This is a genomic window from Alcaligenes faecalis (assembly GCF_009497775.1).
Classification (GTDB): Bacteria; Pseudomonadota; Gammaproteobacteria; order Burkholderiales; family Burkholderiaceae_B; genus Alcaligenes; species Alcaligenes faecalis_D.
The window spans coordinates 2,403,757-2,461,427 of sequence record NZ_CP031012.1; the positions used below are offsets into that span (position 1 = coordinate 2,403,757).

A 57,671-nucleotide genomic window follows, 5' to 3' on the forward strand; every position below is an offset into this window, starting at 1 on the left:
TCCGGGATGCCAATGGCGACCCGCTGGCGGGCAACGCGAATTTGCCGGTTCCCGACAGCTGGAGTTATGACACCGACTTGCTGCGCTACCGGGACGTCATTCTGGATGATCAAAGCCTGCGGCTGGCCTATGTCTGGGGCGGCAGGGACAAAAACAACACGCCCTTTCTGGCCGTTGCCGCCGAAACCAATGAACATAGAGCGGTTCTACACAGAGAAATTCTGATCGGGATGCTGACACCGCAATTCATTCTGGTACCGCTGGCGGCCATGCTGGCGGGCTTGGGGCTGACACATGGCCTGGAGCCGCTGAACCTGCTGCAAGCGCGCCTGCGCGCTCGTGCGCCCGGTGATTTGTCGCCGGTGGATCAGGAGCAGGCACCTGCCGAAATCGTCCCGCTGATTGATGCCATGAATGGACTACTGGCCCAGCAGGCGCAGTTTTCAGCTACTCAAAGGCAGTTTGTGGCCAATGCGGCCCACCAGTTGAAAACCCCGCTGGCGGGGATACGCACCCAGGCCGAACTGGCCCTGCGCGAACGCGACCCCAAACAGACCGAAGCCAGCTTGCAGCAACTGGTACGCGGCACCGACCGAGCTACGCGCTTGGTCACCCAAATGCTGGCCCTGGCCCGCGCCGAAAGCAGCGATGCACTCTACGCCCCCACCAAGCAAACCCTGGACCTGAACACGCTGACTGAATTGCATGTCGGCCAGCGCGTACCCGATGCCTTGAAGCTTGGCCTGGACCTGGGGCTGGAGAACAATGCCAAGGCCATCCTCTTGCAAGCCGACCCTGTCCTGCTGGATGAGCTGATCAACAATCTGCTGGATAACGCCCTGATCTACACCCCGGCTGGCGGCTGGATCACCATGCGTACCGGTCAGACACAAGGCAAGGGCTGGCTGGAAATCGAGGACAACGGCCCCGGCATTCCCGCTGAACATCAGGCACGGATTTTTGATCGTTTTTATCGCATCATGGGCAACCAGGCCGACGGTAGCGGTCTGGGGCTGGCCATTGTGCGGGAGATTGCCGAGATTCACGGCGCCTCCATCGACTTTATGCCGCTGACGGGAGGCCAGGAAAGCGGCCTGCGCTTGCGCGTCAGTTTCCCACTGTCTTTGCCTTGGAGAGCCTGAGCACATGCCCCAGACAATCACCAGTGCTGTCCTCCCCAAAGCCAAGAACAAGCTGGACTCCCAAGGCCGCAAAGTTATTTTTGCCTCCGCACTGGGCACCATGTTCGAGTGGTACGACTTCTATCTGTACGGCTCCATGGCCGCCATTCTGGCGCAACACTTCTTTTCCGCTGTTAACCCAACAGCTGGCTTCATCTTTGCCCTGCTGGCCTTTGCTGCCGGCTTTGCCGTGCGCCCTTTTGGTGCGCTGCTCTTTGGTCGTATTGGCGACCGCGTAGGCCGCAAGTACACCTTTCTGATCACCATCCTGCTGATGGGGCTGTCCACCTTCTTGGTGGGCGTGCTGCCCAGCTATGAAGCCATCGGGATTGCCGCCCCCATCATGCTGATCGTCCTGCGGCTACTGCAAGGGCTGGCCATGGGTGGCGAGTATGGTGGTGCCGCTACCTATGTGGCTGAGTACGCGCCCCAGCACCGTCGCGGTTTTTACACCAGCTGGATTCAGACCACGGCGTCCGTGGGCTTGCTGCTGTCCCTGCTGGTCATCATGGGCATACGCAGTCTGGTCGGTGAAGAGGCTTTTGTCGTCTGGGGCTGGCGCATTCCCTTTCTGATTTCCGTGCTGCTGCTGGCAATTTCCGTCTGGATACGGATGAACCTGAAAGAGTCTCCGGCCTTCCAGCACATCAAGGAAGAAGGCACGCTCTCGACCTCGCCCATTACCGAATCCTTTGGGCGCTGGGCAAATCTGCGCATCGCCTTGCTGGCGCTGTTCGGCCTGACTGCAGGCCAAGGTGTGGTCTGGTACACAGGGCAGTTTTACGCCTTGTTCTTCATCACCCAAATGCTGGGCTTGCATGCCACTTTGGCGCAAACCTTGATGGTGATCTCACTGCTACTGGCCACTCCGCTGTTTATCTTTTTTGGCTGGCTGTCGGATCAGATCGGACGCAAACCCATCATTCTGACGGGCTGTTTGCTAGCCGCCCTGACCTACTATCCCGCCTTCCAGGGTCTGGCCTATTTTGCCAATCCTGCTTTGGTCCAGGCACAGCGCAACGCACCCGTCACTGTCATTACCGACCCAGCCAGTTGCTCCTTCCAGTTCAATCCGGTGGGCAGCCATACCTTCACCAGCTCTTGCGACATCGTGAAGTCCTATATGGCCAGTCACGCAGTCAGCTACAACAACGTCAAGGGCTCGCCAGGCCAAGTGGCCCAGGTCCGCATTGGCGATCATGTGATTGATGGTTTTGAAGGCGGGCATCTGAGCCGTGCCGATTTTACCCGGCACTCGCAAGAGCTGCGCAATGAGCTGACCCAGACCATGCGCCAGTACGGCTACCCGGACGGCGCGGACCCGGAGCAGATCAATAAAGTCATGCTGGTGGTCCTGCTGACCTATCTGGTGGGGCTGGTAACGGCGGTCTATGGCCCCATTGCGGCCATGCTGGTGGAGATGTTCCCGATCCGCATCCGCTACACCTCCATGAGTCTGCCCTATCACATTGGCAATGGCTGGTTCGGGGGCTTTTTGCCCACCCTGTCCTTTGCCATGATTGCCGTCACTGGCAATATTTATGATGGTTTGTGGTACCCGATTCTGATCTGTCTGGTGACTGTGGCGATTGGTGCGCCCTTTGTGCGGGAAACCCGCCACAACGACATCAATCGTTAGCAAGTCCAGGTATCAGAACGCATTGCGCCTGTCATTTCCCGCCCCCTGTCAAGCAAATGCAAGGGTCCGTAAATGGCGGGGCGACACAGGAAGATCTGCGCGTACAATCGAACATTGCCTCGGGCTTTAAGCCCGCTCCCTTTTCTTCTGTTTATTTATCTTCGTATCCATGTGGTTTAAGAATCTACGCATCTATCGCCTCTCCCCCGACTGGGTATGTTCCGCCGAAGAGCTGGAAGAAGCTCTTTCCAAACACAGCTTTACCCCTGGCTCCAGCCAGGAGCCGCTAAGCCTGGGCTGGGTCAGCCCACGCGAGAACAATGCCCTGGTGCATGAAGTCAACGGTCAGTACCTGATCGCCCTGCGCGCCGAAAAGAAGCTGCTGCCCACCACCGTGATCAATCAGGTCGCTCGTGAAAAGGCTCGTGATATCGAAGAGCAGCAAGGCTACAAACCCGGCCGCAAGCAAATGAAGGAAATCAAGGAACAAGTCATTGTGGACTTGATGCCGCGTGCCTTCGCTGTCTCGCGTGACACCCGTGTGTGGCTGGATACCCGCAACCACTGGCTGGCCATCGACGCCGCGGCCACCGCCAAGAGCGACGAAGTTCTGGGCCTGCTGGCCAAGAGCGTGGAGCCCTTCCCCGTTCAGCCTCTGTACACCGAGCAATCGCCCGGTGCCGCCATGACCTCCTGGCTGGTGGATGAAGAGCAACTGGCCAACTTCACCGTGGACCAGGACACCGAGCTGCGCTCCACCGGCGACAGCGGTGCGGCCGTTCGCTACGTGAAGCAAAGCGCCGACATTGACGAAGTGCGCAAGCACGTTGAAGCCGGCAAGCAATGCACCCGTTTGGCCATGACCTGGGCGGATCGCATCAGCTTTGTGCTGACCGACGCGCTGGACGTCAAACGCGTGGCCCCGCTGGACATCCTGACGGAAAAACAGGACGTGACCGCCGTCAACGATGACGAAATCTTTGATGCCGACATGACCTTGATGACCTCCGAGCTGGCCAAGATGATCAGCGATCTGGTCGAAGTGCTGGGCGGCGAACGCAAGTAAAGCCTGGACCAGACCGGGCTCAAACCCGGTCCAAACCGCCCTTCAGGCCAGCTCCTGCTGGGCGGCGCGATACACACCGGGCGTCATGCCCGTCCAATGACGGAAAGCCCGGTGAAATGTCGCTGGCGAACTGAACTTCAATGCGTAAGCAATTTCAGCCAGCGACATATCTTTGCGCAGCAGTTTGAAAATCGCCAAATCTCGGCGTAACTCATCCTTGATTCCCTGAAACGACAGGCCTTCTTCTTGCAGCCTGCGTATCAGCGTGCGCGCCGACATATGCAATTTGCCGGATACGTCCTGCAAGGTATAGCCCAGATCGGTATGCAGAATCTCCCGCACTTTCAAGCGCAAGGCGTGCTCGTGATAGGAGGTAAAAATCCAGTCGCGCGGCGCCCGTTCCAGAAAAGCTCTGGCCTCTACCTGAGTACGTTGCGGCCGTACCTGCCCCAGCTCCACCTCGAACAAGATATGCGAGCACGGCGCATCAAAGCTGACTGAAGCGGGAAACAGCACCGAGTAGTCCGCCGCAAAAGCCGGTCTTGGAAAGGCAAAGGCCACTTGCTGCACCGGCACCTCACGCCCCATCAGCCAGGACACAATTCCGTGTGTCAGCTTCAACATCAGCGCATGGCCAAAACGATGTACATAGGCCGTGGGATAGCGTGGCACCAGCTCAATACCCAGCTCTTTATCCGTGCGTATAAAGTTCAGGCTGAAGTCATCCAGCAGCAGATTCCAGAACTGGGTGAAACGGTACAAGGCCACATTGATGGACGGCGCATCCCGCACAGTACGCACAATGTATTTCAAGGCCCCGGCGCGTATGGGCCGAGTCCAGAAGCCCATCATCTCATCACCCGTTTTTCTAGCGCTTTCCTGATACAGGCGCACCAATTGATCGCGCGTCAAACGAGCGCCGGGCCGATCAATAAAGTCTTTCACGATGCCCGACTGCTTCAGGCAATGATCCAGCACCTCTTCGGAATAGCTGGTGCGCAGGCTGTGAAACCAGTCCTGCACCAGATCCAGCGCCACAGTGGCGGTATGGGCTGCATCAACGGGCACCGGGAGCGTGCCGGGCAAAGCATTCATTTCCTATGACCTCTCAAAGATTGTCACTTTTTGCATATTCGACGTCAGTATTCGCTATTGGGTAAGGTGCTAAACCATCCTATGCTGACACACATAATACAAGGAGACATCACCATGTTAGGCACTGGAAATATGATGCATATGCCCTTGCTCATCAGTTCAATTCTCACCCACGCCGTAGAGAATAACCCTGAGCAGGAGATTGTTACCGCTTTGGATAATGGCGATCTTCATCGCTACAGCTATCTTGAATTTGCCCACCGGGTTCAGGATCTGGCTCTGGGACTGCGCCGTGAAGGTCTGCAGCCCGGCGAGCGCGTGGCGACTTTGGCATGGAACACCTACCGCCACCTGGAAATTTACTACGCCACCTCGGGCATTGGTCTGATCTGTCACACCGTGAACCCACGTCTGACGCGCGAGCAAATTGCCTTCATCATCAATGATGCCCAAGACACGGTGATGTTCTACGCCGAACATTTCGAAGAAATGGTCAGCTATCTGCGCGACCACTGCCCCACCGTCAAGCAATGGGTACGCATGGGCAGTCAGGCTCAAGGCCCCTTGGCCGACGAATACGAAAGCTGGCTGGGCAATGACACGACGGGTTTTGAATGGCCGGTGTTTGACGAGAATACTGCCAGCGGCCTGTGCTACACCTCTGGCACCACGGGCGATCCCAAAGGTGCGCTGTATACACACCGCTCCACCCTCTTGCATGCCTACGCCTCGTCCCACCCCAATGCTTTGAGCATTGCCAGCGCCGATGCCGTCATGCCGTTGGTGCCCATGTTTCACGTCAATGCCTGGGGCCTGCCCTATTCCGGTCTGATGTCCGGCGCCAAGCTGGTGCTGCCCGGTGCCAACCTGCAAGGCGAACGCATTTACTCCCTGTGCGAACGCGCTGGCGTCACCCTGTCTGCCGGTGTGCCCACCATCTGGAAAACCGTGCTGGACTACGCCAAAGCCAATGGTAAACAGTTCCGCAGCCTGGAGCGCATTCTGATTGGTGGCTCGGCTTGCCCGCCCAATATGATCAGCGCCTGGGCAGGCTACGGCATTACCGTGCGCCACGCCTGGGGCATGACAGAAACCTCGCCGCTGGGCACGGTGTGCCAATTGCTGCCCAAACACAGCGACTTGCCCGAAGCCCAGAAGCAGCACGTGCTGGCCTCGCAAGGCCGTGCCCTGTTCGGCGCACGCCTGAAAACCGTTGACGACGACGGCAATACCTTGCCACGCGACGGCAAGAGCAGCGGCCACCTGCTGATCCAGGGCAACTGGATCATGGACCGCTATTACGGGAAGTCCGAGCTGGCCAGCGAAAACGGCTGGTTCCGCACGGGTGACGTAGGCTCCATCGACGCCGACGGCTACGTTTACATTACCGACCGCAGCAAGGATGTGATCAAGTCCGGTGGCGAATGGATCTCCTCGATCGAGATCGAAAACATCGCCATGGAAGAGCCTTTAGTCGAACTGGCTGCCTGCATCGCCCAGGCCGACGACAAATGGGGCGAGCGCCCTGTGCTGTTCGTGGTGCCGCGCGAAGGGGCAGATCTGGACGAGGCCCACATGCTGGAGCGCTATCAGGACCGCGTCACCCGCTGGTCGGTACCCGACAAAGTAATTTTCATCGACCAGATGCCCATGACGGCAACTGGAAAGATTCAAAAAATGGCGCTGCGCAAAATGCTGGCAGATCAAACCGATCCCAGCTGATTTGCACCACTGCCCTCGCATTTACGTAACACAAGGAGTTTTTTATGGCCGCCCCTTTCCTGCTCACCACCGAGTTGGACAACATCGGAATTGTCACGCTGAACAAGGCGCACAAGCGCAACGCCCTGGATGAAGATGCCATTGCTGAAATTGATGCGTACTTCTCCAATATTCCCGAGCACATCCGGGTCATTCTGATGAAGGCAGAAGGCGACCATTTCTGCGCGGGCCTGGACCTGAAAGAACACCATGACAAGGAACGCGGCGCGGTGGATTTTCTGCGCGTCTGCCAAAGCTGGCACCGTGCTTTTGACAAGATCGAACACGGCGGCATCCCGGTGATTGCCTGCCTGCAAGGCGCAGTCGTGGGCGGCGGTCTGGAACTGGCCAGTGCCGCACACATTCGCGTGGCCGACAGCAGCACCTTCTTTGCCCTGCCTGAAGGCACACGCGGCATCTTTACCGGCGGCGGCGCTACCGTTCGCACCGCCAAAATCATCTCTCCGAACCGCATGATCGAACTGATGCTGACGGGCCGCGTGCTCGATGCCGTGGAAGGAGAGCGTCTGGGGCTGGCGCACTATGTGTGCAACAACGAAGCCAACCCCAAAACAGCCTATGAGCTGAGCCTGGAACTGGCCCAGCGCATTGCAGGCAATGCCATCTTGTCGAACTACGCCATTGTCAGCTCGATCAGCCGCATTGCCGATATGTCTGCCACCGACGGCCTCTTTGCCGAGGGCTTGATGGCAGCAGTAGTACAGACCGGGCGGGATGTTCAAGAACGCTTGGGCGAGTTTGTTAATAAGAAAGCTCATAAAGTGAAGCCGACCAAATAATATCGGCCAGGCGGACATGGGCAGTAATCACAACAATACGGAGACAAAACCATGCTGTCGCATCAAGAGTTAAGCCGGAAACTAGCCGGACTACAGGAATATGAGCAACTCAAGTCGCAGCGTCGGCGTCTGGCATTTGCCTGCGCCGGCATCTGCCTGGGGCTGACGGGCCTGTTCATCGTGACGGCCATTTTCTGGCCTGGCGTTCTAACCCATGACCTGGGCAGTGGAGGAGCTGTCAACAGTGGCATGGTGTACGGGGTGGGACTGATTTTTGTGTCCTGGTTATTAACTGGCGTGTACATCCACGTCGCCAATACCCGCTTTGACCCGCTGTGCGAGCGAGTACTGGCAAAGGTGCGCCCATGAATACACAAGCCATTCTGATCTTTGCGGCTTTTGTCCTGGTTACCCTGGGCATCACCTACTGGGCCTCGTCACGCACCCGTTCCAGCTCGGACTTTTACACCGCCGGGGGCGGCATTACCGGCACGCAAAATGGCCTGGCCATTGTGGGTGACTACATGTCCGCCGCCACCTTGCTGGGCATTTCGTCCCTGGCCTTTACCAACGGCTTTGACTCGCTGCTGTACGCGGTCTGCGCCTTCATGGGCTGGCCGATCATCATGTTTCTGATTGCCGAGCGCTTGCGCAATCTGGGCCGCTACACCTTGAGCGACATCGTCTCGTACCGCCTGGATGAACGCAGCACCCGTATCTTTACCGCGATCAGCTCGCTGACGGTAGTGCTGTTCTACCTGATCGTGCAAATGGTCGGCGCAGGACAACTGGTGCAACTGCTGTTTGGCATCGACTACACCTATGCCGTGGTGGCCGTGGGCTTGCTCATGATGGTCTACGTGGTGGTGGGCGGCATGGTGGCAACGACCTGGGTACAAATCATCAAGGCCATCCTGATGATGGGTAATGGCTTCCTGATGGCTGGTCTGGCCCTGTACTACTTCAACTTCGACTTTTCTGCCCTGGTCAGTGCGGCGGCCGAACATCACCAGGCTGGCGCAGCCATGAAAGGTCCCTGGAAGCTGATGGCTGATCCGTTCTCGGGTCTATCCCTGGCGGTGTCCCTGGTGTTTGGTATTGCCGGTCTGCCCCACATCATGATGCGTTTCTTCACCGTGCCCGATGCACGCGCTGCCCGTAAATCGGTCTTCGTGGCCACGGGTTTGATGGGCGTCTTCTTTGTGGTGATCTGCTTCCTGGGTCTGGCGGCCATGGCCATCCTGCCCAACTACCCCCAGTTCTATGTGGACGGCAAGGTAGGCGGCATGGTGCTGGGTGGCTCGAACATGCCCATCATGCATCTGGCAACCGCTTTGGGTGGCAACCTGCTGTTTGGTTTGCTGGCGGCCGTGTCCTTTGCCACGATTCTGGCCGTGGTCAGCGGTTTGACCCTGGCCGGTGCCTCGGCTGTAGCACATGACCTGTACGCCAAAGTCATCCGCCGCGACGACGTCACACCCTCGCAAGCCATGCACGTCAACCGTCTGGCCTCGATCGGTATTGGTTTTGTCGCCATCTTCCTGGGCCTGCTGTTCCGTGACCAGAACGTGGCCTTCCTGGTGGCCCTGGCCTTCAGTATTGCCGCCTCGGCCAACTTCCCGGTCTTGCTGATGTCCATGTACTGGCGCGGCATGACCACTCGTGGTGCCATTTATGGCGGTATGAGCGGCCTGCTTGTGGCCCTGGGTCTGGTGATTCTGTCGCCAGCCGTCTGGGTACGCATTCTGGGCTTTTCCGAAGCCGTATTCCCCTACGACTTCCCCACCCTGATTTCCATGCCTCTGGCATTTTTCATGATCTACTTTGTATCGAAACTGGACAGCAGCCGCCGCGCCAGCGAAGACCGTGACGGGTTTGACGCCCAGCAGGTTCGCGCTGAAACTGCAGTCGGTATTGCCGCTGTGTCTCACTAGGTACTTGGTACTCTGGCGGTAGCCCAGCCCGATCGGGTTACCGCCCCTTGTTTTAATTCATCCCAGCAGGAGCATCACCATGACAGAGTTAAACACCCCCGAAATTGCTCACTACATCGGAGGTGGCCAGCAGGCTGGCGCCGGTACACGTACTCAACCGGTGTACAACCCGGCCACCGGCCAGGTCAGCGCCAAGGTCAAACTGGGTAGCCAGCAAGATATTGACGCCGCTGTGGCCAGCGCGCAGGCTGCTTTCCCCGCCTGGGCCGACACCCCACCGCTACGCCGCGCCCGCGTGCTGTTCAACTTTCTGGCCTTGCTCAACGAGAACAAGGAAAAACTGGCAGCCATGATCACCGCCGAGCATGGCAAGGTTCTGTCCGATGCAATGGGCGAAGTCACCCGCGGTATTGAAATTGTGGAGTTTGCCTGCGGCATTCCCCAGCTGCTCAAAGGCGATTTCACCGAGCAGGTCAGCACCAATATCGACAACTGGACCATGCGCCAGCCCCTGGGCGTTGTCGCGGGCATCACCCCGTTCAACTTCCCGGTCATGGTGCCCATGTGGATGTTCCCCGTTGCCATCGCCGCCGGGAACACCTTTGTGCTGAAACCCAGCCCCATCGACCCCAGCCCCAGCCTGTTCATTGCCGAACTGCTGAAAAAAGCCGGCCTGCCCGATGGCGTGTTCAACGTGGTGCAAGGCGATAAAGACGCGGTCGAAGCCCTGGTCAATCACGAGGACGTGCAAGCCGTATCCTTTGTGGGCTCCACCCCGATTGCCAACCGCATTTATGAAATGGGTGCTATCGGTGGCAAGCGCGTCCAGGCTCTGGGCGGTGCCAAGAACCATCTGGTCGTCATGCCTGACGCCGACATCGACCTGACCGTGGACGCCCTGATCGGCGCCGCTTACGGCTCGGCTGGCGAGCGTTGCATGGCCATCTCGGTGGCCGTACTGGTGGGTGACTCTGCCGAACGCATCCTGCCCAAGCTGGAAGAACGCACTCGCAGTCTGAAGATTCTGAACGGTACCAATGCTGCCGCCGAAATGGGCCCCATCGTGACCCCTCAAGCACGCGAACGCATCAGCGGCTGCATCGACAAGGGTGTACAAGAAGGCGCCAAACTGCTGGTGGACGGCCGTAACTTTGACGGCGCCAAAGCCGGTGAAGGTTGCGAGGACGGTTTCTGGATGGGCGGCACCCTGTTCGATCACGTCACCCCCGATATGAGCGTGTATCAGGACGAGATTTTTGGCCCTGTTCTGTGCTGCGTACGCGTACCGGATCTGGCCAGCGCCATTGAACTGATCAACAAGCACCAGTTCGGCAACGGTGTGGCTTGCTTTACCAGCGATGGTAACGTGGCCCGTGAATTTGGCCGCCGCATCCATGTGGGCATGGTTGGTATCAACGTACCTATTCCTGTCCCTATGGCCTGGCACGGCTTTGGTGGCTGGAAGAAGAGCCTGTTTGGCGATATGCACGCCTACGGTGAAGAAGGCGTACGCTTTTACACACGCCAGAAATCCATCATGCAGCGCTGGCCTGAAAGCATCTCCAAGGGTGCGGAATTTGCCATGCCTACGTCCAAGTAAAAGTGGATTTGCCGGGTTGACTCTTCGCCTCCAAACGACGATTCAGCCTGGCATATCGCTATAAGTTTGCTCACCCAGCAGACTTAAAAAGCACTTTTATCAAAGACAAAAAAACCGGGGCTCTGAATCAGAGCCCCGGTTTTTTTAATGCTGACACGTCATTAGCGCTGGCACCTGTCCGACTTAGTACATGCCATGGAAAACGGCATCATCGGGACCGATATGTGATGGAGGATCCCAAGTCACGTCACGCATGGAATGCTGCACCAAGGTTTCCACACCCAGCAGCACGGCAAAGATCGCCATACGCACGGGAATACCGTTGTCAGCCTGACGGAAGATGGCCAGACGCGGGTCGTGGTTCAGATCCACGCTCAGATCATGGGCACCTTCGCGGCTATCACGTGGCAGTGGGTGCATCACGATGACATCGGGGCCGCAGCAGCGGTCGATAATGGCTTTGTTCACCTGGAAGTCAGCGGTAAAGCTGCCGTCCTGCCCTTCTTCAAATCGCTCTTTTTGCACACGCGTGGCGTAAATCACGTCCACACCGGGCAAGCCTTTTTCCAGGGAAGTGGTCTGCTCGATTACATGCTTACCTTGCTTGGCGACCTGCTCCACAATGTGCTCTGGCATTTCCAGGCCGGGAGGCGAAATCAGGGTGAATTTCAGGCCACGGTACATGCCCAGCAACTTGATCAGGGAGTGCACGGTGCGGCCATATTTCAGGTCACCCACCAGGGCGATATGTGCGCCATCCAACAACTTGCCCAGACGGGAGAACTCCGTGCTGATGGTGTACAAATCCAGCAGCGCCTGGCTGGGGTGTTCGCCCGCACCATCCCCACCGTTCACCACAGGAATATTGGTAGCACGCGCAAACTCAGCCACCGAACCTTGCTCGGGGTGACGAATCACCATGGCATCCACATAGCCGCTCATGACGCGGCTGGTGTCGTAAATGGACTCGCCTTTGGCCATGGAGGAAAAGGTAAAGCCGGTGGTGTCACACACCGAACCACCCAGACGGCAGAAGGCCGAGCCGAAGCTGACGCGAGTACGGGTCGAGGCTTCAAAAAACAGGTTGCCCAGCACTGCACCTTCCAGCACGCGCGACACTTTTTGACGGCGAGCGATGGGCTGCATGATGTCGGCCAAGCTGCACAGTTCTTCCACGGTTTCACGGGTGAACTGGTCTACGGACAAGAGCTGATGCTTGCCGCCGGTGGCAATGCGATCACGCAAAGGACCGGACTGTGCGCTTTGCGCATACTTGTTCAGCAACGCTTCGTTTTCCACGATTTCCGTGACAAAACGCTGCACCACTTCAGGCATGGCCCGCGACTCCAAGGAGCCCTCAGGCAGCAGCCACGTATCCAGTGCACGACGCTTCACCCCAATACGTGCCGCAAAAACGTCACGAGTCAGGTTCAGGCGACGCATTGCATCACGCAAAAAAACTTGTTGGGAGACGGCCATATCAGCTCTCGCTTATGAAATATACGCAATGCGCACATTTTAAGACTGCGGCTGACAAAAAAGCGAGCAGGAATTGAGGCTATTGCAGAAAATACAACGACAATCTACGCAGCAAACAAAGTCGCTGCTAACTGAGCGCAATGCCGGAACCAAACGCAGGCTAAGGATGTTGCCGGTACGGCATGGTGTAAGGCGCGGCCTGATCATTATTGGGAATGCCCAGACCTTCATAATCTTGCTGGCCGGAGGTGAGCCATTCATTATGCTGATAGGCAAAATCGGCCAAACCTAAGGTGCCCCATACACCGATGACAAAAAGAGCCAGACTCAAGGCCAGAAAGAAGGCCGAACAGAAACCGGGTATCCAGGCCCAGCGACGCCCTACTTTGGAGCTATGCCACGCCAGGGTCCAATGGCTCCAGCACAAGGCCAGAAACGCCGAGACCAGCCCCATCAGAAAGACGAACAAGGGCAAGCGTAAAAAAGCAGGGACGAAAACGGATCCGATGGCTCCGGTGCCCATCAACATGATGAACAGCAGCGCGGCCCCATGCAGGCCGATCAGAACCCGAAAAGAAAGGATATAAAAAGCGAGACTGCCTGGCGGGGTCACCATACCGACTTTCCTGTTCTTAACAAGAGCGGCGGGTTTGCACCCACCGCATTTTTCAACAAGCCGGACATGGGTGAACCCAGGACCAGGGCAGCGTTAAAGCAGTAAGCAGGGCTTATTTCTTGCCGTTGGTTTGTGTTGCTTCCGGACCGGCAATGGCACGAGCAGCAGCCAAGGCATTGGCTTCAGTGCCAACCATGAAAATCAGGCGGCCATCTTTAACGGGCGAACCGTAAGCGGGGGCAGCCAGCATGGTGTCACCCACGACCAAAGCCAGGCGCTTTTTGGGGAACTGAGTGGTAACTTGCAGCAGACGCTGAGCGGCTTCTGGAGTCAGATCCAAAGCCAGCAAACCTTCTTTGCTGTCGTTGGTACCGGCTTGCACGCCGACCAGATCCTGACGCACCACCACAGCACGCGGATTCACAAACAAGACACCATTGGGTTGCACGTCGACACGTGCCCAACCGGCTTGTTCCTGAGTATCAGCCAGGAAGATTTGCACGGGTGCAGCTTGCTGCTCGGCGCCAGGCTGAACCTGAGCTTGCTGAGCGCCTGTTGCAGGCGTGGAGGGAGTTTGCGTTGCGGCGCTGGAGGTACCAGTTTTATCGCTCGGCTTTTCTTGAACGGTTTGACAAGCGGCCAATGCGACCAGACCAACAGGAGCCAAAATTCGAGCCAGTGTGCGTAAAGTCATCATAGTGAAGTTCCCCCCTCTCTTTACGAAGAATCAATAAGGATAGCAGTGTATCAGTCATGTAAAAGTGCAAGCGGTTAATCTTTGTTAAAGCTTGTCATTTGCGCACCCCTAATTTGTACGCTGACTTGATCCATTAAGCGACCTTGTTCGGTTTTCAATTCAATGCGCAGCGTGCCCGGTACTAATGGAATTCGCAGCTGCGCCCCCTTTCCTGCTTCTACTCCCTGCACCCACCACACCAAGGGCTCGGTAATCTGTCCTTGGGCCAGCAATCGCAGTTGCTGGTTTTGCGGTGGAATATCCGGGTCCAGCGCGAAAATGGTGCCATTCACTGGCTCGCGGATACGGGCCGGGCCGGCATAGGCCAGATTTCCATCACTTAATTCCACACGATCAGTCTGCGTGCCCTCGACAAAAAACTCTTCACGGCTGGGTTCCATGGCAGGCACAAACTCAATCTGGCGTACCTGCACCTGTGCGGGTCTGACCGTTTGACGACCCGGACGACGCTGGTTCAAGAGCGAAATCACTTCATGCCAGATCGGTGCCGCACCACTGACGCCTGATACATCTTGCATACTTTGACCGGCACTATTGCCTACCCAAACGCCAACGGTATAGTGCTCCGTCCAACCCAGGGCCCAGTTGTCACGCATGTCCTTACTGGTCCCGGTTTTAACGGCACTCCAGAATGGCGTGCTCAAGGCACTATCCAGACCAAAGGTCAGCACCCGAGCCTGACGGTCCGACAACATATCGCCCACGATCCAGCTGGCACCCTCATCCATCACAGAATGAAAGGAAGCGGCTTGCTGATCCATACGTGTTTGCACGGCTTGCGTCTGACCCAGATTGGCCAGCGCACGGTAAGCATTGGTCAGTTCCAGCAAGGTGACATCCGCGCTACCCAGGGCCAGGCTATAGCCATAGAAATCACCATCCTGACGCAGATTCAGGCCCAGCGCACGCAGGCGATCCACCAGATTGGCAGGCCCCAGCATGGTCAGCACACGCACAGCCGGAATGTTCAGGGAAGAAGCCAGGGCATTGCGCGCACTGACCCAGCCTATAAACTGCTTGTCGTAGTTTTGCGGGATATACAGACCATTGCCGGTGGACAGATTCAGCGGGGAATCTTCCAGCAAGGACGCAGCGGTCAACAGGCGCTTTTCAATCGCCATTTCATAAAGGAAAGGCTTGAGCGTGGAACCGGCTTGCCGCAAGGAGCGGGCATGGTCCACCTCGGCCGCCTCGGACAGATCGCCACTGGAGCCCACATAGGCCAGGACCTGTCCGCTGTGATTATCCAGCACCACCACCGCGGAATCCTGCACGCGCGCGGTGCGCAGGTCCAGCAAGTGTCGCCGCATACTGGCTTGCACTTGTGTTTGCAGGCGTGTGTCCAGAGTCGTACGGACACTGTCACCGGCTTTGATTTCGGGATTCTGATCCAGAACCCAACGGGCAAAATGCGGTGCCAGTTGAGTCTGCCCCAAGGGGGCTTGTCCGGCCCGGCGCAAGGCCACCGGCACCAGAGTACTTAATTCTCGACATTGTTGGGCGCGTCCCATTTCCTGCAGGGTCGTACACGCCCGGCGCTCAACCATCAGGGCCGAGGCATTGGGGCCGCGCAAGAGAACCGCGGCAATGGCAGACTCGCGCGCATCCAGCGCGGCGGCCTGCTTTTGAAACAAGGTGCGTGCCATCGCGTCCACCCCGACCAGCTCACCCCGGAAAGCCACCTGATTCAGATAGGCTTCCAGAATTTCCGGCTTGGTCCAGGTATCTTCCAGCGATTGGGCAGCCACCACCTGGTCCAGCTTTTGCCAGACCGAGCGCCCACCACGACCACCAACCAGATCCTGATCCATCAGACCGGCCAACTGCATGGTAATGGTGGAAGCACCGCGACTACGTCCGGCAAACAAACCATCCCAGGCGGCGGAGCCGACTGACAACCAGTCCACCCCACCGTGGGATTCAAAACGGCGGTCTTCAGACATCAAGACCGCCATTTGCAAAGCCGGAGAAATTTGCTCCAGCGCGACCCAATCGCCGCGCCGTTGACGAAAGTCCAGACGGACCCGCTGGACAAGCTGGCCCTGGCGATCCAGGACCTGTACATCGGAAGATCGGTATGCTTGCCGAACTTCCTTGTAGCTGGGCATGGCCTGCCCGGGACTGGCCCACAGGGCCAGTCCCAACACCAGCAATCCCGCTTTAATTGGCTGGTGCATCCACAACTTCCAGAACTTGCTCGTTAGGCCAGACGGCAAACACATCGGGCTCGTACAGGGCTTCAGCGCGGCTGGCTGGCAGCACGAACTGACCCACTGTATTCAGACGCACCGTGTAGCTGACTTCGGTGGTGCCTTCTTCAAAGCGCTCGTAGTAAGCACGGTAGCCATCAAAGCGGCGTTCAACAAAGCTGGGCCAGTGACCGGATTGCTCTTCACCGGCAGTTGCCATGGCGGAGTCACGACCCAGGCCGCTGCCCAGAATCGTGGCACCGGCAGGAATCGGATCCGACACAACTACCCAGCTTGCCTGACCTTGAGCCTTGACCTTGATCTTCACGCGCATGATGTCACCACGACTCCATACGCCTGGTTTGGCCTGCTCCACAGCTTCGATATGACGCTCCATGCTCAAGCCAGCAGCAATAGGCTTGGTCACGGGCACGGCTGCCAGGGAACGAACTTCAATCCAGGCCTTGCCGTCGCCCATTTGCTCAACGCTCAGGTTATCGGCCTGATCGCTGCGCCAAGGCACGTCAATCTTGGAAGAACGCACACCCTGACCGTCAGGCTTGAGCATGTCCCAATCCACCACCTGGGCACTTTCCGAACCCAGAATCACCATGGACTGGCCGCTAGGGCTCTGTTCGTGATGACGGCTGAACTGTTCAATGGCCAGGCTACCCAAAAGGTTTTCCGTGGTCATGCGCCATGCGCCACGTTGCTGCTCGGCCAACAGACCTTGGGCCAGACGAGGCATATCCTCGGCCCAGTCCGACATCTCATTGGCCAGGAACATCAGGCGAGCCTGATTGGTCACGCGGCTGGTCATGGCCCATGGGCTGCCGTTAAGCGTGTCCTCGCCAAAGACCAGACGGGTGCCACGGCTGACCAGACGAGCCTGGATCAGATTCATGGCTTCTTTACGTGTCTGCTCGGCTTTCTTGATGCCTGGCAAGCGCTGAGTCAGATCCACCCAGGCCAGCAGGATTTCAGTAGGCCAGCTTTGCAGGTTCAGTTCCACCGAATCCAGCATGTTGACGCGTGCACGGTCGTACTTGGCCAGCACGGCCGTCGCACGAATCACCTCGATATCCCGATCCTGACGAGAAACCGTGTGCAGATTCGTCATGCGACCATTCACCACGTTTTCCAGGGCCTGCAGCATCTCGTTGCGGAAGCCATCCGGGATGGGGAAGTTCAGACCAATGGATTCAGCCATATAGCTGATGTCCAGGATGTAGCTGGTCAGCACGCGGCTACCCCAGCCGTAGCTGCTTGGGAAGTAACGCAGCAAACCATTCTGGTCTATATAAGAAGGAATGCGCTGCATCAGGCCAGCCCAAGCCTCTTCGGAACGCAGGCCCATGTAACGCGAGGCTTGCTGTTCAAAGCAGCTGTAAGGATAGCGTTCAAACCAGGCTCGCACCCCTTCCATACCGCCACCCAGGGAGGAACGGAACAGCATTTGCAGACCGCCTTGAACCACGCCTTGTTCATTCTTCAAGGCACCGGCCGGTACTTGCACCGACATGTTCAGTGGCTCATCAATGCCTACAGCAACCAGGGTTCCCTGCTGAACGCTAACGGGAGTTGCGGTAAAGACTTCCTGCTTGATCGCCAGGCTGTCTTTGGCAGCTTTGCCCGTCGCACCGGACTGCTGAACTTCTTGTGCATCAACCGTCCACTCCATCTGGTGCGAATCGGCCGAACCGCTGGAGCGTGGAACCGACATGGGCCACGAAACAACTTTGGCCGAGCCGGAGGCCAGCTCAACGGTTTGCTCTGGCAAGTCTGCCGAAGGCAAGCCTTTACCACGGTACTGCGCGTGCACCTTCACGGTCATGGCACGTGGGCTGCTGTTACGCAGCGTCACCTGGGCCTGATAGTCATCACCCTCACGAGCAATGGCTGGCAAACCGGAAATAATTTGCAGGTCTTGCGTCGTGACGATCTGGGCCGAACCACTACCAAAGCGGTCGCCCGCCAGATCAGCCACGGCCACGATGCGGTATTGGGTCAGGGAGTCTTTCAGCGGCACGGTCACGGTTGCGCGACCTTGTGCATCCAGCTCCACATTACCCTTCCACAGCAGCAAGGTATCCAGCAGTTCACGAGTGGGGCTCTTGCCACCGCCACCACCGGCCGCTACGGCCTTGCGACCATAGTGACGACGACCCACGATTTCAGACTGCGCCGTTGCGGTCTGCACGTTGTAGCCGCGCAAGGCACGCATGGCGTTGAGCAGGTTCCAGCTATTGTTCGGGCTCAGTTCCAGCAAGGCCTGATCCACAGCGGCCAAGGCCACGGACGCACCAGCGGCTGGTGTGCCATCGGACTTGAGAACCTGAATATCAACTTTGGCCTGTTCGCGAATCGCGTACTGGCTGCGGTCTGTCGTCACCTTCACATCCAGCGCATCTTGCTGGCTGCTGACTTCAATGCTGGCCAGACCAAAACGGTAGCTGGGCTTGGACAAGTCCACGGTGGTGGTCGGGGCTACAAATTCGCCACCGCCTTCCGAGTAGGCCTTGTACCAGTTCAGAGGCTGACTCCAGCCCCAGCTAAAGAAGGAGTACCAAGGCACTTCACGCAGACGGCCACGCAGAACCAGCACGGACACGTAAACGTTCGGACCCCATTCAGGCTTGATCTCCACGCTGACGTTAGGGCTGTCGCCTTCCAGTTGAACGACTTGAGCCTGCAAGACACCTTCACGTTCCACCGACACCAGGGCCGTGGCTTCGCGGAAAGGCATGCGCACCTGAAACTCGGCTTTCTCGCCAGGAGCCCAGGTCTTTTTCGCAGGAATCACGTCGATACGGTCATCGTTCTGGCCACCGAACCACAGGTAACCGGAACCACTGACCCAGACGGTGCTGGCAGCAACGGACTCACGGCCTTCGCCATCACGTGCAATGGCACGCAGCTCGACCTGACCGCCCTTCTCCAGTTTCACATCACACTGCACCAGACCTTGATCATCACTGCGACCCTCGCAGATCGTGCCCAGGTCTTCGCGCTGCTCCTGATTGTCGTAGCTGTAGAAGCCACCCACCATACGCTTGCGGATGGAGAAGCGTTGCACATTGGCCGCCTCAATACGCACAGGCACGTTTTTCAGTGGCTTGCCGTCCGGGCTCACCGCAATAGCGGAGAGCTTGGTGGACGAACCGGCTGCCAACCAGCTACCCGCACGCAGACCAGCCACGACATCGGCAGGCCATACAGACACGGTTTGGGTCAGGGTTTGAATTTCACCATTCGGATCGGCAAAAGTAGCTTCCACCAGGAATTCGGAAGGACGGTCCACCGCAGGCAGATCATCCAGCTTGGCACGCAAACCACCTTGTGCATCCAGCTGGAAGCGCTTCTTGTTCAGGAAAACACGGGAGTCCGAAGCATCAGACTGCTCGGTTTTCTCGGGAGGTGCAAAAGTGTAGTCGTCATAAGCACTGAAGGAAGGCCACTGGCTGCGCACCACAGCCGACAACTGCACTGGCAGGAAGTCAGCAGGACCACCGGACAGGTATTGCAACTGCAAATCAGCCTGCAGCTCTTTAGGCTTGACCAGGTAAGGACGATCCTCACCATCACCCAGCTTGATGCTGCCGCCCAGAACAGGCAACTTGAACTGTTCAACGCGGAATTCGCCAAAGCTGAAGTACTGGTTTTCACCTTCTGTACGCAAGCGGTACACGCCCAGCTCGGCATCCTTGGGGATCTTCCAGTCGGTCAGCGCAAACACGCTGCCAGCGGCTGTCTTCTGCCACTTCAAGGGCAGTTCAATGCGCTTGCCGCTGCCATCATGCTCGACAATCATGGCATCGGGATAACGATCGGGAGCCTTGAAGCCATCGCGCACACGTTCACGCACGTAGTGCTTCATGTGCACCACTTCACCAGCACGGAACAGACTACGATCCATGACTGTGTGGGCCACTGGGTCATCACGACCGCCCCAGTTGTAAGGAACGTTAAAGCGCCAAGGCTCGATACCCGAATTCCACTCGCTCAAGGCGAAGCTGAAATCATCTTTACCGCGAGCCATGGCGTTGTTCTTGTCGATACGCGCTGTCACGAACAAACCAGACAAGCCGGTGTCCTGGCAGTAATCGGGGCCATCTACGGCTTGCGGATGGTGGAACATCCCGTCCTTATCCGTTTCACCCTGCACCAGCTCTTCGCCACGGCAGTTCATGACACGGATCTTGGCACCGGGCACCACTTTGGCATCATCCAGGGTGGTGACCCAAACCAGCAAGTCATCGCCCCCTTTCTTGATGTGCACGCCCAGGTTAGTCACCAGCACGGAGCTACGCACATACATGGTGCCTGCCGATTCCAGCAAGGAAGCACCCAGACGTGGGGACGCCACTTCCAGCACATGGAAACCGGGCTCTTTCAGCGGCACGCCAATCAGCTCAAAAGGACGCTCGTCTTTTTGATTCATGCCGGGCAGTTCCAGCTTCTTGACCTCTTTGCCGATCAGCAAAGGCTGACCACGCAAGTCCAGTTGACCGTATTCATCAACAGGAGCGGTGATGCGGAAGCCAGGGTCCATCATGTCGCGCAACTGCTCGGCACTCACTCTCCAGGAGTAATTCAGCTGACGCAGACGGGAGTACCAGGCCAGGACTTCTTTATCGTCCTTGACGGCAAAAGCCCCCACCTCACCTGCCGACACCAGCATTTGCTCGGTCGTCAGATTAGGCTCGACATTACGCAGGTTCAAACCAATGGCTGGCGGATCGGAATCGTCCGAACCGTCGCGGTCGGCATGGCCGAAACGCTCCACAATCCCGAAAGGCTCAACCGCAAACTTCACCAGCGGTGGGTAGTTCGTGGTGCTCATGCCGTTGCTCAGAACTTGCGGGTTCTTCAAGCGGCGGCCCGCGTCGTCAGTCAGATTGTCCGGAATCTTGACCGTCAGCTTCGCGTTTTCAGGGAACGGGCCCTCGAAACGTACGTACTGACTGGGGCCACGATCTTGCCAGGCCTCATCGCTATCAGACTTGGGTTCCCAGACTTGCTTGCCGGCTTCCAAACGGATCTGACGGATGTACTCGTAAGCGACGGGAGCGGAGAACTGAACACCGAAGCTGCCAACTGGCGTGCAAGGCGCTTCTGCGCGCTCGCGCATGCAAGAGAGCGAGGCCGTAAATTCGGGGCGCACGTTGTAATCGTAGGTATAGCGGTCCGTATTAGGAACACCCTTACGATTTTCGATCTGGGTCATGATGCCCGGTTCCAGCACCACCGACACGGTGGCATCTGCTGGCAAGGGACGCGCGCACTGTACAGCCTGGTAACGCTCGTCTACCTCGTCCACATAGAACTCGGCGCGCACCATGGCATCGCGTTCGGCACCCTCAATGGCTTTCAGGCCAATACGCTCGCCAATACCCTCTACCCGGCAATAGCCGTTCTTGACCAAAGAGGCGGTATTAACAGGCGCATTGAAGTTGAATAGAAATACCTGGTCTTCATCAATAATGTTGTAATACGGACGGTTGCTTTCCAGAATGGCGCCGCCGGAATTAAAACGATATTGAGCTGGTCCGCTAATCGCTTCATTATTTATGCTGCGAAAACTTTTGGACACCAGAGCGGTACAACTCAAACCTGGCCCTGGACGCTCGTCGAATTCATAAATCCAGCGACGCGAATCGAGCCAACGGCCCTGACCAACGACCGCGGGATCATCACACTGCACCTGAACGGGCGCAGGCAGTTGCGAATCCCCAAAATGAACCGCAGGCGTGGCAAAGGTGACTTTGACATCCCGCAAATCAGATGTCGCCCCTTGAGGCGAGAAACTGCTTATCGTAATGGCTTGGGCGCTACTGACGCCCAGCAAGAACATCAAACCCAGCAAAGACTGGCGATGCATCGTTCTTCCCCTATGGAATGTGCTATTTTCGGCGCCAGTTTAATGGAAATCAGCCCCTCTGAGCGTGTCTGAAGCGCTCCGAAAGTGCATAAAGAATGCCACCAAGTGCAACAGAAAAAGACACCGGGGTTTAAATGTCCGCCGCACTGGTTTGTAGAAGCTTTCATGGCATTTGAAAGCAAAAATTTCAAATGCGACCAATACCCTGCTTTTTTCCCCAAACTGGCGGCATCAACTACGATAAGAAACATAATTGCCCAGGCAGTCACTGGAAAAGTACGGTAGTTGCCCCATATGTGTTAAGGCTTGCACGATCAATCCGCCTTGATTTCAGGACAGACACATGAGCACGATGACACTGCAGGAACTGGATAAAACCCGCGAGGAATGTCGCAAACTGATCAGTCGGCGCGCTCTGCTGTCGGCGGCTGCGGCCGTGGTGCCCATACCCGGTGTGGATGTGGGTACGGACGTGGCAATTCTGATGAAGGTCATCCCCATCATCAATGCGCGCTTTGGACTAACGGCCAACGATGTGGATGCCCTGAGTCCGGAGCTGAAAAAGCTGGTGGTCGTGGGTGGCACCAGTATGGGTCTGGGTATGGTGGGCCGCGTGCTGACCACAGATCGCGTGGTCAATATTCTGGTGCGGCTGGGGGCGAAGAAACTGGCAGGGAAATACGGCGCCAAATATGTGCCTTTGATAGGCAGCGCCATTTCTGCTTCCATCAGCTTTGTGGTGCTGCGCAAAGTCGGCAATCAGCATATTGAAGAATGCTATGAAATTGCCCGACGACTGGCACTGGAAACACAAAGGCAGGAAGCAGTGCACACCATTGATGGCGGCGAGGAAGGCCTGATACGCGAAATCAAGGGCTAAGCCCTTGATCTCTTTGACCTTCCCTTGAGTCTGGTGAAGATCACTCTCTGAGTACGCTCAATCAGCTAACGAGACCGAACAAGCCGGTAAGGCTTGACGAAGCGACGGGCCATCGCCCTATCACTTCGCCCTGACCAAGGTGTTAGCCCGCTGGAACCACACCCGGCGTTTTGCTACGGCCATTCAACATATAGTCCATCAGCTCACGCACCGATTTCATGGCTTTACCAAAGGGCAAGGCTTCGGAACTGCGGAAGAACAGACCCCGCTGCACGTCCCCTTTCAAGGCATAGGCCAGTTGACGGTCAATGCAGAACTGACCATGACGCTGTACGCCATCGCGCAAGCCGCAATGCGCCAGACAATCAAAGCCTTCCGTGCAAGCACGCTCACGCGCCACCGATTGCAGCTTTTGCTCTTTGTGCAAGTAAGCATCCAGCCAAGGCGTACGCACGGCACGGGCAGGCAGGCCAGCCACGCTCATAAAGGTCACGATGTCCTTGGGCTCGGCATCCAGCAACACACGCTTGAAATTCTCGTGCGCATCGCCTTCTTCGGTGACAGCAAAAGCCGTACCCATTTGCACGCCATCCGCACCCCAATCAATTAATTGACGCAGCTGTTCAGGACGATGAATCCCGCCTGCGGCGATCAAGGGAATTCGCTCGGCCTCCAGGCCCAGCTCGCGGAACAAGGCACGGCACCCTTCCAGCACGCGCTGGAAAGCATATTCAGGTTTGTTCAAGGACTGGTCGTCGGCAGCCCCCAGGTGGCCTGCGGCAAAACGGGGATTTTCCAGAACGACCGCATCGGGCAAGCGCTTGCGACGCAGCCATTTTTTCACCAGCAAGGTGACGCCGCGCACATCCGACAAGATAGGAATCAGGGCAACTTTGGGATGGTCCTGAACCAGCTCGGGCAAATCCAGCGGCAGACCAGCGCCTACCACCACAGCATCTGCTCCGCTTTCGCACGACTGACGCACGTACTCCGGATACTGCGAGACGGCCTTCATGATATTGACGGCGATGCCGCCGTTGCCACCCGAACGCTCTCGGGCGCGATTGATTTCGCGGTCCAGGGCCTGCAAATTGGCTGCATCGACCACGCCTTTTTCGACATCACCCTGGGTGCTGTCCATCAGGTCTTCGTGATGGCGCCGTAAATCCACGCTGGAGATCGTCCCCAGCCCGCCCAATGCGGCCACAGTACCGGCCAGCCGGGACGCCGAAATACCGACTCCCATGCCGCCTTGAACAATAGGCAAAAGCAGTTTTCCCTTCAGGGACATGAGACGTAAATCCGTCTTTAGCACGATGTTAATACCTTAGGTTGATGCAAGAACCTGCCGGCCACGTCGGGACCAGAAACAGGGCAATAGAATCGTGGCCGTCTGCAAGGACGGCCACTGTGTTAAATCAGGCGGGAATAGCGGGCACCGCTTTCCTGGCTCAAGTACTTGTCGAACACCATGCTGTAGGCGCGCACAAACAAACGGCCTTTGGGCAGAACCTGGATGGATTGGGCATCGACAGTCAGCAAGCCGGCGTCGGCATAGCTGTTGAGCTCTTGCAGCTCGGCAGAGAAGTAACTGGCAAAATCAATGCCGTAACGCGCTTCCAGACGCAAAATAGGCACTGGCATACTGCACATCAAATGCATGATGACTTCCGCCCGCAGACGATCGTCTTGCTGCATCACAATACCCCGCTCGATAGGCAAACGCCCCTGGTCTATATCGGCGTAGTAATTGCGCAGGCTGCGGGCATTTTGCACATGCATGGTGCCCACCTGACCAATAGACGACACGCCAAAGGAAACCAGATCACAGGCTGCGCGGGTGGTGTAGCCCTGGAAGTTGCGGTGCAGGCTGCCGTCCAGACGGGCCAGATTCAGCTCGTCGGTTGGCAAGGCAAAGTGGTCCAGGCCGATATAGACATAGCCTGCATCCAGCAGACGCTGCGAAGACATCAGGAACAGCTGCAGACGCTGGTCGGCATCGGGCAGCTCTTCTTCGTTGATTAAACGCTGAGCCTTGAAGCGCGTAGGCAAGTGCGCGTAGTTATAGAGAGCAATCCGATCTGGCCGCAGCTGCACCAGCGAATCAATGGTGATGGCAAAGCTTTCCAGGGTCTGCAAAGGCAGGCCATAAATCAGGTCCGTGTTGATGGACTGGAAACCGGCAGCCCGGCTTTCTTCGATGGCGCGTTTGACCATTTCGAAGGGCTGAATACGGTTGATCGCTTTTTGCACATTGGGGTCAAAATCCTGCACCCCAAAGCTGGTACGGTTAAAGCCCAGAGCCGCCAAGTTCTGGAGCGTGCCTTCCGCCAAGGTACGAGGGTCGATCTCGATGCCCAGTTCGGCATCGTCCGTGAACGCGAACTGCTCCTTGAGCTTGGCCATCAGGCGAGCCAATTGTTCGTTGTCCAGGAAAGTGGGCGAGCCGCCGCCCAAATGCAGTTGTTCAGTGCGCCGGTCTTCACCCATATATTGGGTGACCATATCAATTTCGCGCAGCAGGTAATCCAGGTACTGCTCGCTCTTGCTGCGATCCTGCGTAATGATCTTGTTGCAGGCACAGAAGTAGCAAAGCGACTGGCAAAACGGAATATGCAGGTAAACCGATAAAGGCGGATTACTGCTGCTTAAGGCGCGCCGCGATAATTCGTGAATATAAGGCTGAGCAGGAAAGTCCTGAAAAAAACGGTCTGCAGTGGGATAGGAGGTATAGCGTGGTCCAGAACGATCAAAGCGCCGGATCAGGGCTTCAGAGATTTCGATATCCGGCGCGGTCGGGGCGCTGGCATCCGATGCTTCCAAGGTTTGCGGCATAAAGGGTCCTCCTGCAAAAGACCTGTTTCTTCTAGTCAAGCATTTATTGTCAGAGAAAACCGCAGGCATGCGCTTGACCTGCATCAAGGCCGCAAGAACTAAAAAAACGCTTTTTTTATCGCAGTTGGGCTGAAATTAGCTTCATATATCGTATTATTAAGCGCTAGCCGCCTAAATTACCGCCTGTTGGAGTCAGATGTATTTGCTCGTGATCCTAGCACTGCCGTTCATCGGTAGCTTGCTATCTTCCCTGATGCCCGCGAACTCTCGCAAACTCCAGGCATCTCTTGCAGGCGCTGTCGCCGTCACCTGCGCCTTACTCACTCTCTACGCCTATCCGGACATTGCTCGCGGAGAGGTGCTGGAGTCGTCACGCTCCTGGATACCCGCCCATGGCTTGACCTTCAAGCTGCGCATGGACGGCTATGCCTGGCTTTTCAGTATCATCATTACCGCCATGGGGGCCTTGATTGCCCTTTATGCGCACTATTATCTGTCCGCTCAGGATCCGGTCCGACGCTTTTTCTCCTTTCTGCAAGCCTTCATGGGCTCGATGCTGGGGGTGGTGCTGTCGGGCAACCTGATTCAGCTGGTCGTGTTCTGGGAACTGACCAGTCTGTCCTCCTTCATGCTGATTGCCTATTGGTATCACCGCATGGACGCACGCCGTGGTGCGCGCATGTCGCTGATCATCACAGGGACCGGGGGTTTCTGTTTGCTGGCGGGCGTACTCATGCTGGGCCAGGCCGCGGGCAGCTATGACCTGAGCGTCGTCCTGGAATCGGGCGAGCAGATTCGCAATCACCCCTGGTACACCGGGATGCTGATCCTGATTGCCCTGGGGGCACTTACCAAGAGCGCGCAGTTCCCCTTCCATATCTGGCTGCCTCACGCCATGGCCGCCCCGACTCCTGTGTCGGCCTATTTGCACTCAGCCACCATGGTCAAGGCCGGGGTATTCCTGTTGGCACGCCTATGGCCTGCCCTGTCGGGCACCACGGAATGGGCCGTCATTATTGGTGGCGCTGGCCTGTGTTCCCTGACGCTGGGCGCTTACGTGGCCATGTTCCAGCGCGACATGAAGGGCGTACTGGCCTACTCCACCATCAGTCACCTGGGTCTGATTACCTTGCTGCTGGGCCTGAACAGCCCGCTGGCTCTGGTCGCGGCGCTGTTTCACATGATGAACCACGCCACCTTCAAGGCCTCCCTGTTCATGGCCGCCGGTATCGTGGACCACGAAACCGGCACCCGTAACCTGAACCGACTTTCCGGTTTGCGTCACGCCATGCCCTTGACCGCCACTTTAGCTACCGTTGCAGCCGCCGCCATGGCCGGTGTACCGCTATTGAATGGCTTTATCTCCAAGGAAATGTTCTTTGCCGAGACCATTCTGGCCAGCAACGGCAACACCTGGGAATACGCCCTGCCCGTAGTGGCCGTGATTGCGGGTTCCTTCAGTGTGGCCTATTCCTTGCGCTTTATTGCCCAGGTATTCTTTGGCCCCGTCGCCAAGGACCTGCCGCGCGAGCCGCATGAGCCGCCTCGTCGCATGCTGATCCCCAGCGCGATTCTGGTGCTGACCTGCTTGTTGGTCGGGGTTATTCCCAGCCTGACCTTTGGGCCCTTCCTGCACACGGCTGCCAGTGCAATTCTGGGTGCCGAAATGCCTCAGTACGACCTGGCCGTCTGGCACGGTTTCAACCTGCCCCTGATCATGAGTCTGGTCGCAACGGGCATGGGTGTGATCTTCGTTCTGATCATCAACCGCTTCTACAAGAACCGCCAGGGCCGCACGCCTTTGCTGACCCGCGCCGATGGCCGACGCTTCTTTGAGCTGGCCATGGAGTATCTGGAAGTGGCAGCGAACTGGGCGGTGGGCAAGCTGTACTCGCCACGCCTGCAACGTCAGACCTTGCTGATTATTGTGGCAACCATCTGTGTGGCTGCCCTGCCCCTGGCCCGTGGCAACTGGTTCAAATCCATTATTTCCACACCGATTGACCCCTTCTTTGCCCTGATGTGGGCCGTGGGGATTGCCTGCGCGATTGGTGCTGCCCGCCAAGCCAAGTTCCACCGTCCAGCTTCCTTGCTGCTGTCCGGCGGCGCAGGTCTGGTTACCAGCCTGACCTTTGCCTGGCTGTCGGCCCCTGACCTGGCGCTGACCCAGCTGGCCGTGGAAGTGGTCACGGTAGTACTGATTTTGCTGGGCCTGCGCTGGCTGCCACAACGTGTCAGCGATATGCCGGGCAGCCAGGAAAATGGTGGCCGTGCCTTGTTCCGCCGCAGTCGGGACCTGATTATTGCCATTCTGGCCGGTTCCGGTATTGCCGCCCTGGCCTACGCCATGATGACGCGCCCTCACCCCAGCGGCATCTCGCCCTTCTTTATTGAGAAGGCCCTGCCTTTGGGCGGTGGTGCAAACGTGGTGAACGTGATTCTGGTGGACTTCCGCGGTTTTGATACCTTTGGTGAAATCGTGGTGCTGGGCATTGTGGCCCTGACCGTCTTCGCGCTGCTGCGACGCTTCCGTCCACCGATCGAAGCCATTGCCCAGCCTTTGGCCCGCCGCCAGAACGTCAAGGACAGCCGCGAAGCCGTCTTTGTGGAACCCGATCCCAAGACCCCGCTGCCAGAAGGCATCATGCAGATTCCAGCCGTCTTGCTGCGCCTGCTGCTGCCTATCTCCACGCTGATCGCCTTGTACTTCCTGTTGCGTGGGCACAACCTGCCCGGCGGTGGTTTTGTGGGTGGCCTGATCATGGCAACCGGCATTATCTTGCAGTACATGGTTAGCGGCGTGGTATGGATGGAGTCCCGCCCACTGATTCAACCTCAAACCTGGATTGGCTTGGGCCTGCTGACCGCCGGTGTGGCCGCCATGCTGGTCTGGGCCTTCAACAAGCCCTTCCTATCCGCCCAAAGCTGGGATCTGCACCTGCCCCTGGTTGGCGACGTGCATACCTCCAGCGCGCTGATCTTTGACATTGGCGTGTTCATGCTGGTGATTGGTTCCACCATCCTGATTCTGGTCGCGCTGGCCCACCAGTCCCTACGTTTTTATCGCAAACTGCCGTCGCTGCAATCCGCCTCGAACGCTGCATCCGGGATGGAGAATAAATAATGGAAATCGTGCTTTCAATTGCGATTGGTGTGCTGGCGGGCTCGGGCGTCTGGCTCCTGCTGCGCCCGCGTACCTTTCAGGTCATCATGGGACTGGCCTTGGTCTCGTATGCCGTGAACCTGTTCATTTTCAGTATGGGTAGACTCAAAATCAGTGCTGCCCCCGTTATTAATACCAGCGAACTGGGGGCCAGCTACGCGGACCCCCTGCCGCAGGCACTGGTGCTGACGGCGATTGTGATTGGCTTTGCCACCACCGCCTTGTTTCTGGTTGTCATTCTGGCCAATCGCGGCCTGAGCGGTACTGACCACGTTGATGGCCGCGAGGAAGACGATCTGTGAGTCTACTCAACCAACACTTGCCCGTATTGCCCGTTGCCATCCCCATGGTGGCCGCGGCCCTGATGGTGATGCTGCGCGACAAGCGCCGTCACTACAAGCTGCTGATCGCGTTCAGTTCCTTGTTGGCCCAACTGTTCTGTGCCGTCTACCTGCTTTTGCTGGCCGATGGCACGCTGGACCCGATCTGGCCACAGTCCGTTGGTGTGTACCTGCTCGGTGACTGGCCCGCTCCCTTCGGGATTGTGCTGGTCGTGGACCGGCTGGCCGCCTTCTTGCTGGTCCTGACCAATGTGCTGGCATTTTGCTGCTGGTTCTATTCACTGGCGCGCTGGGATCGCGTGGGGGTGCATTTCCACTCCTTGTTCCAGCTACTCTTGATGGGTCTGAACGGCGCATTCCTGACTGGCGACCTGTTCAACCTGTTTGTGTTCTTCGAGGTTCTGCTGGCGGCGTCCTATGGCCTGATGCTGCACGGCTCGGGCGCGGCCCGCGTCAGTGCCGGTCTGCACTATATTGCCGTCAACCTGATCTCCTCCTTCCTGCTGCTGATCGCGATTGCCCTGGTTTACGGTGTCACCGGCACCCTGAACATGGCTGATCTGGCTCTGCGTGCCGGTTCCATGCCGGACTCGGACCGCCTGGTATTTGAATCGGCCATGGCCATTCTGGGTATTGCCTTCCTGATCAAGGCCGCCGCCTGGCCCTTGAACCTGTGGCTGCCCAATGCCTATGGCAATGCCAGCGCCCCAGTCGCTGCCATGTTTGCGATCATGACCAAGGTGGGTATTTACGCGCTGCTGCGTATCGGCTCCTTGCTGCTGCCTACGGGGGCGCCTGCCGCCTTTGGCGTGGCCTGGATGTTCCCCGCCGGGATCGCCACGCTTGCCTTCGGCGCTATTGGTGTCATGGCCGCGCAGCAACCCGAGCGACTGGCCAGTTATTGCATCATCGTGTCCTCCGGCACCTTGCTGGCCGCCCTGGGCATGCCAGGCGTAATCCTGACCGGCCCTGCCCTGTACTACATGCTCAGCAGTGTCCTGGCCCTGGGTGCTTTCTTCCTGCTGCTGGAGCTGGTTAGCCGCACCAAGCCTTTTGGTGCCGACCTGCTGGCCGTGAGTCAGGAAGTCTTTGATCTGGACGACCCGGAATCCGAAGACAATAGTGATGACGTGGTGGGTGTAGCCATCCCCGGCGTAATGGTGTTCCTGGGCATGTCCTTTATTGCCTGCGCCTTGCTGATTGTGGGCCTGCCCCCCCTGTCCGGTTTTGTGGCCAAGCTATCCCTGCTGACAGCCGCCCTGAAAGCCTCCGGCCAGTCTCCTGAGCCGCTGAACGCCTGGATTCTGACAGCCGCCGTGCTGATTTCGGGTGTGGCCGGCTTGATTGCCATGGTGCGTGTGGGCATTCGTCTGTTCTGGAGCAATAGCTCCTTGACGATTCCCCGCCTGAAACTGATCGAAGCCGCTCCGATTGCGGGCATTATTGTGGCTTGCGGGATCTTGAGCTGGTATGCAGGTCCAATCACGACCTACCTGGAGCAAACAGCCCAGCAACTCGATGAGCCTCGTATCTACATCGGCTCGGTCTTGCGACAAAACCCTGTGCGTTCTGTTCAAGCGGAGGGATTCTGATGCGACGCTACACCAAACATCTGTTTCTGCCTTTGCTGCTCCTGGGTCTGTGGCTGCTGCTGAACGACTCGCTCTCGGCCGGTTATGTGGTGCTGGGCCTGTTCCTGGCCATCGCCCTGAGTTTGGCCGCCATTCCCTTTCGTCCCGTTAAAGCCAGCATTCGACATCCCTTTCTGGCCTTGAAACTGATCTTCCAAGTAGCTTGGGATATTGTGCTGTCCAATATTGCTGTGGGTCATCTGGTCCTGAAGGGCGGCAATGCACCCCGCCCCGGCTTTCTGGCCATCCCGTTGCAACTGACTGACCCACATGGTCTGGCAGCCTTGGCGTGCATCATTACCTACACCCCAGGGACCGTCTGGTCCGGCTTCGATTACGAGACCCGCGTCCTGACCTTGCACATTCTGGATCTGCAAGACGAACAGGTCTGGTTAGACACTATTCAGAAGCGCTACCAAGGACCGCTACTGGAGATTTTCCAATGATAGACATTGTTTACTGGGCCTGTCAGTTTGCCCTGGGCTGCTTTGTCCTGGGCATGGGCTGCGCCGTCATCCGCCTGCTCAAAGGCCCTTCCGCCGCCGACCGCGTGCTGGCGCTGGACACCATGTACATCAACGGCATGCTGGCCTTGCTGGCTCTGGGCATTCGTTTTGACTCTACCTTGTACTTTGATATCGCCCTGCTGATTGCCCTGTTCGGTTTTGTAGGCTCGGCAGCCATGGCGAAATTCCTGTTGCGCGCCGAGGTGATCGAGCCATGAACACGCCTTTATTGCCTTTGTGGTTGGCCATCCCGGTCGCCCTCCTGCTGGTTCTGAGCGGTATCGTGGCCCTGGTGGGTTCGGCTGGCCTGCTGCGCTTCAAGCACTTTTATTCGCGCATCCACGCCCCCACCATGGGGAATACGCTGGGTACGTTTTTCATGGTGCTGGCGGTAGCCATCAGCGCCAGCCACCTGATGAGCCGCCCTATTCTGCACCCGCTCATCCTTAGCGTGCTCCTGATCATTACCTCGCCGGTCACCGCCATCTTCCTGATGCGCGCTGCCATCAAACGCGAGCATCGCCAGCGTCTGGCCGAGTACGGCCCGGACGAACCTGGCTACCTGGACATGCCGCACAAAGCACCTCTGCCCAAAGACCTGGCAGAACCTCGGGCCAGCGACAAGAGCTGAATCAAGCAATGAGGGTTTAGAAAAGTTTTATTACCCTCACTTGCAACTGCTCCACCTATACTAGTAAGTGTTTACTGCGTATCGGGTATTGCCCCATACGCAGTCGCTTTTGGGGCTTTGCGGCCTGCTACTCATACCTGCTCGTAACAGTGCTCGCCAAGCCGGTGATTCCCTTAGCAAGTAAAGGAGTGAGATCGATGAGTCTACTTACACACCCATCCCGAATTCTGAGTGCCAGCTTGCTCAGCCTGGGTCTGCTGTCCTCCGCTGCCTGGGCCCAAACCCCGTCCCAAGACTACCGACACGATATCCAGCGCTGTGAGCAGTTCAAGGGCGAACAACGCACCACCTGCCGGCGCGAAGCCGGTGCGGCCTTGCAAGCCGAGCGACATAACAAACTGGACAAGCGCGATCACAATCTGGATGCCAACCGTCAGGCGCGTTGCCATCGTCTACCCGCGGATCGCCAGCAAGACTGCCTGAAATCCATGACCGGCCAGGACACAACCGTGCGCGGTAGCGTGGAAGGCGGCGGTATTCTGCGCGAAACCACGACGGTGGTACCTGCTCAGTAAAGCTGCTGTGCAGCAGACTGCCTGAACAGGTAGCTAGATAAAAAAGAATGGGCCTCCTTGCGAGGCCCATTCTTCATATTTTTGGTGACCATTTCTGCTGCGTATAGCTAACTACAGCTCAACCTGTATACCCATCTCCACCACACGATTAGGCGGGATCTTGAAAAAGCGCGTGCTGCGGCTGGCATTGCGCGCCATGAAAGCAAACAGGCGGCGACGCCAGCCCAGATACCAGGGCTGACGCGATTGAATCATCACTGTCTGACGCGACAGGAAGTAGGACGTCTGCATAGGCTCCAGATTCAGCTCCGGGTGCTCCAGCGCAATCTGCTCCAGCAATTGCGGCACATTGGGCTCCTGCTTGAAGCCCCAGGAAGCCACCGCCTGCCAGCTACCGCGGCTTAGACGTTGCAGGCTATAGCGCTCCCCAAATGGCACGTAAGGCACACCAGCACTGGTTACGGTCAAGAACAGAACCTGTTCATGCAGGACTTTATTGTGTTTCAGGTTATGCAATAAGGCCGGAGGGACAGAGTCGGGAATGGTGCTCATGAACACCGCCGTACCTGGTACGCGGGTGGGAGCGTACTCCTCCAGATTCAGCAAAAATTCTTTTAGCGGCTGCTTGTTTTCCAGCAAGCGCTCGTGCAAAGCAGCGCGCCCCTGTCGCCAGGTCAGCATCAAGCCCAGCAGCACAGCGCCAACCAACAAAGGCAGCCAGCCGCCTTCCAGAATCTTGAGCGCATTGGCCGAGAACAAGAGTATGTCCAGAACCAGGAAAACACCCAAGAGCCCTAACCAGGCCCAGCGTTTGATACCACTTGCGCTGCGCGGCAGCAGCACCAGAGCCAGCAAGCTGGTCATCAGCATGGTGCCTGTGACCGCAAAACCGTAAGCATGGGCCAGACGATCCGAGGAGCCAAAACTCAGGACCAGAATCATCACCGCCACGCATAGCAGCAAGTTCACACGCGGCAGGTAGATCTGCCCTTCTTCTTTAGCCGAAGTGTGTTGAATCACCATGCGTGGCCAGAACCCAAGCTGCACCGCCTGACGAGTCACGGAGAAGGCCCCGGAGATGACGGACTGGGAGGCAATCACCGTTGCTACGGTTGCCAGCATCACCATGGGAACCAAGGCCCAGTTGGGGGCCAGGAAGAAGAAAGGATTACGGATCGCAGCCGGGTCGGAAATCAGCAAAGCCCCTTGGCCGAAATAACACAGGACCAGGCACGGCATGACAATCATGAACCAGGCTTTACGAATCAAGGGACGGCCAAAATGGCCCATATCGGCATACAGGGCCTCGGCACCAGTCAAGGCCAGCACCAATGCACCCAATAACAAAAAGGTTTGCCAGGGTGCTTCAGCGATAAAAGCCACGGCCCAACGCGGGTCCAGGGCCATCAAGACTTGGGGATGTTCAATAACACGCCACAGCCCCAGGCCGCCCAGCACCAGAAACCAGGTCAACATGATCGGGCCGAACAGCTTGCCCATGGTGCCCGTACCGTGCGACTGGATCAGGAACAAGGCCAGCAAGACTCCCAAGGCCAAAGGCACGACCCAAGGGTCCAACACATGGGACACCATGCCTATGCCTTCCAGCGCCGACATCACGGAAATGGCCGGGGTAATAATGCTGTCCCCGTAAAACAAGGCAGCACCGATCAGGCCCAGCACCACAATAATCTGGCGACGGGGCCCCTGAATACCCCGTGCGGCCAATTCCATCAGGGCCAGCGTGCCGCCCTCGCCTTTATTGTCCAGACGCAGCACTACCGTGACGTACTTGATGGAAACCACCAAAGTCAGCAGCCAGAACAGTAGCGACAGCACTCCATAGACCTGTTCGGCACCGGGCTGTCCGTAAGCGCTCAAGGCCACTTTCATGGTGTAGAGCGGGCTGGTTCCAATATCGCCGTACACCACGCCTAAAGCGCCCATTAACAAGGCGGCCTGAGCCGCTTTTTTGGGGTTTTCCGTTGCTGTGTTCAAGGCTTAGTTTCCAATCAAAGTATCGTGCCGGGTCAGACGCGCGCCAATACGCGGACCAGGAAAAACAATGGTGATGCGAGTACCGGGAAAATCAGGACGACTCATCAGACTCCACCAGGCACCATGCGCACGGGCAATTTCCTGCACAATCGCCAGACCCAAACCGGAGCCTCCTGCCTGCGTGCCGGGGGAACGATAAAAGGCTTCAAACACGCGCTGCTGCTCGCTGGCCTCAATACCTGGCCCGTGATCTTCCACCGACAAGGAGGGTGGATTACTGGCCACCCGCAAGACAATGCGATCTGTCCCTTGTCCATAGCGCAAGGCGTTATCCATCAAATTCGACAATAACTCCCGCAAAAGCACGGGGGCGGCATCAATCCAGACCGGCTTTTCAGGTGCCAGCAAATGGATTTCCACTCCATGCTGACGAGCCTGCAAGAACCAGTCCCCGCCCTCCTCACGCGCCCATTCGCACAAGTCCAGACGCACAAAGCTGTCTTTAATATTGGTATCCGCATCGGTACGCGCCAGTACCAGCAACTGCTGACCCAGACGAATCATGCGGTCTGAGACACTCTTGATACGCTCGGCTCGTTGGCGGATGTCCTCTGGCAAAGGCCGTGCCAGCATCAGCTCGGACTCCAGCTGCAAACCCGTCAAGGGCGTGCGCAACTGATGCGCGGCGTGACCAATAAAGCGCTTTTGCGCCTGCAGGGTATCACGCTGACGTTCCAGCAGTTCGTTGAAGTGCTCCACCAGCGGCACAATCTCGGCGGGCAAGGCACTGGCATCCAGGCGCTCGAAGTCATCATCCGCGCGGTTACGGATTTGCTGCGACAAATCATCGATAGACGCCAGCTGAGAGCGAATCCCCGAAAGCAACACCCAGGCAATCAGGCTGACCAGCAGTACCTGGCTGAGCGCCATGGTCCAGAAAATATCGCGCAGCAGCCAGTCTTCCAGGCTCATGCGGCGCGTCAGTATCCAGGTAACGCTCAAGTCGAGCACCACCAGAATGGAAATGGGGGGAAACAAACGGCCCATCAGTTTGCGGGCCAAAGATCCGGGAGCAAGAAAGCGCTCCAGCCAGCCTCGCAACAAGGAGGTTTTTACCGCTGGAGAAAGATGCTGATCGGGCATGGTTGACCTAAGGTTTCAGGCAGCGGGCACGGCTGCCGTTATGCTCCGGCCACGCTCTCCACATCGAGCAAATAGCCAAAGCCGCGCACAGTCTGTATGACAGCCCCGGTGCCTTCCAGGCGCTTGCGCAAACGATACACGTAGACTTCGACGGCATTGTCGCTGAAATCGGCGTCCCAGGCAGACAAGGAGTTGATAATTTGCTGCTTGGTGACCACACGGCCCGCGCGCATCATCAGCATTTCCAGTACGGACAGCTCGCGCACCGACAAGGTCACGCGTTGACCGGCGCAGCGCAACTCGCGGCCAATAGTATCAAAGCTCAAGGGACCCACATCAATAATGGGCTGCACCTGACCACTGCGGCGGCGGCCGAAAACTCGCACACGGGCGGCCAGCTCGGACAGGTCAAAAGGTTTGATCAGGTAATCGTCGGCACCCGCATCCAGACCGCCGACGCGATCATCCACACCATCACGCGCAGTCAGAATCAGAACGGGAATGGCGTTGCCCTGCTGGCGCAATTGGCGCAGCACGTCCAGGCCACTGATGCCGGGCAAGTTCAAGTCCAGGAGCAGAAGATCGTAGACCTGGGCGGCCAACTCCTTCAAGGCACTTTCGCCTTCCTGGAGCCAGTCAACAGCGTAGCCCTGATCGTTGAGAAATTCCTGCAGTGCGGCGCCCAGTATGGCGTCGTCTTCGATAACTAGTACACGCATTGGGGGGATTTTATTACGAAACTGGCCCCTCGCGTTGCAGATGCAAAGCGAGGGGCCAGAAAAAACAACACGAAGGAGAACCCGGGATTACAGAGCGGGTTTAGGCTCGGCTGCCTTATCGCCCGCGACTGCGCCTTCCTTGGCTTCGTCCTCGTCACCGGCGGCCTTGGTCGTTGGACCTGGGCGGGTGATGAAACCCAGACGGGTCAGGCCGGAGGCTTTGGAGCGGCTCATGACCTGGGCCAGTGTTTCGTAGCGAGTATCGGTATCAGCACGGATACGCAATTCAGGCTGCGGCTGATCCTTGGAGTAAGGAGCCAGCGTGGCGGTCAAGTCTTCCAGCGCCACAGGCAGCTCGTTCACGAAGATCTGCCCTTCTGCATCAATCGCCAGATCAATCGTCTTGGGATCTTGCTGAACCGGCTCGGACGTTGCCTGGGGCAGCTGAATCTTGATGGAGTGCGACAGCAGCGGAGCGGTGATCAGAAAGATCACCAGCAACACCAGCATGACGTCGATCAGCGGCACCATATTGATTTCGGACAGCGCGGAGCCCGAGTTGCGATTATCAAAGCTGCCAAAAGCCATGATTAGTGCTCCCGCTTGGCAGCCGCTGCCGAGCTAGATGCTGCACCGCCGCCCGAAGGAACACGACGCAGAACAGGTTGGTTATCCTGCACAGGCTGGCCTGTGGTCAGGAAAGTGAACAGGTCGTGAGCAAACGCGTCCAGCTGGGACAGGTAAACGCGGTTGGTACGCACAAAAGCGTTGTAGGCCAACACGGCAGGAATAGCGACAGCCAGACCCAGACCGGTCATCACCAGAGCTTCACCCACAGGACCGGCGATCTTGTTCAGAGTCACACCATCGGACAGACCGATATTGATCAGCGCGTGGTACACCCCCCAAACCGTACCGAACAGACCCACAAACGGAGCGGTAGAACCCACCGAAGCCAGCAGCGTCAGGCCGTTTTCCAGCTTTGCGGTTTCTTCGTCCATGACCTTACGCATGATGCGCGAGACAAAGGCGTCCGTAGAGCCTTTCTCTTCCAGACGCATGGCGCCGTATTTCACATGGTGTTTTTGAGCGTGGATAGCGTGGCTGGCCAGGTGGCTGAACGGATCGCGGGCACCGTGGGTGGCGATTTCGTTTTCAACCTGCTCCAGGGAGCTGGCAGACCAGAACTCGCGCATGAAACCTTGCGAGCGGCGCTTCAGGCGGAAGGACAGCACGCCCTTGACGATGATCAGGTACCAGCTGGCAACCGACATCAAGGCCAGAATCACGAACAAGGTCTTGCCGACCACATCACTTTGCTGGATAAAGTGCAGCACCCCGGTCGCTTCCTCAGCGGCAGCAACACTGGCGGCAGCCTGATCTGCAACAGGCCCTGCAACTTGTGCCAGGCTTACCCATACGCTTTGAAATAGTTCCTGCATCATTGATATATCCTAGTAAACAAAGTCGAAAGGAATATCGGCCATGGCACGATAGGCCACACCATTTTCCGTATACGGTTTGAAACGTGCTGTGCGTACTGCTTTCAGTGCCGACTCATCCAGACGTTCATAGCCTGAGGAGCTTTGCACTTTGGCTTCCAGCACGGTTCCTTGGGTTGAAATCACAATACGAACCACCACACGGCCCTGCTCACGACGACGCTCGGAAGCCCGTGGGTACACAGGCACAGGACGAGGTCCCAAGTAGTCCACACGACCAATCAGCTTGGGCCGATCACCATCCGTAGAACGGGCGGCGGTTTGGGACGAATTGTCCGTTGCCGGACCGGCTTGAGCGGCAGGGGCTGCTGGTTGAGCAGGCTGCGGTGTTTCTGCCGGTGGAACCTCGGGCTTGGGCTGTGGCTTGGGCTTAGGTTTCGGCTTGGGTTTTGGTTTGGGCTTGGGCGGCTCGGGAATGGGCGGTTTTTCCACGATAGGCTCTGGCTCGGGTTCCGGTTCAAGCACCGGTTCTGGCTCAGGCTCGGGATCAGGCTCCACTTCGGGCTCAGGTTCAGGCTCCGGCTCGGCTACCACCTCTTCAGGAGGGGCACTCACCTGTTCTTGCTGAACCGGGGACTCCGACACTTCCACCAAGGTCACTCCCACGATATCCATAGGGGCCGGCTCGCCCACCATCTTGGGGGTTTCCGTCCACAAGATGGTAGCCACGACACCAACGTGCAATCCCAGTGCTAATGCCAAGCCAGTTGCCTTCAAGGCCAGCATCGAGCGATTATTCTTTTGAGAAGCAATTCCGGTCATAATCCGTTCTACACATTCTGCAACCCGCATGGACCATGACGGGACCGGACAGGATGCCCAGTGAAGTATCGAATCTTAACAGAAACAGGAATGATTCTCAATACTAAGTTCCTGTAATATTTCCTGCTTCAATCCGCCCTGCCAAAAACCTCCAGATACTAACGCAGACAGGCTGACCTAAGGTCAGCCTGTCTGCGAATAATTTGCAAAAAATCAGGACAATCGCGCTTCTGCTTGAGGCTCGATAGGGAAAGCGCTGAATTTGCGCGGCAAGGCCAACGCACGCTCTCCGGGCAACAAGCCCAGCTGCGACCAACGCTGGGGATCGAACTCGGCTTCCCAGGCCCGCTCGCCCTCATTCAAGGCCAGCTCGACCCGGACTGTGGCCCCTAAAGGAATAATGCGCTGCACGGCCACGACGATGCCTTGGCCATCCAATTGACGTTGCAAGTCCAGATCGTGTGGACGCACATAACCTACCGCCTCGCCCTGCCCCGCACCCTGACCATTCAAGGCCTGACTGGACTCGAACTGACCCAACTGAGGATCAGCCACAAAGCGCCCGTGCTGGAACTGACCCGGCAAGCGATTCGCCGCCCCCAGGAACTCATACACAAAGGGACTGGCAGGATGGTTATAAACATCCTGCGGAGCACCTTCCTGCTCAACTCGCCCTTTGTTCAGCACCACAATGCGGTCAGCCACTTCAATGGCTTCTTCCTGGTCGTGCGTCACAAACAAGGTGCTGATATGCAGATCGTCATGCAGACGGCGCAGCCAGGACCGCAGTTCCTTGCGCACCTTGGCATCCAGGGCACCGAAGGGCTCATCCAGCAGCAAGACGCCCGGCTCCACGGCCAAGGCGCGTGCCAAAGCAATACGCTGCCGCTGACCGCCCGACAAGGCCGCTGGATAGCGATCAGCCAGCCAATCCAGCTGCACCAATTCCAATAGCTCGTGCACACGCTGACGAATCTGGGCTTCAGGCAGGCGCTGCTTGCGGGGTTTGATGCGCAGACCAAAGGCGACGTTCTCGAACACAGTCATGTGGCGGAACAAGGCATAGTGCTGGAACACAAAACCCACCTGGCGATCACGCGTACCCACAGCGGCCACATCCTTGCCGTTGATCAGCACCTGACCCGCATCCGCATGTTCCAGGCCAGCCACAATACGCAGCAAGGTGGTCTTGCCGCAGCCCGAGGGCCCCAGCAAAGCCACCAGCTCGCCCGCTGGAAAATCCAATGTCACATCACCCAGTGCCGTAAACGCACCAAACTGTTTAGATAGATGACGAACTTCGATACTCATAATGAACTCCGAATGCGATCATCCACGATGACCGTCTTGAACCATTTTGCGCTCGGCCCACAATTTAAGCGCCAACGTCAGTAAAGCCAAGACTGCCAGCACCGAAGCCGCCGCAAAAGCGCCTACCGTGTGATAGTCGTTGTACTCAATCTCTACATGCAAGGGCAGCGTGTTGGTCTGGCCCCGTATATGGCCCGACAGCACCGACACCGCTCCAAACTCGCCCATGGCACGGGCATTACACAGAATCACGCCGTACAGCAGGCCCCACTTGATCTTGGGCAGTGTCACCCGCCAGAACATCTGTCTGCCATTGGCTCCCAGCACCCGCGCAGCCTGCTCTTCCTCGCTGCCCTGCATTTGCATCAGAGGAATCAGCTCACGCGCGACGAAGGGGAAAGTCACAAATAAGGTCGCCAACACTAGGCCCGGCAAAGCAAAGACGATACGGATGTTATTCGCGTCCAGCCAGTCCCAAAACGGGCCCTGACGACCAAAAATCAGCAAGAACATCAAACCGGCAATCACGGGCGATACCGAAAACGGCAAGTCGATCAGCGTCGTCAGAATGCTTTTGCCACGAAACTCAAAACGGGCAATGGCCCAGGAGGCTGCCAAGCCAAATGCGATATTCAAAGGCACGGCAATCACGGCAACCAGAACCGTCAGGCTGGCGGCATGCAAAGTATCGCTCTCGCTCAAGGCGGACAGATACGGCATGATGCCCCGGCTAAAGGCCGTCATGAACACCAGGATCAAGGGCAGCAGCAAGAACAGCACAAAGAACAGCAAGGCAATGCCAATCAATATGGCTTTGACAGCCGGGCCTTCATCCTGCGCCGCCCGCAAGCGCGCCGTATGTACCGGCACCGCCTGCACAGCAGAATCCATCGTCAGGCTGCTCATCGTGCGCCCTCCAAAGACAAAGGCGCTGCCACCTTGGCCGCCTTGGCAACAGCCTGGCCCGAGTGGCGCGACTGCAAGTACCACTGCAAACGATTGATCGCCAACAAAATAATGAAGGACAGCACCATCATCAAGACAGCCAGTGCCGAGGCTCCGGCATAGTCAAACTGTTCCAGCTTGATCACGATAAGCAAAGGCGTAATTTCCGAGACCATAGGAACGTTACCGGCAATGAAAATCACGGAACCGTACTCACCTACCGCACGGGCAAAAGCCAGAGCCACACCCGTCAAGCAGGCGGGCAAAATAGCGGGCAGGATCACCTTGGTGACCGTCTGAAAACGATCCGCCCCCAGGCAAGCGCTAACCTCTTCCTGCTCCTGCTCCAGTTCTTCCAGAACCGGCTGCACGGTACGCACAACAAAAGGCAGACCAATAAAAACCAGAGCGATCAACACGCCCCAAGGGGTAAACGCAATCTGCCCTACATACGGTTCAGCCCAGGAGCCGATCCAGCCTGTAGGCGCATAAATCGCCGCCAAGGAAATCCCGGCTACCGACGTTGGCAAGGCAAAGGGCAAATCAATCAGGGCATCCACAATGCGACGACCCGGAAAACGGTAACGCACCAGAACCCAGGCCAGAATCAGGCCAAACACACCATTGATCAAAGCCGCCAAAGCGGCCATGCCAAAGGTCAATTTCAAAGAAGCCAAGACACGCGCGGCACTAATGGTTTCCCAAAAAGCCGACCAACCCATGGAGGTGGTCTTGAGCAAAACAGCAGACAAGGGGATCAGGACAATCAGGCTCAAATAGCTGATGGACAAACCCATGGTCAAGCCAAAGCCTGGCAAAGCCCGCTGCTTGCGGGCAGCGGGCAGAACCCCCCAAAGACGAGCCTGTGACATCGAACGGTCCTCAGTGATAGTGGGGTTATTTGCTTAAGTAGATGCTGTCGAACACGCCACCATCTGCAAAGTGCTTGGCCTGAACCTGAGTCCAGCCGCCCAGCTCATCATCGACTTTGTACAACTTCAAAGCCGGGAACTGATCGCGGTACTTGGCGGCCACCGACTCCAGGCGAGGACGGTAGAAATGACGGGCAGCGATTTCCTGACCTTCCGGGCTATACAGATACTCCAGATAGGCCTGGGCCACTTTTTCCGTGCCATGCTTGGCGGCATTGGCATCAACCAGCGCCACGGGCGGCTCGGCCAGAATGCTGCTGGAAGGCACCACAATATCGAAACGATCAGGTCCCAGATCCTTTACAGACAAGAGTGCCTCGTTTTCCCAGGCAATCAGTACATCGCCAATGCCCCGCTCCACAAAAGTTGTGGTCGATCCACGTGCACCGGAGTCCAGCACGCTGACGTTGCGATACAGCTTGGCCACAAAATCACGGGCCTGCGCTTCATCCCCATTACCTTGCTTCAAGGCGTACAACCAGGCGGCCAGATAGTTCCAGCGCGCCCCTGCCGAAGTTTTAGGATTAGGCGTGACCACCTTCACGTCAGAGCGAATCAAATCGTTCCAGTCGTGAATTCCCTTGGGATTGCCCTTGCGCACCAGCAAAACAATCGTGGAGGTGTAAGGCGTGCTGTTGTCCGGCAGACGAGCTTGCCAGCCCTTGTCCAGCAAACCGGACTGAGCGATCTGATCAATATCGGAAGAAATACCCAGTGTCACCACATCGGCAGGCACGCCATCAATCACCGTACGCGCTTGCTTGCTGGAGCCACCGTGGGAACTACGGATGACCACACTGTCACCCGTTTGTTCTTTGTAATGGGTCTGGAAAGCCTTGTTGAATTCGGCGTACAGCTCACGCGTTGGGTCGTACGAAACATTCAGAATACTGACCTCGGCGGCAACAGCCGTTGCCGCCGCCAGCACCAAAGCCAGCAAAGCCCCCGCCCGAACGCCCTTCCACTTCTGTTGAATCCGCTTCATTTCCCATCCCCTAGAAACCATTTCCAAGCAATGAGAACGAGTCTAGCAAGGGTGTTACACCCGGCTAAATACCGATTCTTTGGTTAGATATAGCGGGGAGATGGAGGGGGGCGAAAAGGGCTGCCGGATCAAGGGTGCCCAGGGTCCAGAAATCAGCCTGGCAACTGCCCTTTCTCCAGCACCAGCTCCCACATCGCCTTTTGCTTTATATATTTGTGCGATGTCATGTGCTGGACAGAGATCCGGCGCCATTCAGCCCCAAACAGTTGGTCTACGCTGACCTGATCAAAGAAACGCTTGCAATTGCCCTGGTCGCGATAGAAGTTGGCTTCAATCAACTCGCCCTGCCCGGCACCGAAATTCACATCTTCGGTCGAGTTCAGACGACATAGAAACAAGGCACCGGGCCGCAAGCTGTTCCAGATTCTGCGCACAATGGTCCGGGTTTCATCCCATGGAAAGTAATGCAAGGACAGACTGGCCAGGATCAGCTCAAGATTATTCGCCGCTTCCGGCCAAGGGCCGCGCGTATCCCTGCACTCAATCTGCGCCTCGGGCGCACGCTGCTGCGCGGTCGCCACGCATTCAGGCGAAAGGTCAAAGGCCATCACCTTCAAGCCAGCCCGGATCAAGGTCAGCGTGTCGTCACCAAAACCACAGCCTATCTCCAGCACCGGCGAGGAGATTTCACGTTGAGCGATCAAAGGTAACCAGCGATCAAGCCAAGGGTCCGAATACATAAGTGCGTTTCTCGTACGACAAGGGAAAAAATCAGGCGGCAGGAACGCGAAGGTCACGGACCAGCAAAGTCAGAACAATCGCCGCAAACAGGCACTCGCCTACATTGAACCAAAGGTGCCACGGCTTGGACTTGTCACTATTGCCCAGCGCGTAGCGAATCCCTCTGTAATTGATCCAGCCCAGGCTCACGACCAGCACCGGCCACAATATCCACAGCGGCGGGAAAAACAGCAGAAACATGAAGGCCAGCCACGCCAGAATCAGAGTGGCAAGTGGGGACAGGCAAGAGAGGAGTTTGCTCATGAAGACCCGAGGACCGCATATCGACAAGGCGTAGTGTTACCTGAATAGTCGCTGTGCTCAAGAGCGGACAACCGCTGCTATTACTGCTGTCTTTGTCTTTGTCTTTGTCTTTGTCTTTGTCTTTGTCTTTGTCTTTGTCTTTGTCTTTGTCTTTGTCTTTGTCGGCAACAGTGTAAGCAGGAGAGGCATGACAAGTTGTAGAAATAGCCCCTTGACTCCCCTCCCCGTGCCTCAACTTCAAACGCGGACCGCTCGAATCAAGATCATCGACGTGATACCTTCATCAGCTCCTTGCCCGCCTCGTCATAGGCGACGACCGCCTTGTCCTCAACCGTAAACTCCATCAGGTCACGGCCAGCTACAACCGGGCCTTGATAAGTATTGCGTGTGCGCTCCAGCAAGACTTGCTCGGGGATATTCGCTCCACCCTCAGGCGAATAAAACACGATGTGCGTATAGGCCCCCAACAGCGGTTTGCTCTCGGCAAAGACCTGCCCAACCTGCTCCGGCGTCGCAAAATGCTTGAGCGTTTCATTCAAGATGGGGCGGACCTTCAAAAACGCCGGATCAATCAGGGCCACGGAATGCACAAATACATCTGCATTGGCGGCCGCAGCAATCAGGCGCTTGTCATACATCGCATCCCCGGAGATCGCTACCTTCTTGTCTTCGTACTCCACAATAAAGCCAAAGGCCGGAATCACCTCGCCACCGTGATCAACCTCCACCGCTGTCACGGTAACCCCATTCTTGCTGTAGACCACCCCGCCCTTTTCAAACTCCTGAGTCACAAAAGTCACGCCCTCCACCGGCAAACCCTGATCTTCCACGCGGATACGAATGTCCTCGTCATACGCCTTGGGCAGGTAATCCGTCATGGTCCTGGTTCCCTTGGGACCATAGATCTGCAAAGGCACTGTCCGGCCCGGCCAGGGTCGACCAAACCAGCCTGTCAGCCACAGGTCCGGCAAACCTACCGTGTGATCCGAGTGCAAGTGCGTGAAGAAATGCGCAGTAATGGAATTGGGCGCAACACCTTTCTGAAACAGCCGCGTCGCTACCCCACGCCCCGTATCAAACAACAAAGTCTCTTCGCCCGCCTGCACCAAAGTTGCCGGGCCTGCCCTATCCGCATACGGTGCAGGCGTACCCGTACCCAATAAAGTCACCTTCATCGTGCCAGCCTGACTGACCGCCGCTGCCCCCAGCAAAAGACCGGCGCACAGCGTCTTTAACAGTATCCTCATTTCCTTCTCCTTATTATTGAAGCCTAAACCAATTAGGCGATCATATGTTATTACATGTAATTTTGAACGCAGCTAGGTATTTCCCTAGGGCTCTTACAGACATCACATGGGAGAAGTGGGCATGACTTCATGCCAAGTAACCTGCCCACCAGAGGAGAGGCCAAATAAAATTGAAAAAGCCGAACCCAATGTTTCAAAGGGCCCGGCTTTATTGATCAACGCTACGCTTGCCTAGTCAGGCAAGCAGGGGATCAAATGATTTGGATCTGGGTAGCGCATGGGCCTTTTTGGCCAACGCCCGCAACGAAGGAAACTCGTTGGTTCTCATCAAGAGATTTAAACCCGGAACCTTGAATTTCACTGTGGTGCGCGAAGAGGTCTTTACCACCACTCTCCGGCATGATGAAGCCGAAGCCTTTTTCGTTATTGAACCACTTCACGATACCAATTTCTGTTTTCAATGTATGTCCTAAGTAATCAAGGGAAAAATGTCCCTGGACACACTATGGACGCTATCCACATGTATAGATAGCACCGTTACAAACTAAACGGCGGGGCCACCCTCTGTCTTTATGACTTGCGCGCAGGAATCACAAGTCTGTGCCGTTCAAGCGGGCACTTACCAACGCTTACAGGCTTGCAGGACGAAAATCTGGCAGAAAAAGTGCCCGCATCAGAGAAGCAGCGTTGGTATGGACTGGCCTGATGCACAAAACAAACAGGCACAAAAAAAGCACTTAGTTTTACCTAAGTGCTTGATTCGACTAGCAAAAGAAATGGTGGGTGCTGAGGGGTTCGAACCCCCGACCTACGCCTTGTAAGGGCGCCGCTCTACCAGCTGAGCTAAGCACCCATTTCAGTGATGCCGTTCTTCTTGTGAAGAAAAAGAATTATAGGGCCAAAGAATTCTTTTTGCAAGTCTTTTGCCTAAATTAATTTAAAAATTAATTCACGGCGTCTTTCAGAGCCTTACCGGGACGGAACTTGGGCACGTTTGCGCCTTCGATCTCGATGGTTTCACCGGTACGTGGGTTACGACCCGAACGGGCAGCGCGTTCCGACACAGCGAAGGTGCCAAAACCAACCAGAGTAACCGTATCTTTTTCTTTCAGCGTGGTGGTCACGGCATCGATAAACGCATCCAGTGCACGACCAGCGTCAGCTTTGGACAGATCGGCTTTGGTGGAAATGAATTCGATAAGCTCGGTTTTATTCATTGAGAAAATACCCCTGAAAATTATTTTACGGGCCCCCAGCGGGAACCAGTTTGTGGCGGTCAGACTTAATAGTGACAAACGACAGGACAACTAAGCACTACCGTCTGCCATGGCTACCGGGCGCACAAGTGCCCCGGTTGGCTACCGCGTATTAAGCCTTCGTTTAATACCCGTGTCAAGCAAAAAAACCCCTGTAACCCGCATCATTGCTCACTGTTGATACAAGTTGCAGGACTTTCCCTATTTTGCATCGAGAAACTTAACAGGCCGCCGCAAATATGTTATTTGAGCTTCGAAAACCCAAAAATTAGCTGGCTTATACTGCGTTTTTGAACATTTTTTCAAACACTTGCGCACGCGTATGAACCGCTTCGCAAACCATCTCCCGCATAAATTCCCTTATATGCTCCGCACTTAGCGGCTTCACCGTTCTTGCCTGAGGGCCAGAGGCCGCACTTCTGCACCCCTGCCTTGAACACCAACCATGCCCATAGCAAAGCGCTCTGCCCTCCTACAATTTTCTGCATTGTTTGACTGTATTTCGGTACTTGCTACCGTCAAGGAGCGCAGCGATGCACGGCAAGGTTTATTTGGTTGGAGCGGGGCCTGGCGACCCTGAACTTCTCACACTACGCGCTTTATACCTGCTGCAACATGCAGATGCTGTGGTCTACGACCGCCTGGTCAGCCGCGCCATCATGAGCTGTATCAATCCTGAAGCCACCCTGCTCGATGTCGGTAAGGTAGCCGCCTGCAAGCCCAGCATGCAGGACGACATCAACGACTCCCTCTTGTCCTTGAGCAGAACACATCAGCACGTTGTCCGCTTGAAAGGTGGTGACCCCTTTATTTTTGGACGCGGGGGCGAAGAGCAACTGTATCTGCAGCAGCACGGGGTTCAGGTTGAAGTTGTGCCTGGAATTACTGCGGCTACAGGCTGTGCAGCTTCCTTAGGCATTCCCTTGACCCATCGCGGGCTGGCCAGCAGTGTGCGCTTTATCACCGGGCATCTGCGTGACAACCAAGGGCTGGAACTGAACTGGGCCTCCTTGTCTGACTCCAACTGTACGCTGGTGTTCTACATGGCCATGGCCAACTGCAGCCATATTGCCCAGGCTTTGATTCAACATGGACGCAGTCCGCATACGCCTATCGCCTTGGCACAAGATGCGACGCTTAAAAGTCAGCGCTGGGGCTTGGGTACTTTGCAGACACTGCCACAGCTTGCACAGACATTCAGTCCTCCCGCCTTGCTGATCATCGGACAGGTTGTGCAACTACATCCGGATTACCCACAGCCCATATCAAATACGCAAGATGCCCTCGCCGCCAAACCCTCCTGGGCCGTGATGTGAATGGCTTGCGTCTCCCCTTGAAACTCTCCGGCAAGCAGGCTCTGACCAAAATATGGTTTGCCCTACTGCTCTCCCTTCTTTGGCCACAACAAGCCACTGCCGATGAAGCCGGTGTGAGTTTGGAGCGACAAGCCTCTCTACGCACGCTGCTTCATCAAGAGTGTGGCTCGTGCCATGGCTTGCTGCTGAAAGGAGGTCTGGGCCCAGCCTTGACGGCTGATACCTTGCGGGGCCAAAGCGCAGAGCAAGTCGCCCTGACGATCATGCATGGGCGTCCCGGAACAGCCATGCCTGCCTGGAAGCGCTTTTTGCAGCCAGCAGAAAGTCTCTGGCTGGCTAATTTTCTTCTCCATGAATCGGATGCAGCACCATGAAAGCACTGATGACTCTTGGCCTGCTTGTCGCCTTAAGCGGCTGCGCCAGCCCACTACGTGGCACCAATGACATGGGGCTGATTGTGGAGCGTGCGACAGGCAGCGTGGCTGTTGTTGAAACCAGTCATCGCAGCCGCTTGGCAAGCATCGAGGGCTTGGGTGATCTGTCTCACGCCCATATCACTTACTCACGCGACGGGCGCTATGGCTATGTATTTGGACGTGATGGAGGACTGAGCAAAGTGGACCTGCTTGAACAGGTTCTAGTCCGTCGCATCATTCAGTCCGGCAATGCCATAGGTGGAGCCATCTCTCAGGATGGCAAGCTGATTGTCGTGCAGAACTACGAACCAGGCGGCATCAAGGTTTTTGATGCCGACACCCTGGATTTGATCAGTGAGGTCCCGTCCTACTACGCCCCCGGCAAACGTGCCAAGGTGGTTGGCTTGGCGGATCTACCGAATCAACAATTCGCCTATTCCTTGTTCGAGGCGGGTGAGATCTGGCTGACTGATTTATCCGACCCGCTACGCCCTACAACACGGCGTTTTGCAGCAGGCCGCCAGCCCTACGATTCCATGGTCACTCCGGATGGGCGCTACTACATTGCTGGTCTGTTTGGGGAGGACGCCTTGGCCATGCTGGATTTATGGAAACCTGAAAATGGAGTCCGGAAAATCTTGCAAGGCTATGGCCAAGGTGAAACCGCCCTGCCCGTCTACAAAATGCCGCATCTGCGCGGCTGGTCCTTGGCTGGTCAGGACTTGTTTTTACCGGCCATTGGACGCCATGAGGTTCTGGTTGCCAGTACCTTGGACTGGCAAGAGAAAACTCGCATTCCCGTTCATGGCCAACCCGTTTTTGTAATGGCTCAACCCGATGGCCGTCAGGTCTGGGTGAACTTCGCTTTTCCTGACAACGACAAGATACAGGTTATTGATGTCGCTACGCTGAAAGTGGTCCAGACCGTGGACGCAGGCAAAGCCGTTCTCCACATGGAGTTCACCCCTCGGGGCGAGGCCGTCTGGATTTCAGCACGAGACGACAACAAGGTCCGTGTGTACGACACCCGCAGTTTCAAGCGCCTGAAAAGCCTGGATATTCAGCAGCCCAGTGGAGTGTTCTTTACGCATCGGAGTGGTCGCATTGGTTTCTGATCTTTCCCCTTCTGCCTTTCAACTCTTGAATGCCTGGCAGCATGGCTTCCCCCTGGAGCCCCGCCCTTTCCGCAAGCTGGGGCTGCTACTGGGGCTTAGCGAACAAGCCGTGATGGACTACCTTCAAAGCTGGCAGGACCAAGGCATCATCAGCCGTATCGGACCAGTCCTGAACCCTGCCTGTATGAGCAGTACCTTGGTGGGCATGCATGTCCCAAGCAAGGATCTGAACACGGTTGCGGACTGGATCAGCGCCCTGCCCGCCGTGAACCATAACTACGAACGTGAGCACGCCATCAATCTCTGGTTTGTGCTGACCTGCACGAGCGAACAAGAACGGCAAGCGACCTTGGACCACATCGCTGAACGCACTGGTTTGTTGCCCTTGTCCTTACCCATGCTCCGGGCCTATCACATTGATCTGGGATTCAGTTTGAGCTCTCATACCAAGGTCACCAGCCCTGTAAGGCTCAGCAACGGCCTGCCTGCATCAGGCAGCACCGAACGCAAACTGTTGGAGTGCTCTTTGCAAGGTTTGGAGATTCAAGCCGAACCCTTCAAGCCTTGGGCTGAGCAGATTCAGACAAGCGAAAAGCAGGTACTGCAGCAGCTTCGCAGTTTTCTGGAACAAGGTATTTTTCGGCGCTTTGGCGTGGTCTTGCGCCATCGAAAGCTGGGCTATAGCGCCAATGCCATGTGTGTCTGGACGGTAGACAAGCATCGCATCGATACCGTGGGTGAGGATCTGGCCAAGCAAGACGGCATCACGCTGTGCTATCAACGGCAGCCCAGCCTGCCACATTGGAATCACAATCTGTTTTGCATGATTCACGGCAAAGATCGTCAGCACGTATTGGCACATCATGCCGAGCTGAATAGCCGTTTGGGCTTGAGCCAGCTCCCACAGGAGGTGCTGTTTTCCACTCGCTGCTTCAAGCAACGCGGCGCACTGCTTGGCTTGACTCATGATGACTGATACTCACACCCCACCATTGCATGCGCCAGTTGAACTGGATGACATCGACCGTCGTATTCTGAATCGCCTGCAAGACGGCTTCCCCATCTGCTCCCGCCCCTTTGCAGCATTGGCTCCTGATTTTGCCTTGAGCGAGTCCGACTTGATTGCGCGTGTTCAGCATTTGCGTCAATCCGGAATATTGACCCGCTTTGGCCCTCTCTTTCAGATCGAGACACTAGGCGGTGCCTACTGTCTAGTCGCCATGGCCGTACCGGAAAAACGCTGGGACAGTACCGTCAAAGCCGTCAACCGCCATCCCGAGGTCGCTCACAACTACCGGCGCGCTCACGCCTTGAATATGTGGTTTGTGCTTGCCACGGCAACGCCACAAGACATCGAATCCTGCCTGGCAGCAATCGAAGCTGAAACCGGCTTACCCGTCTTTGCTTTTCCCAAAGAACAGGAATACGCCCTTAGCTTGAAATTGGAGCTTTGACATGGTGAATCTGAACCCCGCCTATACCGCCCTGATTCATGCATCGCAGCGGGGATTGGCCATAGAGCCACAGCCTTACCTGAAACTGGCGCAAGAGTTGGGCGTATCTGAAGCCTGTGTCATGAAGCAGTTTCAAACCATGCTGGATCAAGGCCTGATACGGCGGATTGCGGCCGTCCCCAATCACTATGCCCTGGGCTATGTAGCCAATGGCATGTGCGTCTGGAACATCACGGACGATAGTCTGGAGGAAGTGGGTACCTGGCTAGGCCCCAAAGCCGGAATCAGCCATTGCTATCGTCGCCCGCGTCGTCTGCCCGAGTGGCCATACAACCTGTTTGCCATGCTGCATGGCAAGGACCACGACACGGTACGTGCCCAGGCACAAGACATCAGCCAGCAAATCTCGCAACGCTTTCTTGGCGTCCTGCTCGATCACGACATTTTGTTTTCCACGGCCATTCTGAAAAAGACCGGCCTGCGTCTGCGGAGGCCTTGAGCATGTTCCGGATATCCCGTTTTGTCGCTGCCCTGCACTCTCCCGTTACACCCACTCGCGCCAGCAAAGCCCCGGTGGTGATCTGGAATCTGATACGTCGTTGCAATCTACATTGCAGCCACTGCTACTCGGCCTCTACCAACAAGGATTTCCCTGGCGAGCTGAGCTACGAACAAGCCTGCACAGTCATGGATGATCTGCATCAGTTCGGTGTACGCGCCCTGATTCTGTCGGGCGGCGAACCTTTGCTACGCCCGGATATTTACGACTTGGGCCGACGTGCAAAAGCATTGGGTATGTACGTAGGACTATCGTCCAACGGCACCTTGATTACCGAGCAAAATATTGACCAGATTGCCGACTGCGGCTTTGACTATGTAGGCATTTCCCTGGACGGTTTGCAGGCTCGGCATGACCGAATTCGTGGTGAGAAAGGAGCCTACGCAGCCTCCTTGCACGGCTTGAGACTATGTCGTGAAAAGCAATTGAAAGTAGGCATGCGCTTTACCCTGACTCAAGAAAATGCGGTGGATCTCAATGGCCTGCTTGCCGTGATGGACCAGGAAAAAATCGACCGCTTTTATCTCTCTCATTTGAACTATGCAGGCAGAGGTCTGGGCAACCGCTCCTTGGCCAGTCACCACGCTGTCACGCGTCAGGCCATGGAGCAGCTTTTCACGACCTGTATGGCGTATCAGAAAGCCGGTAAACCCAAGGAATTTACCTCGGGCAATAACGATGCTGATGGCGTTCTCTTTCTGCATTGGGTGCGATGCCACTACCCCGAGCAAGCGCCCAAAATTCTGAATATGCTGCGCCAATGGGGAGGCAACTCCTCCGGCCAAGGGATTGCGAACATCGACAACCGTGGCAATGTGCACCCCGACACCATGTGGTGGCACTACAGCTTGGGAAATGTGCTGCAACGGCCTTTCTCGGAGATTTGGTCCAACGATCAAGACCCCTTGCTGGCAGGGCTGCGTCAACGGCCCAGGCCTGTACAGGGACGCTGTGCGGGCTGCGCCTACCTGGATATCTGCAATGGCAATACGCGTACTCGGGCAGAAAAAAGCACAGGCAATGTGTGGGCAGAAGATCCGGGCTGCTATCTCAACGATCAGGAAATCACCGCCTGAACGTCCTCCAGGCGATTATCCAGAACCCTTTTTACTCAGCCAAAACTCTGGAAACTCAGCTCTACCCTCCCCCCTACCCTCTGAAGCCTTAAAACACTACCCAGCGCTCCCAATAAAATCAGGTGGGCTGGCTGCTGGGGAAACGAGCGCAGAATCAAGACACAGCAAGTTTCAGGCACCGGCCTGGACAGGCCTAAATCGGAGGGCCAAAAAAAGTGAGGCAAGCGATCTTGCCTCACTCAAACTCAACAACAACAACAACAACAACAACAACAACAACAACAACAACAACAACAACAACGCTTCACTTAACTCTTCATCACACAGCTCACCCAAGCAAGCTGATAGCGCACCTAGGCCAACTCACAGCTCAAGCCTTGCTGCTGCAACAGCGCAATCAAAGGCTGCACGTCCCACGAAGACCTCCAGGCAATCACGATACGTTCTCCTGGTACCCAGGACTGGCATAGCGGTGCCCAGAAGTCCTTATTCAATAAGGTATCTTGCAAGACCACACCCGCCTGATCCAAGGCCATCAAACGGGCATCACGGCGGGCCTTTTCCAGAATCGCGGGCAAGATCAGTGGCAAGTACAAGACCCAATCTGCCTGATTCAACTTGCGCAAGGCGCGCAGCGTCAGCAAGTCCACCGATTCCAAGTCAGCGATAGGCAAAATGGTGACCTGAATATGCTGCTGGGGAGTTTCCGTCTCCAAGGCAGCATCAAAGGCAGCCAGCGCTTCGTTGGGCTTGCCTTGCGCCAGGAGATCAGGGATATGGCTATCAAGCACGTAATCAAAGAAATGACGACGGGTATGCACCTCGGGAAAAGCCTGTTTGATATCGGCTCGGCGGCGAGCCAGCAAACCGGCCAGGTCCCCTACTGATTCTGGCAGTTCGCTCTCTATCCACTCCCGTACACGTCGCGCCAGCACGGGGGCAGAACCCGCAGAGGAAACCGCAATCATCAATGGTGAACGGTCGACCATGGCAGGGACTTGTACAGTGGACAGTTGCCCGTCATCGACCACATTACAGGGCAGATGCAAGGCATCCGCTGCCTGAGCCACGATACGGTTTATCTCGCGCCGTCCGGTTGCAGCAATAACCAGCCAGGCCTCGTGGATATGCTCGGCTACAAAGGAGGTAAACAGGCTGCTCAACGCCCCCGCCTGGGCACTGGCCCGCAACCAGGAAGTTTGCTCTGGTGCGACTACGGTGACTCGCGCTCCGGCACGCAGCAAGAGCCGAACTTTACGCTCCGCAACCGTCCCACCACCTACGACGACGACCGCCTTGCCGGTCAGATTGAAAAACAAGGGAAACACATTCATTGCACGACATCCTTAAGGCGCCAGCAAAAGCTGGCGCCCGGTTCACACTTACTTCAGGCTGGAAAAGTAGGCAGCCAGTTCATTCACCATTTCCGGGCTGAGGGGCTCAGCCATCGGACTCATGATGGGGTCGTTACGCTCTCGCGATTTGAACTGCTGTAGCTGCTTGACCAGATACTCCACCTTCTGCCCCGCCAGATTGGGGTACATGCCTTCCGTGCTGACACCTTCCAGCCCATGGCAGGACGCGCACAAAGGCAGCATGGACGAGGCCTGGGCCGACAGTTGCGACTGCCCATGCGAGCCTTGCAAACCAACAGGCTTGTCTGCTGCCCACGCTGCACCAGAACTCAAGAGGCCGATCAGAGCCATACCCATAAAAAGCTTTTTCATGACGTTCCTTTGCTTAGAATTTTTGGGTTTCAGGCTGACCAATGGTGAGCCAACGAGTACGGGCACGAGAGAAAATACCCGATGGGCTTTCCATCTTGTGTTCGGCTACCAGCTCCAGGCTACGGCTGTCGTAAATCTTCAAGCGATCGCCCCAGTAACCCGAACTGACATAGAGGTAATCACCCGTGCGGTTGTAGTTGGGGAAGAAAGCATGACCACCCACATCCAGGGTCTTCACCACGGACAAGGTGTTTTTATCGATCAGCTGAATCCAGGAAGCGCGCTTGTCCTTGTCGATAATATCCACCGCCACATAGGGTGCATTAGGGTGGGCAGCAGGCGATTCAGTGGCACCAGCAACAGGAATTTGCTTCACCACAGAGAAGTCCTTGGTATCCCAGGCGGTAACCACAGAACCCAGCTTGCAGGTGCCCATATTGGTGCCGAAGGCCAGCATGCGGCCATTGACCTCGGTAACGGCACCCGAACCGGCGTGGGGCTGACAGCCTGCCGGAATGTCACGCACCACCTTGTCGTCCTTCAAGTCGATAGCCACGTATTTGTTGTCATCGTAAGAAGCCACCATGGAGTAGCGGCCATCGGGCGTCAGGAAGGTGTCGTGCAACATGCGTCCGACCTTGGCCAGTTTGGTGACCGGCATATCTGGCTTGTCCGGATCAATAATCCAGATCTGCCCGGCTTGGCGCAGTGTCAGCGCAAACTTGTTATTGATGCGGCTACCAATAATCGGACCACCGGCGGATTTGATGAAATTGCCATCCGGGTCCTCGCCCTCCAGCGCGATGTATTTCACCGGCTCCAGCGTGTCGGCTTTCAGGATGACCATGCTGTTGGGCACAAAAGAACTCAGTGCCAGCCACTTGCCATCTTTGGATAGCGCAATACCCGTACCGGTCAGCCCCACTTTGGCCTGGCGCACAATCTGCAGGGTGTACAGGTCGATTTTGTAGACGTGGCCATCATCGCTTTTCAGGTAACCCCAACGTTCATGGCTGGGACTGAATTCCATGATGTGTGGCGCGCCAACCGTGGCAATTTCACCCACCTTCTGGTTGTTCTTGCCATTGATGAAAACGGCACGAGCCTGATTGGAACCATCGCCCCGACCGTAGCGTCCGCGGGCCATGATGACCATCAGGTCATAGACGGAATCAATCTCGTAATTGGGCTTGCCGGGCAAGGTGGATTCATCCACCAGCACTTTCACGCTGGCACGAATCTGGTCCATGTCCCAGCTACGTTCCACCACGGGCTCGTTCTTGATCATCTTGGCCAGCGCGCGGATGTCCTCGTCAGGCAGGCGTCCGACAAAAGGCGGCATCAAGGTATCCGGGATTCCGGTCATGATGGTGCCGCGCAAGGCAATCTCACTTTGAACCAGGCGATCACTGTGCAAGCCCGGTGCGATATACCCTCCCCGGTCAGCGGCGTGACACACCGCACAGTTTTGCTGAAACAAGTTATCTACCCGCACTTGCTCTTCCGTCGGGGCCGCCAAAGCCGCACTGACGGTGGTAGACAGGAAGGCCAGGGTCATCATTTTTCTATACATTCCATTACCTCCAACAATTGCCTTGCTAAAGGGCAAGACCAAACAAACTATAACGATTGTTATTTTTTACTGAAAAGGTATGGATACAGATTACATAATGGGGATGGTTTTTTTATATCGTAATTACGAGAAATTAAATACTCTTACCTAGATAAAAACATCCATGACAAGGCGCCAGTTGGCAGATCAAGAAGCGGGATAAATTTATCACGATCGAATAATCATTTTGACCTAACTCAAGTTAAAACTAGAGGCTGCTGCCTATAGTGGCCCGGCTTGGCTCGCCCTTGATGGTTTTGATTATTTTTCCGGTCCCGCCATGTTTTCTTTACCGATTACGCTTTCTCATACCCATAGCCCACCGTATAAACGACAAATTGCACGCCAAATCGAAACCCTGATCTGTTCGGGTCGTTTGCAAGAGGGCAATCGCCTGCCTTCGATCAACCGAATGGCTTCGCTGTTGCAGGTGTCCAAGAACACGATCATGGGTGCCTATGATTTGCTGATCGACTCCAATCTGATTCATAGCGAACCCAGCCGTGGCTTTTTTGTAGCCACGCCTACCCGCAACGGGCGCAGTCGCCTGGCACCGGATTTTGTGCTGGAGACGGCCCACTGTTCGCGCAGCCTGCGTACCAGCACGGCACAAGCCAGTGGTGTGCATGTGCCTGCTGCCAGCGTGCCGGTTCGTTTTGATTTCAAGATTGGACGCCCCTCAGTCCATGCTTTTCCGCTGCGTCAGTTCATTTATCTGTCCAATCAGTTGCTGCGATACGCAGGCTCTGCCATGGCGGACTACCCGCCGCCTGAAGGCCTATGGGGTTTGCGGCTGCAAATTGCGGATTATCTGGCGGCCAGCAAAGGCATATTGGCGGACCCGGACCACATCATCATCACGGCGGGGACGCAGGAATCCTTGAGCCTGATTGCGGCTCATTTTCTGGATGAAAACAGCTGTGCCGTGCATGAATCACCCGGCTACAACGGCTTCCGGCATTTGCTGGCGCGGCATCGCTCACAAGGCATTCCCATCGCGGTAGACCAACACGGCTTGCGCACGGATCAATTGCCTGACAAAGCGGTTCAGCTGGCTTTTGTCACGCCCTCCCATCAATACCCATTGGGGCACACTCTGACGGTCAGCCGCAGGCAGGAGCTGCTGGCCTGGGCCAGCACCAGTGGCGCTTTGATTATTGAGGACGATTATGACGGGGACTTCTGTTATGGCCCGGCCTTGCCCGCGCCGCTCAAGGCCATGAGCCCCGGACAGGTGATTTACCTGGGTTCGTTTTCCAAAACCCTGGGGCCTGGTTTGCGCCTGGGCTATATGGTCTGCCCGCCGCATCTGAGCCAGGACTTTATTGCTCGCAAGGCCTTGCTCAACAATGGATCGCCCTGGTTAACGCAAGCTGTGCTGGCTCGCTTTTTTGATGAGTACGACTATCCACGGCACCTGCAATATTTGCGACGCCGTTATCTGGAGCAGCGCAATACGCTGCTGCAAGGGCTGAAAAAAGTGTGGGGAAATACAGGAGTGGTCAGCGGACACAATGCCGGCATGCATCTGGCTTTTCGCCTGCCACCGCAAAGCCCGAATGCCCACCACGTTGCCGCAGCGGCACTGCACTATGGCATACGGCTATACCCTTTGGCACAGGCCGCCAGCCAGGAAGCCGACAGCGCGAATCCGCGCCATCTGCTGTTTGGCTATGCGAATCTGGAATCCAGGGAGTTACAGCAAGCGATGCAGCATCTAGCCCTGATACAACCCAGGCTGAACCATGGCTAGATGTGCGAAGAACTTAGGACTGGGCCAGCGCCTGATCAAAGTCCGAGGTCAAATCGATAATCTCTTCGATACCCACGGAGATACGCAGCTGATTGTCGGAAATGCCCATCAGAGCACGCTGCTCGGCACCCATCTCGTAATAGATGGTGTGGGCAACGGGCAGCACCAGACTGCGGTTATCGCCCAGGTGCGTGGCCAATACAAAGACTTTCAAGCGATTCAGGAAATCGAAAATCTCG

General features: G+C 56.7%; 51 protein-coding genes and 1 tRNA gene (2 of these 52 only partly in view). 24 read left to right on the top strand and 28 right to left on the bottom strand.

Annotated elements, in window-relative coordinates:
• The 3 genes from DUD43_RS11220 to DUD43_RS11230 all read left to right on the top strand — a co-directional run.
• Nucleotides 1-1,142 carry the 3' portion of a sensor histidine kinase gene (locus tag DUD43_RS11220; RefSeq protein WP_153230358.1) on the top strand. The gene continues 316 nt to the left of window position 1, outside the view, so only the last 1,142 of its 1,458 coding nucleotides appear in the window; the start codon falls outside the window, past its left edge; it ends in the stop codon at nt 1,140-1,142.
• 4 nt (nt 1,143-1,146) lie between these two features.
• Complete coding sequence (locus DUD43_RS11225; RefSeq protein WP_153230359.1) at nt 1,147-2,820, top strand: MFS transporter; 1,674 nt, start codon at nt 1,147-1,149, stop codon at nt 2,818-2,820.
• A gap of 169 nt (nt 2,821-2,989) precedes the next feature.
• Nucleotides 2,990-3,886 carry a recombination-associated protein RdgC gene (locus tag DUD43_RS11230; RefSeq protein ID WP_042481134.1) on the top strand — a complete coding sequence of 299 codons (897 nt, stop codon included), beginning with the start codon at nt 2,990-2,992 and terminating at the stop codon, nt 3,884-3,886.
• Nucleotides 3,887-3,928: 42 nt separating this feature from the next.
• On the opposite strand, the gene DUD43_RS11235 is transcribed toward DUD43_RS11230, so the two are convergent.
• Nucleotides 3,929-4,981 (bottom strand): helix-turn-helix domain-containing protein, encoded by a 1,053-nt coding sequence (locus tag DUD43_RS11235; RefSeq protein WP_194273383.1) that lies wholly within the window; start codon nt 4,979-4,981, stop codon nt 3,929-3,931.
• 114 nt (nt 4,982-5,095) lie between these two features.
• On the opposite strand from DUD43_RS11235, the gene DUD43_RS11240 reads away from it, so the two are divergent.
• The 5 genes from DUD43_RS11240 to DUD43_RS11260 all read left to right on the top strand — a co-directional run bounded on the left by DUD43_RS11240 (nt 5,096) and on the right by DUD43_RS11260 (nt 11,076).
• A complete protein-coding gene (locus DUD43_RS11240) occupies nt 5,096-6,703 on the top strand; it encodes a long-chain-fatty-acid--CoA ligase (protein ID WP_153230360.1) in 1,608 nt (535 codons plus the stop codon).
• A 44-nt stretch (nt 6,704-6,747) separates the two neighbouring features.
• Entirely contained in the window at nt 6,748-7,542 is a 795-nt protein-coding gene (locus DUD43_RS11245; RefSeq protein WP_009461766.1) for a crotonase/enoyl-CoA hydratase family protein, read from the top strand.
• A 51-nt stretch (nt 7,543-7,593) separates the two neighbouring features.
• Entirely contained in the window at nt 7,594-7,911 is a 318-nt protein-coding gene (locus tag DUD43_RS11250; protein WP_153230361.1) for a DUF485 domain-containing protein, read from the top strand.
• The gene (locus DUD43_RS11255; RefSeq protein WP_153230362.1) at nt 7,908-9,476 is read left to right on the top strand and encodes a sodium:solute symporter family transporter; all 1,569 of its coding nucleotides are present in this window, start codon (nt 7,908-7,910) and stop codon (nt 9,474-9,476) included. Before DUD43_RS11250 ends, DUD43_RS11255 begins: the two co-directional genes overlap by 4 nt.
• Before the next feature lie 79 nt (nt 9,477-9,555).
• The gene (locus tag DUD43_RS11260; protein ID WP_153230363.1) at nt 9,556-11,076 is read left to right on the top strand and encodes a CoA-acylating methylmalonate-semialdehyde dehydrogenase; all 1,521 of its coding nucleotides are present in this window, start codon (nt 9,556-9,558) and stop codon (nt 11,074-11,076) included.
• 183 nt (nt 11,077-11,259) lie between these two features.
• Here the strand turns inward: DUD43_RS11260 and DUD43_RS11265 are convergent, their stop codons facing one another.
• The 5 genes from DUD43_RS11265 to DUD43_RS11285 all read right to left on the bottom strand — a co-directional run bounded on the left by DUD43_RS11265 (nt 11,260) and on the right by DUD43_RS11285 (nt 21,998).
• A complete protein-coding gene (locus DUD43_RS11265; RefSeq protein WP_153230364.1) occupies nt 11,260-12,555 on the bottom strand; it encodes an aspartate carbamoyltransferase in 1,296 nt (431 codons plus the stop codon).
• 160 nt (nt 12,556-12,715) lie between these two features.
• Nucleotides 12,716-13,171 carry a hypothetical protein gene (locus DUD43_RS11270; RefSeq protein ID WP_194273384.1) on the bottom strand — a complete coding sequence of 152 codons (456 nt, stop codon included), beginning with the start codon at nt 13,169-13,171 and terminating at the stop codon, nt 12,716-12,718.
• 112 nt (nt 13,172-13,283) lie between these two features.
• Complete coding sequence (locus tag DUD43_RS11275; protein WP_153230365.1) at nt 13,284-13,868, bottom strand: hypothetical protein; 585 nt, start codon at nt 13,866-13,868, stop codon at nt 13,284-13,286.
• Nucleotides 13,869-13,942: 74 nt separating this feature from the next.
• Nucleotides 13,943-16,105: a penicillin-binding protein 1C gene (gene pbpC, locus DUD43_RS11280; RefSeq protein ID WP_153230366.1), complete on the bottom strand. Its 2,163-nt coding sequence runs from the start codon at nt 16,103-16,105 to the stop codon at nt 13,943-13,945.
• Nucleotides 16,089-21,998, bottom strand: coding sequence for an alpha-2-macroglobulin family protein (locus DUD43_RS11285; protein WP_153230367.1), 5,910 nt, complete (start codon nt 21,996-21,998; stop codon nt 16,089-16,091). Before DUD43_RS11285 ends, pbpC begins: the two co-directional genes overlap by 17 nt.
• Nucleotides 21,999-22,341: 343 nt before the next feature.
• Between DUD43_RS11285 and DUD43_RS11290 the strand changes: the two genes are divergently transcribed.
• On the top strand, nt 22,342-22,878 hold the full coding sequence (locus tag DUD43_RS11290) for a hypothetical protein (protein WP_153230368.1): 537 nt from the start codon (nt 22,342-22,344) through the stop codon (nt 22,876-22,878).
• A gap of 142 nt (nt 22,879-23,020) precedes the next feature.
• On the opposite strand, the gene DUD43_RS11295 is transcribed toward DUD43_RS11290, so the two are convergent.
• Nucleotides 23,021-24,169 (bottom strand): NAD(P)H-dependent flavin oxidoreductase, encoded by a 1,149-nt coding sequence (locus DUD43_RS11295; RefSeq protein ID WP_153230369.1) that lies wholly within the window; start codon nt 24,167-24,169, stop codon nt 23,021-23,023.
• A gap of 122 nt (nt 24,170-24,291) precedes the next feature.
• Complete coding sequence (gene hemN / locus DUD43_RS11300; protein ID WP_153230370.1) at nt 24,292-25,713, bottom strand: oxygen-independent coproporphyrinogen III oxidase; 1,422 nt, start codon at nt 25,711-25,713, stop codon at nt 24,292-24,294.
• 196 nt (nt 25,714-25,909) lie between these two features.
• Between hemN and DUD43_RS11305 the strand changes: the two genes are divergently transcribed.
• From DUD43_RS11305 to DUD43_RS11335, 7 genes are all read left to right on the top strand, one after another.
• Nucleotides 25,910-28,837 (top strand): monovalent cation/H+ antiporter subunit A, encoded by a 2,928-nt coding sequence (locus DUD43_RS11305; RefSeq protein WP_153230371.1) that lies wholly within the window; start codon nt 25,910-25,912, stop codon nt 28,835-28,837.
• Nucleotides 28,837-29,178, top strand: coding sequence for a Na+/H+ antiporter subunit C (locus DUD43_RS11310; protein ID WP_153230372.1), 342 nt, complete (start codon nt 28,837-28,839; stop codon nt 29,176-29,178). The genes DUD43_RS11305 and DUD43_RS11310 overlap by 1 nt, the downstream gene beginning before the upstream one ends.
• 44 nt (nt 29,179-29,222) lie before the next feature.
• Complete coding sequence (locus DUD43_RS11315) at nt 29,223-30,809, top strand: monovalent cation/H+ antiporter subunit D (protein WP_265588074.1); 1,587 nt, start codon at nt 29,223-29,225, stop codon at nt 30,807-30,809.
• A complete protein-coding gene (locus DUD43_RS11320; protein WP_026483416.1) occupies nt 30,809-31,294 on the top strand; it encodes a Na+/H+ antiporter subunit E in 486 nt (161 codons plus the stop codon). Before DUD43_RS11315 ends, DUD43_RS11320 begins: the two co-directional genes overlap by 1 nt.
• Nucleotides 31,291-31,572, top strand: a complete 282-nt coding sequence (locus DUD43_RS11325; protein ID WP_009461751.1) for a K+/H+ antiporter subunit F — start codon at nt 31,291-31,293, stop codon at nt 31,570-31,572. The genes DUD43_RS11320 and DUD43_RS11325 overlap by 4 nt, the downstream gene beginning before the upstream one ends.
• Nucleotides 31,569-31,985, top strand: coding sequence for a monovalent cation/H(+) antiporter subunit G (mnhG, locus tag DUD43_RS11330; RefSeq protein WP_042481181.1), 417 nt, complete (start codon nt 31,569-31,571; stop codon nt 31,983-31,985). The genes DUD43_RS11325 and mnhG overlap by 4 nt, the downstream gene beginning before the upstream one ends.
• 197 nt (nt 31,986-32,182) lie before the next feature.
• Complete coding sequence (locus tag DUD43_RS11335) at nt 32,183-32,560, top strand: hypothetical protein (protein ID WP_042481184.1); 378 nt, start codon at nt 32,183-32,185, stop codon at nt 32,558-32,560.
• 111 nt (nt 32,561-32,671) lie between these two features.
• Here DUD43_RS11335 and DUD43_RS11340 read toward each other — a convergent pair whose 3' ends face one another.
• The 16 genes from DUD43_RS11340 to DUD43_RS11415 all read right to left on the bottom strand — a co-directional run bounded on the left by DUD43_RS11340 (nt 32,672) and on the right by DUD43_RS11415 (nt 46,365).
• Nucleotides 32,672-34,507, bottom strand: a complete 1,836-nt coding sequence (locus tag DUD43_RS11340; protein WP_153231613.1) for a potassium transporter Kup — start codon at nt 34,505-34,507, stop codon at nt 32,672-32,674.
• Between the two features lie 54 nt (nt 34,508-34,561).
• On the bottom strand, nt 34,562-35,701 hold the full coding sequence (locus DUD43_RS11345) for a sensor histidine kinase (protein ID WP_153230374.1): 1,140 nt from the start codon (nt 35,699-35,701) through the stop codon (nt 34,562-34,564).
• Between the two features lie 38 nt (nt 35,702-35,739).
• Nucleotides 35,740-36,420 (bottom strand): response regulator transcription factor, encoded by a 681-nt coding sequence (locus DUD43_RS11350; protein WP_009461744.1) that lies wholly within the window; start codon nt 36,418-36,420, stop codon nt 35,740-35,742.
• A gap of 87 nt (nt 36,421-36,507) precedes the next feature.
• The gene (locus tag DUD43_RS11355; protein WP_153230375.1) at nt 36,508-37,008 is read right to left on the bottom strand and encodes an ExbD/TolR family protein; all 501 of its coding nucleotides are present in this window, start codon (nt 37,006-37,008) and stop codon (nt 36,508-36,510) included.
• A 2-nt stretch (nt 37,009-37,010) separates the two neighbouring features.
• Nucleotides 37,011-37,865 (bottom strand): MotA/TolQ/ExbB proton channel family protein, encoded by an 855-nt coding sequence (locus DUD43_RS11360; protein WP_153230376.1) that lies wholly within the window; start codon nt 37,863-37,865, stop codon nt 37,011-37,013.
• A 9-nt stretch (nt 37,866-37,874) separates the two neighbouring features.
• Nucleotides 37,875-38,648: an energy transducer TonB gene (locus tag DUD43_RS11365; protein WP_153231614.1), complete on the bottom strand. Its 774-nt coding sequence runs from the start codon at nt 38,646-38,648 to the stop codon at nt 37,875-37,877.
• A 249-nt stretch (nt 38,649-38,897) separates the two neighbouring features.
• A complete protein-coding gene (locus DUD43_RS11370; protein ID WP_153230377.1) occupies nt 38,898-39,995 on the bottom strand; it encodes a sulfate/molybdate ABC transporter ATP-binding protein in 1,098 nt (365 codons plus the stop codon).
• An 18-nt stretch (nt 39,996-40,013) separates the two neighbouring features.
• The gene (cysW, locus tag DUD43_RS11375) at nt 40,014-40,901 is read right to left on the bottom strand and encodes a sulfate ABC transporter permease subunit CysW (RefSeq protein ID WP_153230378.1); all 888 of its coding nucleotides are present in this window, start codon (nt 40,899-40,901) and stop codon (nt 40,014-40,016) included.
• Complete coding sequence (cysT, locus tag DUD43_RS11380; RefSeq protein WP_153230379.1) at nt 40,898-41,812, bottom strand: sulfate ABC transporter permease subunit CysT; 915 nt, start codon at nt 41,810-41,812, stop codon at nt 40,898-40,900. Before cysT ends, cysW begins: the two co-directional genes overlap by 4 nt.
• A gap of 25 nt (nt 41,813-41,837) precedes the next feature.
• Nucleotides 41,838-42,857 carry a sulfate ABC transporter substrate-binding protein gene (locus DUD43_RS11385; RefSeq protein WP_042481222.1) on the bottom strand — a complete coding sequence of 340 codons (1,020 nt, stop codon included), beginning with the start codon at nt 42,855-42,857 and terminating at the stop codon, nt 41,838-41,840.
• A gap of 152 nt (nt 42,858-43,009) precedes the next feature.
• The gene (locus tag DUD43_RS11390; RefSeq protein WP_153230380.1) at nt 43,010-43,597 is read right to left on the bottom strand and encodes a class I SAM-dependent methyltransferase; all 588 of its coding nucleotides are present in this window, start codon (nt 43,595-43,597) and stop codon (nt 43,010-43,012) included.
• A gap of 31 nt (nt 43,598-43,628) precedes the next feature.
• On the bottom strand, nt 43,629-43,901 hold the full coding sequence (locus tag DUD43_RS11395; protein WP_153230381.1) for a hypothetical protein: 273 nt from the start codon (nt 43,899-43,901) through the stop codon (nt 43,629-43,631).
• A 263-nt stretch (nt 43,902-44,164) separates the two neighbouring features.
• Nucleotides 44,165-45,148: an MBL fold metallo-hydrolase gene (locus DUD43_RS11400; RefSeq protein WP_153230382.1), complete on the bottom strand. Its 984-nt coding sequence runs from the start codon at nt 45,146-45,148 to the stop codon at nt 44,165-44,167.
• A 251-nt stretch (nt 45,149-45,399) separates the two neighbouring features.
• Nucleotides 45,400-45,609 carry a cold-shock protein gene (locus DUD43_RS11405; protein ID WP_042481232.1) on the bottom strand — a complete coding sequence of 70 codons (210 nt, stop codon included), beginning with the start codon at nt 45,607-45,609 and terminating at the stop codon, nt 45,400-45,402.
• A gap of 316 nt (nt 45,610-45,925) precedes the next feature.
• A tRNA-Val gene (locus tag DUD43_RS11410) sits at nt 45,926-46,001 on the bottom strand.
• Between the two features lie 91 nt (nt 46,002-46,092).
• Nucleotides 46,093-46,365 (bottom strand): HU family DNA-binding protein, encoded by a 273-nt coding sequence (locus DUD43_RS11415; RefSeq protein WP_003799450.1) that lies wholly within the window; start codon nt 46,363-46,365, stop codon nt 46,093-46,095.
• A gap of 572 nt (nt 46,366-46,937) precedes the next feature.
• Here DUD43_RS11415 and cobA point away from each other — a divergent pair.
• The 7 genes from cobA to nirJ all read left to right on the top strand — a co-directional run bounded on the left by cobA (nt 46,938) and on the right by nirJ (nt 52,340).
• Entirely contained in the window at nt 46,938-47,720 is a 783-nt protein-coding gene (gene cobA, locus DUD43_RS11420) for a uroporphyrinogen-III C-methyltransferase (RefSeq protein WP_153230383.1), read from the top strand.
• A gap of 113 nt (nt 47,721-47,833) precedes the next feature.
• Nucleotides 47,834-48,094: a c-type cytochrome gene (locus DUD43_RS11425; protein WP_228125966.1), complete on the top strand. Its 261-nt coding sequence runs from the start codon at nt 47,834-47,836 to the stop codon at nt 48,092-48,094.
• Nucleotides 48,091-49,251: a cytochrome D1 domain-containing protein gene (locus DUD43_RS11430; RefSeq protein WP_153230385.1), complete on the top strand. Its 1,161-nt coding sequence runs from the start codon at nt 48,091-48,093 to the stop codon at nt 49,249-49,251. Before DUD43_RS11425 ends, DUD43_RS11430 begins: the two co-directional genes overlap by 4 nt.
• Nucleotides 49,232-50,227 carry an Lrp/AsnC family transcriptional regulator gene (locus DUD43_RS11435; protein WP_416202925.1) on the top strand — a complete coding sequence of 332 codons (996 nt, stop codon included), beginning with the start codon at nt 49,232-49,234 and terminating at the stop codon, nt 50,225-50,227. Before DUD43_RS11430 ends, DUD43_RS11435 begins: the two co-directional genes overlap by 20 nt.
• Nucleotides 50,220-50,705: an Lrp/AsnC family transcriptional regulator gene (locus DUD43_RS11440; RefSeq protein ID WP_153231615.1), complete on the top strand. Its 486-nt coding sequence runs from the start codon at nt 50,220-50,222 to the stop codon at nt 50,703-50,705. The genes DUD43_RS11435 and DUD43_RS11440 overlap by 8 nt, the downstream gene beginning before the upstream one ends.
• A 1-nt stretch (nt 50,706) precedes the next feature.
• Nucleotides 50,707-51,204, top strand: coding sequence for an Lrp/AsnC family transcriptional regulator (locus DUD43_RS11445; protein WP_153230387.1), 498 nt, complete (start codon nt 50,707-50,709; stop codon nt 51,202-51,204).
• A 2-nt stretch (nt 51,205-51,206) separates the two neighbouring features.
• Nucleotides 51,207-52,340, top strand: a complete 1,134-nt coding sequence (nirJ, locus tag DUD43_RS11450) for a heme d1 biosynthesis radical SAM protein NirJ (RefSeq protein ID WP_153230388.1) — start codon at nt 51,207-51,209, stop codon at nt 52,338-52,340.
• A 353-nt stretch (nt 52,341-52,693) separates the two neighbouring features.
• Here the strand turns inward: nirJ and DUD43_RS11455 are convergent, their stop codons facing one another.
• From DUD43_RS11455 to DUD43_RS11465, 3 genes are read right to left on the bottom strand one after another with little or no spacing between them, the layout of a single operon-like run.
• Nucleotides 52,694-53,674 carry a precorrin-2 dehydrogenase/sirohydrochlorin ferrochelatase family protein gene (locus DUD43_RS11455; RefSeq protein ID WP_153230389.1) on the bottom strand — a complete coding sequence of 327 codons (981 nt, stop codon included), beginning with the start codon at nt 53,672-53,674 and terminating at the stop codon, nt 52,694-52,696.
• Nucleotides 53,675-53,722: 48 nt separating this feature from the next.
• Nucleotides 53,723-54,067, bottom strand: a complete 345-nt coding sequence (locus tag DUD43_RS11460; RefSeq protein WP_153230390.1) for a c-type cytochrome — start codon at nt 54,065-54,067, stop codon at nt 53,723-53,725.
• 13 nt (nt 54,068-54,080) lie between these two features.
• Nucleotides 54,081-55,640: a nitrite reductase gene (locus DUD43_RS11465; RefSeq protein ID WP_228125776.1), complete on the bottom strand. Its 1,560-nt coding sequence runs from the start codon at nt 55,638-55,640 to the stop codon at nt 54,081-54,083.
• A gap of 319 nt (nt 55,641-55,959) precedes the next feature.
• Between DUD43_RS11465 and DUD43_RS11470 the strand changes: the two genes are divergently transcribed.
• Nucleotides 55,960-57,432, top strand: a complete 1,473-nt coding sequence (locus DUD43_RS11470; RefSeq protein WP_153230391.1) for a PLP-dependent aminotransferase family protein — start codon at nt 55,960-55,962, stop codon at nt 57,430-57,432.
• A 13-nt stretch (nt 57,433-57,445) separates the two neighbouring features.
• On the opposite strand, the gene DUD43_RS11475 is transcribed toward DUD43_RS11470, so the two are convergent.
• Nucleotides 57,446-57,671: the 3' end of a cystathionine gamma-synthase family protein gene (locus tag DUD43_RS11475; RefSeq protein ID WP_153231617.1), read on the bottom strand. Its footprint extends 1,010 nt past the window's final position; the window shows 226 of its 1,236 coding nt (coding positions 1,011-1,236); the start codon falls outside the window, past its right edge — the gene reads right to left on this strand; the stop codon is at nt 57,446-57,448.

What these genes read in the sequence shown, in the direction of transcription:
- DUD43_RS11225 (WP_153230359.1), top strand. Translation starts at nt 1,147, where the DNA reads ATGCCCCAGACAATCACCAGTGCTGTCCTCCCCAAAGCCAAGAACAAG.
- DUD43_RS11230 (WP_042481134.1), top strand. Translation starts at nt 2,990, where the DNA reads ATGTGGTTTAAGAATCTACGCATCTATCGCCTCTCCCCCGACTGGGTA.
- DUD43_RS11235 (WP_194273383.1), bottom strand. Translation starts at nt 4,981, where the DNA reads ATGAATGCTTTGCCCGGCACGCTCCCGGTGCCCGTTGATGCAGCCCAT.
- DUD43_RS11240 (WP_153230360.1), top strand. Translation starts at nt 5,096, where the DNA reads ATGTTAGGCACTGGAAATATGATGCATATGCCCTTGCTCATCAGTTCA.
- DUD43_RS11245 (WP_009461766.1), top strand. Translation starts at nt 6,748, where the DNA reads ATGGCCGCCCCTTTCCTGCTCACCACCGAGTTGGACAACATCGGAATT.
- DUD43_RS11250 (WP_153230361.1), top strand. Translation starts at nt 7,594, where the DNA reads ATGCTGTCGCATCAAGAGTTAAGCCGGAAACTAGCCGGACTACAGGAA.
- DUD43_RS11255 (WP_153230362.1), top strand. Translation starts at nt 7,908, where the DNA reads ATGAATACACAAGCCATTCTGATCTTTGCGGCTTTTGTCCTGGTTACC.
- DUD43_RS11260 (WP_153230363.1), top strand. Translation starts at nt 9,556, where the DNA reads ATGACAGAGTTAAACACCCCCGAAATTGCTCACTACATCGGAGGTGGC.
- DUD43_RS11265 (WP_153230364.1), bottom strand. Translation starts at nt 12,555, where the DNA reads ATGGCCGTCTCCCAACAAGTTTTTTTGCGTGATGCAATGCGTCGCCTG.
- DUD43_RS11270 (WP_194273384.1), bottom strand. Translation starts at nt 13,171, where the DNA reads ATGGTGACCCCGCCAGGCAGTCTCGCTTTTTATATCCTTTCTTTTCGG.
- DUD43_RS11275 (WP_153230365.1), bottom strand. Translation starts at nt 13,868, where the DNA reads ATGATGACTTTACGCACACTGGCTCGAATTTTGGCTCCTGTTGGTCTG.
- pbpC (WP_153230366.1), bottom strand. Translation starts at nt 16,105, where the DNA reads ATGCACCAGCCAATTAAAGCGGGATTGCTGGTGTTGGGACTGGCCCTG.
- DUD43_RS11285 (WP_153230367.1), bottom strand. Translation starts at nt 21,998, where the DNA reads ATGCATCGCCAGTCTTTGCTGGGTTTGATGTTCTTGCTGGGCGTCAGT.
- DUD43_RS11290 (WP_153230368.1), top strand. Translation starts at nt 22,342, where the DNA reads ATGAGCACGATGACACTGCAGGAACTGGATAAAACCCGCGAGGAATGT.
- DUD43_RS11295 (WP_153230369.1), bottom strand. Translation starts at nt 24,169, where the DNA reads ATGTCCCTGAAGGGAAAACTGCTTTTGCCTATTGTTCAAGGCGGCATG.
- hemN (WP_153230370.1), bottom strand. Translation starts at nt 25,713, where the DNA reads ATGCCGCAAACCTTGGAAGCATCGGATGCCAGCGCCCCGACCGCGCCG.
- DUD43_RS11305 (WP_153230371.1), top strand. Translation starts at nt 25,910, where the DNA reads ATGTATTTGCTCGTGATCCTAGCACTGCCGTTCATCGGTAGCTTGCTA.
- DUD43_RS11310 (WP_153230372.1), top strand. Translation starts at nt 28,837, where the DNA reads ATGGAAATCGTGCTTTCAATTGCGATTGGTGTGCTGGCGGGCTCGGGC.
- DUD43_RS11315 (WP_265588074.1), top strand. Translation starts at nt 29,223, where the DNA reads ATGGTGGCCGCGGCCCTGATGGTGATGCTGCGCGACAAGCGCCGTCAC.
- DUD43_RS11320 (WP_026483416.1), top strand. Translation starts at nt 30,809, where the DNA reads ATGCGACGCTACACCAAACATCTGTTTCTGCCTTTGCTGCTCCTGGGT.
- DUD43_RS11325 (WP_009461751.1), top strand. Translation starts at nt 31,291, where the DNA reads ATGATAGACATTGTTTACTGGGCCTGTCAGTTTGCCCTGGGCTGCTTT.
- mnhG (WP_042481181.1), top strand. Translation starts at nt 31,569, where the DNA reads ATGAACACGCCTTTATTGCCTTTGTGGTTGGCCATCCCGGTCGCCCTC.
- DUD43_RS11335 (WP_042481184.1), top strand. Translation starts at nt 32,183, where the DNA reads ATGAGTCTACTTACACACCCATCCCGAATTCTGAGTGCCAGCTTGCTC.
- DUD43_RS11340 (WP_153231613.1), bottom strand. Translation starts at nt 34,507, where the DNA reads ATGGGCGCTTTAGGCGTGGTGTACGGCGATATTGGAACCAGCCCGCTC.
- DUD43_RS11345 (WP_153230374.1), bottom strand. Translation starts at nt 35,701, where the DNA reads ATGCCCGATCAGCATCTTTCTCCAGCGGTAAAAACCTCCTTGTTGCGA.
- DUD43_RS11350 (WP_009461744.1), bottom strand. Translation starts at nt 36,420, where the DNA reads ATGCGTGTACTAGTTATCGAAGACGACGCCATACTGGGCGCCGCACTG.
- DUD43_RS11355 (WP_153230375.1), bottom strand. Translation starts at nt 37,008, where the DNA reads ATGGCTTTTGGCAGCTTTGATAATCGCAACTCGGGCTCCGCGCTGTCC.
- DUD43_RS11360 (WP_153230376.1), bottom strand. Translation starts at nt 37,865, where the DNA reads ATGATGCAGGAACTATTTCAAAGCGTATGGGTAAGCCTGGCACAAGTT.
- DUD43_RS11365 (WP_153231614.1), bottom strand. Translation starts at nt 38,648, where the DNA reads ATGCTGGCCTTGAAGGCAACTGGCTTGGCATTAGCACTGGGATTGCAC.
- DUD43_RS11370 (WP_153230377.1), bottom strand. Translation starts at nt 39,995, where the DNA reads ATGAGTATCGAAGTTCGTCATCTATCTAAACAGTTTGGTGCGTTTACG.
- cysW (WP_153230378.1), bottom strand. Translation starts at nt 40,901, where the DNA reads ATGAGCAGCCTGACGATGGATTCTGCTGTGCAGGCGGTGCCGGTACAT.
- cysT (WP_153230379.1), bottom strand. Translation starts at nt 41,812, where the DNA reads ATGTCACAGGCTCGTCTTTGGGGGGTTCTGCCCGCTGCCCGCAAGCAG.
- DUD43_RS11385 (WP_042481222.1), bottom strand. Translation starts at nt 42,857, where the DNA reads ATGAAGCGGATTCAACAGAAGTGGAAGGGCGTTCGGGCGGGGGCTTTG.
- DUD43_RS11390 (WP_153230380.1), bottom strand. Translation starts at nt 43,597, where the DNA reads ATGTATTCGGACCCTTGGCTTGATCGCTGGTTACCTTTGATCGCTCAA.
- DUD43_RS11395 (WP_153230381.1), bottom strand. Translation starts at nt 43,901, where the DNA reads ATGAGCAAACTCCTCTCTTGCCTGTCCCCACTTGCCACTCTGATTCTG.
- DUD43_RS11400 (WP_153230382.1), bottom strand. Translation starts at nt 45,148, where the DNA reads ATGAGGATACTGTTAAAGACGCTGTGCGCCGGTCTTTTGCTGGGGGCA.
- DUD43_RS11415 (WP_003799450.1), bottom strand. Translation starts at nt 46,365, where the DNA reads ATGAATAAAACCGAGCTTATCGAATTCATTTCCACCAAAGCCGATCTG.
- cobA (WP_153230383.1), top strand. Translation starts at nt 46,938, where the DNA reads ATGCACGGCAAGGTTTATTTGGTTGGAGCGGGGCCTGGCGACCCTGAA.
- DUD43_RS11430 (WP_153230385.1), top strand. Translation starts at nt 48,091, where the DNA reads ATGAAAGCACTGATGACTCTTGGCCTGCTTGTCGCCTTAAGCGGCTGC.
- DUD43_RS11440 (WP_153231615.1), top strand. Translation starts at nt 50,220, where the DNA reads ATGACTGATACTCACACCCCACCATTGCATGCGCCAGTTGAACTGGAT.
- DUD43_RS11445 (WP_153230387.1), top strand. Translation starts at nt 50,707, where the DNA reads ATGGTGAATCTGAACCCCGCCTATACCGCCCTGATTCATGCATCGCAG.
- nirJ (WP_153230388.1), top strand. Translation starts at nt 51,207, where the DNA reads ATGTTCCGGATATCCCGTTTTGTCGCTGCCCTGCACTCTCCCGTTACA.
- DUD43_RS11455 (WP_153230389.1), bottom strand. Translation starts at nt 53,674, where the DNA reads ATGAATGTGTTTCCCTTGTTTTTCAATCTGACCGGCAAGGCGGTCGTC.
- DUD43_RS11460 (WP_153230390.1), bottom strand. Translation starts at nt 54,067, where the DNA reads ATGAAAAAGCTTTTTATGGGTATGGCTCTGATCGGCCTCTTGAGTTCT.
- DUD43_RS11465 (WP_228125776.1), bottom strand. Translation starts at nt 55,640, where the DNA reads ATGTATAGAAAAATGATGACCCTGGCCTTCCTGTCTACCACCGTCAGT.
- DUD43_RS11470 (WP_153230391.1), top strand. Translation starts at nt 55,960, where the DNA reads ATGTTTTCTTTACCGATTACGCTTTCTCATACCCATAGCCCACCGTAT.